The organism is Mangrovicella endophytica, from assembly GCF_002893625.1.
In the GTDB taxonomy this organism is placed as follows: Bacteria; Pseudomonadota; Alphaproteobacteria; order Rhizobiales; family Rhizobiaceae; genus Mangrovicella; species Mangrovicella endophytica.
On record NZ_PKMZ01000007.1, the window covers coordinates 113,215 to 158,854 of the forward strand.

General features: G+C 65.1%; 44 protein-coding genes and 1 tRNA gene (1 of these 45 cut by a window edge). 16 read left to right on the forward strand and 29 right to left on the reverse strand.

Going from position 1 to position 45,640, the window contains the following annotated elements:
• On the reverse strand, positions 1 to 462 hold the 5' portion of the coding sequence (locus C0R46_RS15355) for a LysR family transcriptional regulator (RefSeq protein ID WP_102960540.1). It extends 456 nt beyond the left edge of the window; 462 of the gene's 918 nt are visible here — the first part of the coding sequence; the start codon lies at positions 460 to 462; its stop codon lies off the left edge, out of view.
• 150 nt (positions 463 to 612) lie between these two features.
• On the opposite strand from C0R46_RS15355, the gene C0R46_RS15360 reads away from it, so the two are divergent.
• Positions 613 to 1,575, forward strand: coding sequence for a ring-cleaving dioxygenase (locus C0R46_RS15360; RefSeq protein WP_102960541.1), 963 nt, complete (start codon positions 613 to 615; stop codon positions 1,573 to 1,575).
• A 71-nt stretch (positions 1,576 to 1,646) separates the two neighbouring features.
• Positions 1,647 to 2,273, forward strand: a complete 627-nt coding sequence (locus C0R46_RS15365) for an alpha/beta hydrolase (RefSeq protein WP_102960542.1) — start codon at positions 1,647 to 1,649, stop codon at positions 2,271 to 2,273.
• A 266-nt stretch (positions 2,274 to 2,539) separates the two neighbouring features.
• On the opposite strand, the gene C0R46_RS15370 is transcribed toward C0R46_RS15365, so the two are convergent.
• The 7 genes from C0R46_RS15370 to C0R46_RS15400 form a co-directional block, all read right to left on the reverse strand.
• Entirely contained in the window at positions 2,540 to 4,144 is a 1,605-nt protein-coding gene (locus C0R46_RS15370; RefSeq protein WP_102960543.1) for an MFS transporter, read from the reverse strand.
• Between the two features lie 6 nt (positions 4,145 to 4,150).
• Positions 4,151 to 4,987, reverse strand: coding sequence for an alpha/beta fold hydrolase (locus C0R46_RS15375; protein ID WP_425349891.1), 837 nt, complete (start codon positions 4,985 to 4,987; stop codon positions 4,151 to 4,153).
• A gap of 131 nt (positions 4,988 to 5,118) precedes the next feature.
• The gene (locus tag C0R46_RS15380; RefSeq protein ID WP_102960544.1) at positions 5,119 to 5,562 is read right to left on the reverse strand and encodes a DoxX family protein; all 444 of its coding nucleotides are present in this window, start codon (positions 5,560 to 5,562) and stop codon (positions 5,119 to 5,121) included.
• 2 nt (positions 5,563 to 5,564) lie between these two features.
• Positions 5,565 to 7,541: an amidohydrolase gene (locus C0R46_RS15385; RefSeq protein WP_102960545.1), complete on the reverse strand. Its 1,977-nt coding sequence runs from the start codon at positions 7,539 to 7,541 to the stop codon at positions 5,565 to 5,567.
• Positions 7,541 to 7,834, reverse strand: coding sequence for a XapX domain-containing protein (locus C0R46_RS15390; RefSeq protein WP_102960546.1), 294 nt, complete (start codon positions 7,832 to 7,834; stop codon positions 7,541 to 7,543). The genes C0R46_RS15385 and C0R46_RS15390 overlap by 1 nt, the downstream gene beginning before the upstream one ends.
• Positions 7,835 to 7,956: 122 nt before the next feature.
• Positions 7,957 to 8,646 carry a hydrolase gene (locus C0R46_RS15395; RefSeq protein ID WP_102960547.1) on the reverse strand — a complete coding sequence of 230 codons (690 nt, stop codon included), beginning with the start codon at positions 8,644 to 8,646 and terminating at the stop codon, positions 7,957 to 7,959.
• Positions 8,647 to 8,760: 114 nt separating this feature from the next.
• Complete coding sequence (locus C0R46_RS15400) at positions 8,761 to 9,531, reverse strand: helix-turn-helix transcriptional regulator (RefSeq protein ID WP_157944659.1); 771 nt, start codon at positions 9,529 to 9,531, stop codon at positions 8,761 to 8,763.
• Between C0R46_RS15400 and C0R46_RS20815 the strand changes: the two genes are divergently transcribed.
• A complete protein-coding gene (locus C0R46_RS20815) occupies positions 9,514 to 9,855 on the forward strand; it encodes a hypothetical protein (protein ID WP_157944660.1) in 342 nt (113 codons plus the stop codon). The two genes, C0R46_RS15400 and C0R46_RS20815, sit on opposite strands and share 18 nt — an antisense overlap.
• Before the next feature lie 79 nt (positions 9,856 to 9,934).
• Here C0R46_RS20815 and C0R46_RS15405 read toward each other — a convergent pair whose 3' ends face one another.
• Positions 9,935 to 10,834 carry a helix-turn-helix domain-containing protein gene (locus C0R46_RS15405; RefSeq protein WP_157944661.1) on the reverse strand — a complete coding sequence of 300 codons (900 nt, stop codon included), beginning with the start codon at positions 10,832 to 10,834 and terminating at the stop codon, positions 9,935 to 9,937.
• 234 nt (positions 10,835 to 11,068) lie between these two features.
• On the opposite strand from C0R46_RS15405, the gene C0R46_RS15410 reads away from it, so the two are divergent.
• The 4 genes from C0R46_RS15410 (at position 11,069) to C0R46_RS21145 (ending at position 13,884) form a co-directional block, all read left to right on the forward strand.
• Positions 11,069 to 12,430, forward strand: coding sequence for a sensor histidine kinase (locus C0R46_RS15410; protein WP_198598359.1), 1,362 nt, complete (start codon positions 11,069 to 11,071; stop codon positions 12,428 to 12,430).
• Positions 12,427 to 12,795 (forward strand): response regulator, encoded by a 369-nt coding sequence (locus tag C0R46_RS15415; RefSeq protein WP_102960551.1) that lies wholly within the window; start codon positions 12,427 to 12,429, stop codon positions 12,793 to 12,795. Before C0R46_RS15410 ends, C0R46_RS15415 begins: the two co-directional genes overlap by 4 nt.
• A gap of 18 nt (positions 12,796 to 12,813) precedes the next feature.
• Positions 12,814 to 13,506, forward strand: coding sequence for a response regulator transcription factor (locus C0R46_RS15420; protein ID WP_245413608.1), 693 nt, complete (start codon positions 12,814 to 12,816; stop codon positions 13,504 to 13,506).
• Positions 13,507 to 13,674: 168 nt separating this feature from the next.
• Positions 13,675 to 13,884, forward strand: coding sequence for an SDR family oxidoreductase (locus C0R46_RS21145; RefSeq protein WP_245413614.1), 210 nt, complete (start codon positions 13,675 to 13,677; stop codon positions 13,882 to 13,884).
• 340 nt (positions 13,885 to 14,224) lie between these two features.
• On the opposite strand, the gene C0R46_RS15430 is transcribed toward C0R46_RS21145, so the two are convergent.
• The 7 genes from C0R46_RS15430 to C0R46_RS15460 form a co-directional block, all read right to left on the reverse strand.
• Positions 14,225 to 15,415, reverse strand: coding sequence for an osmoprotectant NAGGN system M42 family peptidase (locus C0R46_RS15430; RefSeq protein WP_102960552.1), 1,191 nt, complete (start codon positions 15,413 to 15,415; stop codon positions 14,225 to 14,227).
• 7 nt (positions 15,416 to 15,422) lie between these two features.
• Complete coding sequence (gene ngg / locus C0R46_RS15435; protein ID WP_102960553.1) at positions 15,423 to 17,162, reverse strand: N-acetylglutaminylglutamine synthetase; 1,740 nt, start codon at positions 17,160 to 17,162, stop codon at positions 15,423 to 15,425.
• 1 nt (position 17,163) lies between these two features.
• Entirely contained in the window at positions 17,164 to 18,939 is a 1,776-nt protein-coding gene (locus tag C0R46_RS15440) for an N-acetylglutaminylglutamine amidotransferase (protein WP_102960554.1), read from the reverse strand.
• Positions 18,940 to 19,073: 134 nt separating this feature from the next.
• Complete coding sequence (locus tag C0R46_RS15445) at positions 19,074 to 20,354, reverse strand: TRAP transporter large permease (RefSeq protein ID WP_102960555.1); 1,281 nt, start codon at positions 20,352 to 20,354, stop codon at positions 19,074 to 19,076.
• An 11-nt stretch (positions 20,355 to 20,365) separates the two neighbouring features.
• Positions 20,366 to 20,887 carry a TRAP transporter small permease gene (locus C0R46_RS15450; protein ID WP_157944662.1) on the reverse strand — a complete coding sequence of 174 codons (522 nt, stop codon included), beginning with the start codon at positions 20,885 to 20,887 and terminating at the stop codon, positions 20,366 to 20,368.
• Entirely contained in the window at positions 20,884 to 21,858 is a 975-nt protein-coding gene (locus tag C0R46_RS15455; RefSeq protein ID WP_102960557.1) for a DctP family TRAP transporter solute-binding subunit, read from the reverse strand. Before C0R46_RS15455 ends, C0R46_RS15450 begins: the two co-directional genes overlap by 4 nt.
• Before the next feature lie 34 nt (positions 21,859 to 21,892).
• Positions 21,893 to 23,044, reverse strand: coding sequence for a mandelate racemase/muconate lactonizing enzyme family protein (locus tag C0R46_RS15460; RefSeq protein WP_198598361.1), 1,152 nt, complete (start codon positions 23,042 to 23,044; stop codon positions 21,893 to 21,895).
• Positions 23,045 to 23,139: 95 nt separating this feature from the next.
• Here C0R46_RS15460 and C0R46_RS15465 point away from each other — a divergent pair, with 95 nt between their 5' ends.
• Positions 23,140 to 24,063 carry a LysR family transcriptional regulator gene (locus C0R46_RS15465; protein WP_102960559.1) on the forward strand — a complete coding sequence of 308 codons (924 nt, stop codon included), beginning with the start codon at positions 23,140 to 23,142 and terminating at the stop codon, positions 24,061 to 24,063.
• 203 nt (positions 24,064 to 24,266) lie between these two features.
• Here the strand turns inward: C0R46_RS15465 and C0R46_RS15470 are convergent, their stop codons facing one another.
• The 4 genes from C0R46_RS15470 to C0R46_RS15485 all read right to left on the reverse strand — a co-directional run bounded on the left by C0R46_RS15470 (position 24,267) and on the right by C0R46_RS15485 (position 28,946).
• Complete coding sequence (locus C0R46_RS15470) at positions 24,267 to 24,593, reverse strand: DUF1850 domain-containing protein (protein ID WP_245413609.1); 327 nt, start codon at positions 24,591 to 24,593, stop codon at positions 24,267 to 24,269.
• A gap of 32 nt (positions 24,594 to 24,625) precedes the next feature.
• A complete protein-coding gene (locus C0R46_RS15475) occupies positions 24,626 to 26,824 on the reverse strand; it encodes a TRAP transporter permease (protein ID WP_102960561.1) in 2,199 nt (732 codons plus the stop codon).
• A 169-nt stretch (positions 26,825 to 26,993) separates the two neighbouring features.
• On the reverse strand, positions 26,994 to 27,956 hold the full coding sequence (locus C0R46_RS15480; RefSeq protein ID WP_102960562.1) for a TAXI family TRAP transporter solute-binding subunit: 963 nt from the start codon (positions 27,954 to 27,956) through the stop codon (positions 26,994 to 26,996).
• A gap of 504 nt (positions 27,957 to 28,460) precedes the next feature.
• On the reverse strand, positions 28,461 to 28,946 hold the full coding sequence (locus C0R46_RS15485) for a DUF421 domain-containing protein (RefSeq protein ID WP_102960563.1): 486 nt from the start codon (positions 28,944 to 28,946) through the stop codon (positions 28,461 to 28,463).
• A gap of 153 nt (positions 28,947 to 29,099) precedes the next feature.
• Here C0R46_RS15485 and C0R46_RS15490 point away from each other — a divergent pair, with 153 nt between their 5' ends.
• Positions 29,100 to 30,362, forward strand: coding sequence for a cation:proton antiporter (locus C0R46_RS15490; protein WP_102960564.1), 1,263 nt, complete (start codon positions 29,100 to 29,102; stop codon positions 30,360 to 30,362).
• Between the two features lie 11 nt (positions 30,363 to 30,373).
• On the opposite strand, the gene C0R46_RS15495 is transcribed toward C0R46_RS15490, so the two are convergent.
• Complete coding sequence (locus C0R46_RS15495; RefSeq protein WP_198598362.1) at positions 30,374 to 31,639, reverse strand: DUF2254 domain-containing protein; 1,266 nt, start codon at positions 31,637 to 31,639, stop codon at positions 30,374 to 30,376.
• A 311-nt stretch (positions 31,640 to 31,950) separates the two neighbouring features.
• On the opposite strand from C0R46_RS15495, the gene C0R46_RS15500 reads away from it, so the two are divergent.
• The 6 genes from C0R46_RS15500 (at position 31,951) to C0R46_RS15525 (ending at position 38,780) form a co-directional block, all read left to right on the forward strand.
• Positions 31,951 to 32,463: a DUF305 domain-containing protein gene (locus tag C0R46_RS15500; RefSeq protein WP_102960588.1), complete on the forward strand. Its 513-nt coding sequence runs from the start codon at positions 31,951 to 31,953 to the stop codon at positions 32,461 to 32,463.
• A 271-nt stretch (positions 32,464 to 32,734) separates the two neighbouring features.
• A complete protein-coding gene (locus tag C0R46_RS15505; protein WP_102960565.1) occupies positions 32,735 to 33,322 on the forward strand; it encodes a cytochrome c oxidase assembly protein in 588 nt (195 codons plus the stop codon).
• Entirely contained in the window at positions 33,300 to 34,460 is a 1,161-nt protein-coding gene (locus tag C0R46_RS15510) for a c-type cytochrome (protein ID WP_198598363.1), read from the forward strand. The genes C0R46_RS15505 and C0R46_RS15510 overlap by 23 nt, the downstream gene beginning before the upstream one ends.
• Positions 34,457 to 35,446, forward strand: a complete 990-nt coding sequence (locus C0R46_RS15515) for a cytochrome c oxidase subunit II (RefSeq protein WP_102960567.1) — start codon at positions 34,457 to 34,459, stop codon at positions 35,444 to 35,446. Before C0R46_RS15510 ends, C0R46_RS15515 begins: the two co-directional genes overlap by 4 nt.
• A gap of 195 nt (positions 35,447 to 35,641) precedes the next feature.
• Positions 35,642 to 38,110, forward strand: coding sequence for a cytochrome c oxidase subunit I (gene ctaD, locus C0R46_RS15520; RefSeq protein WP_102960568.1), 2,469 nt, complete (start codon positions 35,642 to 35,644; stop codon positions 38,108 to 38,110).
• Positions 38,111 to 38,390: 280 nt separating this feature from the next.
• Positions 38,391 to 38,780 carry a hypothetical protein gene (locus C0R46_RS15525; RefSeq protein ID WP_102960569.1) on the forward strand — a complete coding sequence of 130 codons (390 nt, stop codon included), beginning with the start codon at positions 38,391 to 38,393 and terminating at the stop codon, positions 38,778 to 38,780.
• Between the two features lie 343 nt (positions 38,781 to 39,123).
• Here the strand turns inward: C0R46_RS15525 and C0R46_RS15530 are convergent, their stop codons facing one another.
• The 7 genes from C0R46_RS15530 to C0R46_RS15560 all read right to left on the reverse strand — a co-directional run bounded on the left by C0R46_RS15530 (position 39,124) and on the right by C0R46_RS15560 (position 43,856).
• Entirely contained in the window at positions 39,124 to 39,789 is a 666-nt protein-coding gene (locus C0R46_RS15530; protein ID WP_102960570.1) for an NrsF family protein, read from the reverse strand.
• Complete coding sequence (locus C0R46_RS15535) at positions 39,786 to 40,343, reverse strand: sigma-70 family RNA polymerase sigma factor (RefSeq protein ID WP_425349892.1); 558 nt, start codon at positions 40,341 to 40,343, stop codon at positions 39,786 to 39,788. The genes C0R46_RS15530 and C0R46_RS15535 overlap by 4 nt, the downstream gene beginning before the upstream one ends.
• 34 nt (positions 40,344 to 40,377) lie before the next feature.
• A complete protein-coding gene (locus C0R46_RS15540; protein WP_102960572.1) occupies positions 40,378 to 41,145 on the reverse strand; it encodes a molybdopterin-dependent oxidoreductase in 768 nt (255 codons plus the stop codon).
• Between the two features lie 4 nt (positions 41,146 to 41,149).
• Complete coding sequence (locus tag C0R46_RS15545; RefSeq protein WP_198598364.1) at positions 41,150 to 41,980, reverse strand: cytochrome b/b6 domain-containing protein; 831 nt, start codon at positions 41,978 to 41,980, stop codon at positions 41,150 to 41,152.
• Between the two features lie 83 nt (positions 41,981 to 42,063).
• On the reverse strand, positions 42,064 to 42,348 hold the full coding sequence (locus tag C0R46_RS15550; RefSeq protein WP_102960574.1) for a hypothetical protein: 285 nt from the start codon (positions 42,346 to 42,348) through the stop codon (positions 42,064 to 42,066).
• A 150-nt stretch (positions 42,349 to 42,498) separates the two neighbouring features.
• Positions 42,499 to 43,170 carry a DUF1223 domain-containing protein gene (locus C0R46_RS15555; RefSeq protein ID WP_245413611.1) on the reverse strand — a complete coding sequence of 224 codons (672 nt, stop codon included), beginning with the start codon at positions 43,168 to 43,170 and terminating at the stop codon, positions 42,499 to 42,501.
• Between the two features lie 449 nt (positions 43,171 to 43,619).
• Positions 43,620 to 43,856 (reverse strand): site-specific integrase, encoded by a 237-nt coding sequence (locus C0R46_RS15560; protein ID WP_157944664.1) that lies wholly within the window; start codon positions 43,854 to 43,856, stop codon positions 43,620 to 43,622.
• Positions 43,857 to 44,142: 286 nt separating this feature from the next.
• On the opposite strand from C0R46_RS15560, the gene C0R46_RS15565 reads away from it, so the two are divergent.
• Positions 44,143 to 45,438, forward strand: a complete 1,296-nt coding sequence (locus C0R46_RS15565; protein ID WP_245413612.1) for a PAN domain-containing protein — start codon at positions 44,143 to 44,145, stop codon at positions 45,436 to 45,438.
• Between the two features lie 111 nt (positions 45,439 to 45,549).
• On the opposite strand, the gene C0R46_RS15570 is transcribed toward C0R46_RS15565, so the two are convergent.
• Positions 45,550 to 45,638, reverse strand: a tRNA-Ser gene (locus tag C0R46_RS15570).
• Positions 45,639 to 45,640: the final 2 nt, after the last annotated feature.

The following is a 45,640-nucleotide window of genomic DNA, read 5'->3' on the forward strand; positions in this document are numbered from 1 at the left end:
CTCGTCGGTGGCGCGGATCGCAATGTCGGCGTCGCGACGCGACAGGTTCAGGGCCGGGTTGCCGATCACGACATCCAGCCGGATCCGGGGACACCTCTGGCGGAAGGCGGCGAAGATCGGCGTCAGGAGGTGGATCAGCAGTGAGTCATTGGTGGCGACGCGCACCTCGCCTTCGGGTTCCGGCTCGCGGCCGGCGAACTCCAGCGCCACCCGGTCAACATCGTCGCCGATGCGCTTCGCCAGCGCCACCAGGGCGTCGCCGGCAGCGGTCACGCCGAGCCTCGTCCGATCCCGCTCGAACAGGGGATGGCCGACCGTCTCCTCGATCTGCTTCAGCCGGCGAAAGACCGTGGAGTGGTTGATCCCGAGGCGATCGGCGGCAAGCGGCAACGACGCGGTTTCCGCGATCGCGCGCACCAGACGGAAGTCATCCCAATTCAGCTTGTCAAAGGCGGTCGTCACAAGAATCCCGATCCTCCGGCTCGGCCGAACCGACCTCTTACGCAATCATTCCATTGCACGGATGCAATGGAATGGCATCTTACACCTAACAAAGATTGCGCATAGCTTCACCTGCGAACGACATCGGTTCTCGAACGCAGGAGCAACGCCATGACCAGCACGAGCAGCCGCGGCATCCATCACGTCACCGCCATCGCGGGACCGGCCAGCCGCAACGTCCGCTTCTATACCGAGACCCTGGGTCTGCGGCTGGTGAAGCGCACGGTCAATTTCGACGATCCCGGCACCTACCATCTCTACTACGGCGACGAGGTGGGCAGCCCGGGCACGGTCCTGACCTTCTTCCCCTACGAGCATGCCGCGCCCGGGCGCCTCGGCGTCGGGGAAACGCAGGAAACCGTGTTCCGCGTTCCGGAAGGCTCGATCGGCTGGTGGACGCAGCGCTTCATCGAGAAGGGCGTCGCCTTCGAGCCGATCGTGAAGCGCTTCGGCGAAACGGTGCTCGCCTTCAAGGATCCAGACGGCATGCGCCTCGCGCTGGTCGCCGTTTCGGGTGCGGGACTAGAGCCCGGCTGGAGCGACGACACGATCCCGGCCGAATACGCAATCCGCGGCTTCCATTCGGTGAGCCTGCTGCTCGAAGAACTGGCGCCCACCGGCGCGATCCTGACCGACGTCTTCGGCTTTCGCGAAATCGGCTCGGAGGGCTCCACGACGCGATTTGCCGTGGAGAGTGCCACCACCGGTGGCATCGTCGACATCCGCAGTGTCGGCGGCTTTCTGAAGCCCCGGCCCGGCGCCGGCTCGGTACACCATGTCGCCTTCCAGGCGGTCGATGATGCCGAGCAGGCTGCGATGGTGAAGCGGCTTGCCGAGAACCATCGCATCACGACCACCGAGCAGTTGGACCGGAACTACTTCCGCTCCGTCTACTTCCGCGAGCCGGGGCACGTCCTGTTCGAGATCGCGACCAACGCGCCGGGCTTTGCGGTGGACGAACCGGCTGCGGAACTCGGGACCTCGCTGAAGCTGCCGGCGATCTATGAGGCCAATCGTGCCGAAATCGAAGCGGTGCTGCCGAAGCTGGCGCTGAACGAGCCGATCGCTGCTTGACGGCGTACATATCCCGGGAGCGGCCGATGCCGCTCCCGCCCCTTACCATCATCCATGAAGGAGTTGCCGCCATGACGGTCGCCACCCTGTCGCATGCGCATCGTTTCGTTGCCGCCGCCGATGCCGGCAAAACGCCGCTGCTCCTTCTGCATGGCACGGGCGGCGACGAGAACGACCTTCTGCCCCTCGGCGCCACCCTATCGCCCGGCGCCAGCCTGCTGTCGCCGCGCGGCAAGGTCTTGGAAAACGGCATGCCGCGTTTCTTCCGCCGTCTGGCCGAGGGCGTCTTCGACGAAGCGGATGTCAGGCAGCGCGCCGGCGACCTTGCCGACTTCGTGGAAGAGGCGCGGACCGCCTATGGCCTTGCGAAGCCGCTCGCCGTCGGCTTCTCCAACGGCGCCAATATCGCGGCCGCCCTCATGATGCTGCGGCCGGGGGCGCTCGCCGGTGCGATACTGATCCGGCCGATGGTGCCGCTCGCCGAAGCACCGCAAGCTGATCTCGCGGGTGTGCCCATCCTCATTCTCTCCGGCGCGATGGATCCGATCGCCCGGCCGGACGAGGCTCGTCGTCTCGCCGCGACCTTAAGCGAGAGCGGCGCGGTCGTGGAGCACCGTGTCCTGCCTGCCAGCCACGGCCTGTCCCAGGCCGACGTCACCGTGGCAAGTGACTGGCTCGCCAACACATTTGCGGGATGAACTCGCGGCATGACCCGTCGTGTCGTTGCTGCCGATCCAGACGGAGCGTCGGTCGCGGGCGACGTCATGACCAAGACCGCAACGAGATGCGCGTCGCCCCGACGAGAGGCCCTTCTCGCGCGGTCTTCGCGAACAAGGCTTCGCGCTTGGACGCGTCGCTCCTGCGGCCGCGTGTCGCCGGCGCGGAGCAGGGCGCCGACCTCACGATGCTGACGAGGGCGGATAGAACGGCTCTCGCGAGGGGAACGCTGCAGGGTACGACAGCATCACCTTGAGGAAGGCAGCGCGAGGAGGTGGCGCACCTGCGGTTCTACCGCGTCCGTATGGAAACGCCGCAGTTCCGCCTGCACGTCGGCATCGGCTTTCGACACGCGCTTGTGCTGACGCAGGTGCTCGGCCCAGGATTGAACCATGAACCATTCGACCAGCCTGTCAGGCTCGGCGGCGTCTTCCGTCACTCCCCACGCAAAGGCGCCGTCGCGCCGCCGTTCTGCCGAGAAGCGGTAGAGGAGCGCGAGGAAGGCGGCGCGGTCGGCGGAAGCGACGCGATATTCAACGGTGATCATTACCGGACCGCGATCATGCGCGACGGTTTCCGCAACCAGGGGCTCCGGCCAGTGGTTGGACGCGCCGAGGTCCGCCTCACCCTTCGGCAGTTTGGCACGATGCATGACCAGGGCCGCGGCGACGAGGCCAGCGGCCGCGACGACCAGCGTCGTCGGCACGCCGATCTCCTGGGCGACGAGGCCCCAGGCGAGGCTGCCGGCGGTCATCGCGCCGTTGAACACCGTCAGGTAGACCGCAAGCGCCCGGCCGCGGACCCAGTTCGGCAAGACCGCTTGCGCCGTTCCGTTCAGCGTCGTCAGCGCCATGATCCAGGCAGCGCCGAGGATAAGAAGCAGTGGGAGGGCTAGCCAGCGAGGCGGAGCAAGGCACAAAAGCGTCATGACGGCAGCAGTCAGGAGCGCTGCGAGTAGAACCATTCCGTCGGCGTCGACGCACGACTGGATCCTTGGCATCAGGACGGCCCCCAGGATCGCTCCCGCGCCGATGGCGCCGAGCATGATGCCGTAGAAGCCGGCGTCTCCTGCGAGCAGGTTGCGGGCGACCAAGGGCAGGAGAGCCCAGACGGAACTCGCCAGCGCGAAGAACACGAAGGCGCGCAGGAGAACGCGGTGTACTTCCGGGCTGGCGCGCACGTAGCGCAGCCCCGCCCGGAAGGCGCCGCCGAAGGACTCGGAGAGTTCGTCACGCGGTACCGCAGGGCGCTTCCACCAGAGGAGCGCAGCGATCACGAAGAGGTAGCTCGCCACGTCCGCGCCGTAGGTCGCCGCCGCCCCGACGCCGGCAAGGATCAGCCCGCCTGCCGCCGGTCCGATGGAGCGGGCGATGTTGATGCCGAGCGAGTTCAGCCCGACGGCCCGCTTGAGCTCCTCTCGCGGCACGAGCTCGGGCACGATCGACTGCCAGGCCGGTGCGACGAGCGCTGCCCCGACCCCGCCGAGAAAGGTGAGGCCGACCAGCGCCTCGATGGTCAGGAGGCCCGACGATGACAGGATGGCGAGCGAGAGACTGACGCAGGCAAGAAAGGCCTGCACACCGATCAGGAACCGACGCCGGTCGAGAAGGTCCGACAGGACGCCGGCCGGGATGGCCAGCAAGAAGATGGGCAGCGTGCCCGCCGCCTGGATCATGGCGACGGCGGCAGGCGAGGCGGAAAGGTCGGTGACGAGCCAGGAACTCGCGACGTCGCGCATGAAGCTGCCGACATTGCCGAAGATCGTCCCCGCCCAGAGCACGGCGAAGACGGGACGGCGCAGCGGTGCGAAGCCTCCACCGGAGGCCGGCGAAGCCGGAACTTGGCTCGTCACGGCCGATCAGCCCTTAACGAAGGCGAGGAGGTCCGGATTGACGACCTCCGCATGGGTGGTCAGCATGCCGTGCGGAAAGCCCTCGTAGACCTTCAGCGTGCCGTTCTTCAGGAGCTTGATCGACTTCAGCGCCGCGTCGGCGATCGGCACGATCTGGTCGTCGTCGCCATGCATCACCAGCGTCGGCACGGTGATCGCCTTGAGGTCCTCAGTCTGGTCGGTTTCCGAGAAGGCCTTGATGCCGTCGTAATGGGCCTTGGCGCTGCCCATCATGCCCTGCCGCCACCAGTTCTGGACGACTCCCTGGTAGACCTTGGCGCCCTCGCGGTTGAAGCCGTAGAAGGGACCGGCGGCGACGTCGAGGAAGAGCTGAGCGCGGTTGCCGGCGGTGCCCTGGCGGAAGCCGTCGAACACTTCGCGCGGCAGGCCTTCGGGATTGGCCTCGGTCTTCAGCATCAGCGGCGGCACGGCGCTGACGAGAACGGCCTTGGCCACGCGGCCGCTCGGCTCGCCGTGCTGGGCGACATAGCGGGCGACCTCGCCGCCGCCGGTCGAATGGCCGATATGCACGGCGTTCTTCAGATCGAGGGCCTCGACCACCGCGAAAGCGTCGGCGGCGTAGTGGTCCATGTCGTGGCCGTCGCTCACCTGCGCCGAGCGGCCGTGGCCGCGGCGGTCATGGGCGACGACGCGGTAGCCATGTTGCAGGAAGAACAGCATCTGCGTGTCCCAGTCGTCCGATGACAGGGGCCAGCCATGATGGAACATGATCGGCTGGGCGTCCTTCGGGCCCCAGTCCTTATAGAAGATCTCGACGCCGTCCTTTGTGGTCACGGTGCCCATGGCCTTCGATCCTTTCGTGCCGGCGGTGGTTTGGGGCAGCGCTCTGCCCGGCAGCATGAGCGCGGATGCCATGGTTGCGCCGGCCAAGAGGGCGTCGCGGCGCGTGAGAGGGAGGAATGGATGGGAGGGTGTCACGGGTGATCCTCTCCGGCTTTTCGATCCTGCCGACCGGGAGACGCGACAAGCGCGAAGGCGCCGACGAGCCCGATGTGCTCGAAGAAGGCGTTGGCAGCCATCTGGCGCGCCATCCCGGGCTCCATCTCCCAGAAGCGAAGCGCGAGAAACGTCGCGGCGAGTGTGAAAGCGGCAAGAGCCAAAGCGGCGGGACGCCGCTTGACGCCAGAAACAATCATGGCCGAGCACACGAGCTCGAAGACGATCACGCACGCGGCGAAGAGAGCGGGCGGGCGTAGGCCGAAATGCTCCATCTCCGCGATGGCGCCAGGAAAGTCGGCGATCTTCGCGATCGGCCCCTGGATAAACGCCGCGCACAGGGCGAGGCGCGCCAGCCGCTCCAGGACGGACCGTGCAGTCGTGTCGCCGGGTTGTGAAATCGTTGTGGTGGCGTGCGTCATCGTCACACCGCCCAGCAGGCGCAGCCGAGCGCGCCCCAGAAGCTCTTCAGGTCACCGATCGGCAGTCGCGACGACCACGCCGTCGCATGGTCGTGGCCATGGACGGTGCAGGCATTCGCGCAGCCGCAGGAACCGATCGCGGCACGCTTCAGCGGGTTGTTCCGGGCGGCGGACGCGTCGTCTCCCCAGGCGCCATAGCCCCCGAAGCGGCGCACCGGCGACCAGTCCGGCATGGCCGGCGGGATGTCCGTTTCGTCCTCGGCGGCAAAATCTCCGGCCCCGTAGACGACCTTTCCGCCGACCAGCGTCAGGTCGGAGGTGAGATGCGAGATCTCGTCTTCGGCGCAGGCGAAGAAGTCCTTCGACGGCACGACGAGATCTGCGAACTGTCCGGCCTCGATGCGACCTTTCTTCCCTTCCTCATTCGAGAACCAGGTGACGTTCTCCGTCCACATCCGGAGCGCCGTCTCGCGGTCGAGACAGTTGCGCTGCGGCGTGATCCGCATGCCTCCAACGGTGCGGCCGGTGATCAGCCAGGATAGCGAGACCCAGGGATTATAGGAGGCGACGCGGGTCGCGTCCGTGCCGGCCGACGTCTTGACGCCCTTGTCGAGGATGCGCGCGACGGGCGGGGTCGCCTCCGCTGCGCCGAGACCGTAGCGCTCGACAAAGTACTCGCCCTGGTATGCCATCCGATGCTGCACGGCGACGCCACCGCCAAGCGCCGCAATCCGGTCGATGGACGCTTCCGAGATCGTCTCGGCATGATCGAAGAACCAGTTCAGCCCTTCGAGCGGGACGTCCTGATTCACCTTCTCGAACACGTCGAGGGCTCGCGAGATCGTCTCGTCATAAGTCGCATGCATGCGCCAGGGCCAGCGGTTCTCAGCGAGAATGCGCACCACGCCCTCGAGATCATCTTCCATCTCCGGCGGCATCTCCGGGCGCTCGACCCGGAAGTCTTCGAAGTCGGCGGCGGAGAAGACCAGCATCTCGCCTGCGCCGTTGTGGCGGAAATAGTCGGTGCCCTGTTTGTACCTTGTGGTCGCCGTCCAGTTGAGGAAGTCCGCCTTCTCCTCGTTCGGCTTCTGGGTGAAGAGGTTGTAGGCAAGGCGGATGGTGAGGAGATTCTCCTTCGCCAGTTCCTCGATCACCGCATAGTCGTCGGGATAGTTCTGGAAGCCGCCACCGGCGTCGATCGCGCCGGTGACTCCGAGCCGGTTCAGCTCGCGCATGAAGTGGCGGGTGGAGTTGAGCTGGTACTCGAAGGGCAGCTTGGGACCCTTCGCTAGGGTCGCATAGAGGATCGCGGCATTCGGCTTGGCAAGGAGCAGGCCCGTCGGGTTGCCCGAGGCGTCGCGAACGATCTCGCCGCCGTGTGGAGCCGGCGTGTCCTTGGTGTAGCCGACGGCTCTCAGTGCGGCGCCGTTGAGAAGCGCGCGGTCGTAGAGGTGGAGGAGGAAGACCGGCGTGTCCGGCGCCACCGCATTGATCTCCTCGATCGTCGGCAGGCGCTTTTCCGCGAACTGATGCTCCGTGAAGCCACCGACAACGCGCACCCATTGAGGCGGCGGCGTCACCGCCACCTGGCGGCGCAGCATGTCCATCGCATCGGCGAGCGAGCGCACGCCGTCCCAGCGCAGCTCCATGTTGAAGTTGAGCCCGCCGCGGATGATGTGGAGGTGGTTGTCGATGAGGCCCGGCAAGACGCGGCGCCCCTTCAGGTCGATCACCTTGGTGTCCGGGCCGCGATGCATCATGACATCGGCGGTGCGGCCGACGGCGAGGAAGCTGCCGTCCTTGATGGCGACCGCCTCGGCCGTCGGGTTTGAGCGATCGAGCGTCGTGACGAGCCCGCTGTGGAGGATGAGGTCGGCGGAGGACATAGGGTCGGCTCCCGTCTCTTGCGCGGATGCGGACGTGAATCGGTAAAGGGCAGCGCCGGAAGCGGCGGCGAGAACGGTTCGGCGCGTCGGCATCAAGCAGTCTCGCGCTGGGCGGATGCGGACGGCGTGCCGTTTCCCCGCGACTTGCCGCCGCCAGCAGGCAGCTGGCCGAAGCAGTGCGGCACGACCTCTCCATGCAGCCAGGATGTGGCGGTGGCCTCTCTCGCCCAAAGCACCTTCAGAAGCGGTGGGACCTGCTCGCCAACGAGTATGCCGAGAAGCCCGACAAGTGCGACCACTGGCGGTGCCGGCGAGCGCACGTTGATCAGGGCGTAGATGGCTCCGACCAGGAGGCCCGCGCCAAGCGACAGGACGTAGATCTTCATGGGAGAACCTTCAGCTTCGATGGAGCGTGCGCCATAGCGCTAGTTCGCGGACACGTCCGGCATCGTCGCGAGGATGACCCCGGCGACGACTGCGCCGTTCTTCGAGCGTTCGGCCATTGAGGTTACGTTGCGGGATTCGGACCGACGGTCTTGCCGTGTCGGACCCGCTCGGCACTCTTGTGCAGCATGGTGTAGGCGTAATCGACGCCCATGCCGTAGGCGCCCGAATGCTCCCTCACGACGTCCATGACCGCATTGTAGGTTTCTCGGCGGGCCCAGTCGCGCTGCCATTCGAGCAGCACCTGCTGCCAGGTCACCGGCACGACACCCGCCTGCACCATGCGGTCCATGGCGTATTTCTGAGCGTCGGCCGAGGTCGCGCCCGAAGCGTCGGCCACCATGTAGATTTCGTAGTCCGTGTCGTGCATGCATGACAGAGCGAAGGTCGTGTTGCAGACCTCGGTCCAAAGGCCGGAAACGACCACTTTCTTGCGGCCTTGTGCGGCGTTCTTCGCGAGCGCGTCGCGGACGTTCTGGTCGTCCCAGGAATTCATCGAGCTACGCTCGAGGATGTCGTTCTCGGGAAATACGGCCAGGAGTTCGGGATAGGTGTGCCCGGAGAAGGACTGCGTCTCGACCGTCGTGATCGTCGTCGGGATGCCGAAGAGCTTCGCTCCCTTGCCCAGGCCGACGACGTTGTTCTTCAGCGTCTGCCGGTCGATCGACTGGACGCCAAACGCCATCTGCGGCTGCTGATCGATGAGGAGGAGCTGGCTGTTCTGCGGCGTCAGGACTTCGAGCTTGGCATTCATGACTGGTGGTCCCCTGCAATTGAAATCGTCTGCCCCGCATCGATGCACCTTTTGCGCGCCACGCTCTTGTCGGTTTGCCGCCGAACTTGAACGATCCGCTCGTCTCGAAATGCCCTAGTTGGCGAGGCGCGCGTCCGCTGCGGCGGGACCGCACCCATGCGGGGCGGTGCGGGCATTCACGCGTCGCCATTGCCCTGGGCTCGTCCCGACGAGGTTGGAGAAGACGCGGGTGAAATAGCTCTGGTCGCCGAAGCCGCAGGCGAGCGCCACCTCCGCCAGCGATATCTCGCCCGCGAGCATCAGGCGTTTCGATGCGGCGATGCGGATCTGAGAAAGATAGCGGTGCGGCGACTGGCCGGTGCTTCGCCGAAAGGCGGCGGCGAAGTAGCTCGGCGAAAGCTTGCAGGCCTCGCTCACCTCGGTGATCGTCAGCGGTCTTGCAAAGCCGGCCTGCATCAGTTCCTTGGCCTGACGCTCCTGCCAGGGCGCAAGGCCGCTGCGCAATGGCGGCGCCTGCCTGCGTACTTGGCCGTAGCGCTCAGCGGCATGGGCGAGGAACGCCATCGCCACGTGTTCCGCCAACATCGAACCCGCCGCATCCCGCTTCAGCATCGCCGGCATGAGCAGGGCCCCGAGCGCGGACGCCACAGGGTCCCGCTTGGCCGGAGACCGCAAGAGGCCGGACGGGCGCGGCAGTCCCGCCTCGTCCGCGATCTCGTCGATGAAGGCATGAGGAATGTGGAAATGGATGGCGTCGAGGCGGCCCGTCATCGACAGGCAAGGCTCCTCGGCCAGATTGAAGGCACTCACCGCGCCCTGTGGGACGCTGCCGGAGTGGACGAGGCTCCCTGCGGCGCGGAGCTCCTGGTGCCTCAGATCGCTCATATGCAGCACCATGCTGCAGGCTGCCTCTGGTTGAAAAATAGCGGGCTGGACACCCGGCGATACCGGCCCTTCCAGGCGCGTAAGGACGGTGACGCTGCCGCCCGGACTTCGGATCGTCAGCGTGGCGGTCGTTTCGACGCCGAGGATATCCGCAAGGCGATCTCCACTCAGCTTACGTCGGCGTCGTTCCGGTGGCGGCACCGCAGTTTCGCGCCGGCTTCCGCTGATCAGTCGCGTCGATTCGGCTCGCGCATGCGTAAGGCCGGCAGATCTATCAATATTGAAGTCATGGAAATTTGGCATGTCTGCATGCACCGTCATTGAGCTGATGCATAGTGACAGGATTTCCTCTGGCCGTTTTTCTATATACTGCTTTCCGATTTATCGAGATTGCTGTTCTTACCTATTCCGCTGCATGCCGATATTTTCGAGGCGAACAGCCTACGGCGCGTTTGAAGGCCGTGCTGAACGCCGCCTGGCTCGAAAACCCCGATCGGTGCGCGATCTCGGCGAGCGACAGCTTCCCTTGTACGAGCAGCCTGCGCGCTTCCCCGAGCCGCGCAGCGCTGACGAAGCCGTGCGGCGTCGATCCCGTCACGGCCTTGAACATGCGCGCGAAGTGGAACGGGCTAAGGCACGCAACCTCGGCGAGTTCGGCGACGGTGAGTTCCCCATCGAGGTTGTCCCGGATGAACTCGATGGCGCGCCCGATCCTGCTGGCGGAGGGCAACGCCCCCGCCGCCTCTGCGCCTGGCCGCTCCGGGCTGTCGTGACCGTAGGTCTGCGAGACGCGGGCGACGAGGGCGAGCGAGGCCGTTTCCACCATCATGCGGCCGCCCGCGCTCTCGCCGCAAAGCTCGCGATGGATCGAGAAGCCGAGCTGGCGGATGAGATCGTCATCGACGTCGGCGAGGTAGCGGACTGCGTCCGCCCGGATGCACCGATCGCCGTAGAGTTCCGCCAGATGTGCGAAGCGATCAGTCGGCAGATAGATGTGCAGCACGTCCTGCAAGGCGGCCGAGATATTGATGTCGTCCTCGCCGACGCCGACCGGGCACAGCCAGACCGTTCCGGCTTCCACCGCTGTGCGCTGGCGGTGGCCGGCGCCTTTGCGGCTGACGAAGGCTCCGGGGCTGCGGCGCGTGGCGAGCGTGATCTCCATCTGCGTCGGAACGATCGCCGGCAGATTCCCCGGCGGATGGCAGCGCAGTTCCGCCGCAACACCCGACCAGCCGCGTCCCTGGGACGAGGCGACGAGACCGGCGTTCGGAAATTTGAACTCGCCGTGCGAATGCAGATCCATGTCCGGCAATGTCCAATCCATCGGCGAACGGGACAATTATACGTCCGTATCGGTGACGGGTGCGACCGGATGGCATAGGGAGGCTGATCGGGGTCGAAGATGAGACAGGTATTTTCCCGGTGGCCAAACAGCGCGCCAGAGCCGACGCGCGACGCCACCACGTCTTCGGACGATCTTCCCGCGTGGATGCTTGCCGTCCCGAAAGGAGGACGTCGGCTCGGTCTTCTTCAGGACATGCTCGTCGCATGCCTCGTGGTTCTCGTGCCAATCCTCCTCGCCGATATGATCCGGTGGGAAATGGTCGCGCGCTCGCGCGGCACGGCCACCGTCGTGGTCGCCATGACGGTCGCGGCATCGATCCTCGCCTGCATCCACGTGGTTCGGATGCGCGAGGCCTGGCGCGCCAGCGGTGAGAAGTTCACCGCGATCTTCGAACGCGCCGGCATTTCGATGTGGCGGGAGGACTGGACCGCCGCCGGCGAGGCGGTCGCGGCGTTGCGTCGAGCCGGCGTCCTGGACATTGAGGGCCACTTCGCCGATCGGCCGGAGGAATTGCGGGCGATCTGTGGACAAGTCATGATCACGGACGTGAACGCCTTCACGCTGGAGGAAACGGGAGCCCCAGACAAGTCCGCCTATCTTGGGCCGCTCGACCGCCTCCTTCCGCCGACGGACCAGACCTTCGTGCAATGGCTGGTCGCCTTCGGCCGGGGCGACCGATATTTCCGGTCAGAAGCCCATGTCACGCGGGCGGACGGGCAGGAGATGGATACCCTGTTCACGGCGATGCTGCCGCGCGATCCCGCCGGTTTCTCGGATATTCTCGTTACCTCGCTCGACATCACGGCGTTCAAGAAGCTTCAGACGCGTCTGGCAGCGGCGGAAGCCGAACTCGCCCGCGCCTCGCGCGTCACGACCGTCGGCGCGTTCAGCGCGTCGATCGCACACGAGGTCAACACGCCGCTGGCCGCGGTCGCCGCGAACGCACAAGCGGCCCTGCGCTGGTTGAAGCGGGCGGAGCCCGACGTGGCGGAGGCGGTTGCGGCCCTCGACGATGTCGTGTCCGAGGCGGTCCGCGCCCGCGACGTGGTCGCCCGCACACGCTCCTTTCTCGGCAAGGCACCCATGGACTTGATGCGGATCGACCTCGTGCGTGCCGCGCGAGACGCCAATCTCTTCGCGGAACGGGAACTCAGAGCGACCGGCGCCACGGTGCTTCTGACCGCCGATGCGGAGGTTCCGCCCGTCCTCGGCGACCTCGTCCAGATCCAGCAGGTCTTCGTCAACCTCATCGTCAATGCCGCGCAGGCGATGGCGCATTCGCCCGGCCGGCGGCACGTTTCGGTGACGGTTCGCCGCCAGGGAGACAGGGCGCACGTCACCATCGGCGATTCCGGTCCTGGCATCGAGCCGGCGCAACGAAGCCGCATCTTCGAACCATTCCATTCGACCAAGCCCGGCGGCATGGGAATGGGCCTTGCGATCTGCCGCAACTGCATCGACGCGCATGGCGGCGACATCTGGGCCGACGACGCCCCGAACGGTGGAGCGGCGTTCCATTTCACTTTGCCCATCGCGACCGCGGCCGAAGCATGAGTCACCATACGATAGCCGTCGTGGATGACGATCCGGCCATGCGGGTCGCGCTGACGCGACTGCTGCGGTCCCTCGACTACGATCCCCTGCTGTTCGACAGTGCGGAGGACTTGCTCGCCGCCTTCGACGCCGTCAGGCCCGAATGCATCGTCACGGATGTTCAGATGCCGGGGATCAATGGCCTCGATCTCCTGCGATTGCTGAGGTTGCGCCGGCCGGACCTTCCGGTGATCCTCATTACGGCCTATCCGAGCAGTTCCAGCCGCGACCGAGCGCTTGCATCCGGGGCCCGTGCGTATCTGCCGAAACCCTTCGACGCGGACGAGTTCGAACGCTGCCTCGCCACGATATTCGCCCCGGACTGACATCGCTGGCGAAAGGACATGGACGAACGGTCGGACCGGACGCTATCTGGTCTGCCGGACACAACCAAGGCTCCGGCAGATGCGGTGATGTTGCGCGGGATCGTTCATGTCGTCGACGACGATGCGTCGCTGCGTGCGGCTCTCGTCAGTCTTTGCCGCTCGGCCGGGCTGGAAGCCGTCGGACATGTGGACGCGTCCGAGCTCTTGGCCGACAGCAATCCGTCCCGCCCCGCCTGCATCCTGCTCGACGTCCGACTACGCGACCAGAACGGCCTCGACATACAGGACATGTTCCAGTCGTCCGGCAACGACGTACCAATCGTCTTTCTGACGGGCTACGGCACGATACCGATGACCGTCCGGGCCATGCGCAAGGGTGCGGTCGAGTTCCTGGAAAAGCCGGTGGAGGACGACGAGCTTCTCGGCGCCCTCATCCGGGCGTTGGAGATCGATGCCGCCGCCACGACGGCTCGACGCGACCGCGACGTCCTCGCCGGGCGTCTGAGTTCGCTGACTGTCCGGGAGCGCGACGTCCTCGGCTATGCGATCGGTGGCTTGATGAATAAGCAGATCGCCGCAGAGCTTGGCATCTCCGAGATTACCGCCAAAGTGCACAAGCGGCACATGATGGAGAAGATGGGCGCACGGTCGCTTGCCGATCTCATTCGCATGACGAGCCAACTCGGCATTGCTCCTGCTCGCCAGCGATGACAGGTGACGAGATCGGTTCGGACGCTGAGAAATAATGGCTGTGGAGCCTGCCGGACGGCTACACCCGCCCGCCCTGCCACGGCGCGGGCTGATTGAAGGTGGCACACGGGCGTTACGGTCAGCGCCGTTCTGCCGGGCCCGACCCGATCGGAGATCCTCGGAGACTACATCGACGATCAAGCCGAAGCGAACCGCATCACGCAGGAGGAAGCCGAGCAACGCTTCCTTCAGGCGCTTCGCTCGGCGACCCTGCTCAAGCGCTTCTCCACCACCGAGGCGGTCGCCAACATGATCGTCGACGCCTGCTCGCAACAGGCTTCGTCCACCAGCGGCGCCGCACTCTGGGTGGACGGCGGGATCGTCCGCTGCGTCGACTGAAACACAAGGTCGGCACTGCATGCAGGGGATGTTGGGGGCTGGCGACGGACGCGGCGAGCCCGGTTCTCGCTGCAGCCGCCGAGAAGAGGCATGCCCGCACTCAGGCGCGGCGAGAGATTTGGCGGATCGCCCAGACCCAGCGAGACATCATGTGCATTCTCCGTGGTTCTGTTCGCGGCCATTTGCGGCTCGCTCATTTGCTCTGCATTCCTTGGGCAGAGGGTCCGCCCTTCGCATCATCGACGCTTCTTCTGCCGCGATCACGGAGATCCATTCGCCGATCGACGCGCGTTGGGGTTCGCGCAGGGCGTTGAGCTTGGCGGAGGCAGGGCTCCGGACGTCAGTCCGAAGCTGTGCCCGTGCTCGACCCTTGTGGTGCCGCATTGCCCTTCGCTGCGGGAGTGCCTTCCGCCGGCTCGGCCAGAGGCTGGCGGGTGAAGCCCGCGAGCCCGGCTGCGGTTTCCATGACGTCGCGCTCGATCTCCAGCGGTGACACCGCGTAGGCTGTCAGGAGTTCGGCGAGCGAGCGCAGCGCATGCATGTGGATGCGCTCCCAGCCATGCGAGGCGTCGACGCCGAAGGTGACGAGGGCGGTGCGCACGTCGTGCCCGGCTTCCACGGCAGAGGCGGAGTCGGATCGATAGTAGCGGAAGACATCCTTCTGGTATCGGATGTCCTCCTCGCGACAGAGGCGTGTCAGCTTGCGGGTCAGATGGTAGTCGAAGGGGCCGGTCTGGTCCGCCATGGCGATGGTGACGCCGAATTCCGATGAGTTCTGCCCTGGTGCGCTGGTGCCGTTGTCGACCGCCACCATCGAAGCAACCTCGGGCTTGAGGATGGAGGCCGCCCCGACTCCGACCTCCTCGGCGATGGTGAAGAGCCAGTGCATGTCGACCGGCGTCGCGGAGCCTTCGCGCTCGAGCGCCTCGATGGTCGCCAGCATCACGGCGACACCGGCCTTGTTGTCGAGATGGCGCGAGACGATGAAGCCGTTGTCGAAGAATTCCGGCTGCGGGTCGATCGCCACCGTGTCGCCGATGTCGATGCCGAGGCGCCGCACGCCCGCCGCGTCGCGGACCACCTCGTCGATCCGCAACTCCACATGCGCCCAGCCGACGGGGGCCGTGTCGACCTCCTCGTTGAAGGTGTGGCCGGACGCCTTCAGCGGCAGGATGGTGCCGCGATAGGCGGCATTCTCCGCGAAGATCGTCGTGCGTGCGCCTTCGGCGAAGCGGGCGGACCAGGTGCCGATCGGAACCAGCTCCAGCCGCCCGTTGTCCTTCAGGCCTTTCACCTGGGCGCCGAGCGTATCGAGATGGCTGACGACCGCGCGTGCGGCGGCGCGGCGGCTGCCCTGCCGCACGGCGCGGATGGCGCCGCGGCGTGTCAGCTCCACCTCCAGCCCGAGACGCTGCAGCTCGGTGGTGACATGGCGTACCACCGTGTCGGTGTAACCGGTGGGACTGGGGATCGCGAGCAGCGCGCGCAGTTGGTCGGCAAGGTAGCTCGTATCGATGGAATGTCGGGCCATGGTTCTGTCAGTCGCGCCGTTCGCGGCGCAGGCGTGCCTTGCGCACGGAAGCAGGAATTGAGAGGGGGAACAGAAGATCGATGAAGCGCTCGGCTGTCGGCTGGGGCTCGTGGTTCGCAAGGCCTGGCCGCTCGTTCGCCTCGATGAAGACGTAGCTGTCCTCAGTCGGACTCTCGACCATGAAGTCGATGCCGCAGACGGGAATGTCGATCGCCCGCGCTGCCGCGATGCCGGCCTCCACCAGCCGCGGATGCACAATGTCGGTAACGTCGTGGATGGTGCCGCCGGTGTGGAGATTGGCCGTCCGTCGCACCGTGATGCGGGTGCCCTCCGGTAGAATGTCGTCCATCCCGAACCCGGCCGCCTTCACCGTCCGAGTCGTTTCCGCATCGAGTGGTACGGAGCTCTCCCCGCCCGTCGCGCTGCGGCGCCGGCGGGACAGGCGGTTGATCAGCGTACGCACGCTGTCCCGCCCGTTGCCGGTGATCTCCGGCGGCTTGCGGATCGCCGCAGCCACGAGGCGGAAGTCGATCACCACGAGGCGGAGATCGTGCCCTTGGAAGCAGCTTTCCACGAGGACACGCTCGCATTCGCGCCGCGCGGTCTCGATGGCGCCCTGCGCATCCTCGAGCGTCTCGATGCCGACGGCGATGCCGCGCCCCTGCTCGCCCCGGGCCGGCTTCACCACCACCGATCCGTGCCGTTCGAGGAAGGCGGGGAGGGCGGTGCCGTCGCCCGCCTCGATCTGATCGGGCACGGCGACGCCAGCCTCCTTCACCAGCCGGCGCGTCATCGCCTTGTCGTCGCAGATCGACATGGCGACAGCGGAGGTGAGCTCCGACAGGCTTTCGCGGCAGCGGATGCTGCGTCCGCCATAGCTCAGGCGGAAGAAGCCGCCCGCCGCATCGATCATCTCGGCATGGATGCCGCGCCGGCGTGCCTCGTCCACGATGATGCGCGCATAGGGGTTGAGGGCCTTATCGCTTGCCGTGGTTCCCGTGAACAGCCTCTCGTTGATCGGGTTGCGGCGCTTGACGGTGAAGAAGGGGATCCGCCGGAAGCCCAGCCGCTCGTAAAGGCCGATCGCGAGCGCATTGTCATGCATGACCGACAGGTCGAGCGTGCGCCGGCCGCGGGCCCGGAACTCCTCCGCGAGGTGGCGCAGCAGCGCCTCGCCGATGCCGGGATGGACGGCCTGCATGTCGATGGCGAGGCACCACAGCGAGGCCCCCTCGTCGGGATCACCGAAAGCCTCCACGTGATCGACGCCGGTGACGGTGCCGAGAATGGCGCCGCTGTGCTCGTCCTCGGCGACGAGGAAGCGCAGCGCGCCGCCGTTGCGATGCCGCCACAGAAATTCGGGAGCGACTTCCACCATGTTGCGCATCTGGTAGATGCGGTTCATCGCCGAAGTATCGCTCTCGCGCTCAAGCCCCCGCACTCGGAAGCCCTGGAGCTCGCGCTCGGCTGGGGCGAGGTCGGCAAGGTCCAGCCGATAGGTGTGCGACGGATCGAGGAACAGATCGAGCGGCGCCTGCGCCAGGAGGACGTGCGGTTCGGAGACATAGAAGGCGATGTCGCGTCGGTCCGGGCCCTCCTCGCCGAGCGAGCGGGCCAGGCGTGCCGGATCGGAGAAGGTCTGCGCGAAGGACAGGCGTCCCCAGCCGCAGTCGACGGAGGCATCGGCAGATACGGGTGACCCGCTCAGCTTCCTTGGCGGCATCGGTTTGCTTGCAGCAGTGGTCATCTCAGAGCTCCTGTCCCTGCAGCCAGAGCTCCAGAAGCGCCACCTGCCAAAGCTCGGAGCCCTGAAGCGGGGTGATATGGCTCGCCGGATCGGCGAACAGGCGGTCGACATAGGCCGGATCGAACAGGCCACGCTCGCGCGCCCGCCGTGACCCCATGGCGTCGCGCACCATGTCGAGCGTCGGACCGGCGAGATACTTCAGCTGCGGGACCGGGAAGTACCCCTTCTTGCGGTCGATCACTTCCGAGGGAATGATCCGCCGGGCGACAGACTTGAGCACGCCCTTGCCGCCGTCCTTCAGCTTCTCGGCCGAGGGTACCCGGGCGGCGAGTTCGGCCAACTCGTGGTCGAGGAAGGGCACGCGCGCTTCAAGTCCCCACGCCATCGTCATGTTGTCGACCCGCTTCACCGGATCGTCCACCAGCATCACCTGGCTGTCGATGCGCAGCGCCTTGGCGACCGGATCCTCAGCCCCGGGAAGGGCGAAATGCCGACGGACGAAATCGAGGCTCGCGTCCTCGCCGCCTCGCCAGTCAGGCCCGAGCTGGCTCTGCAGCGTCTGGTGCGAGCGGTCGAAGAAGGCCCTGGAATAGGCCTCGACGGGATTGGCAGCGTCCTGCATCGGCGGATACCAGTGGTAACCCGCGAAGATCTCGTCCGCGCCTTGCCCCGACTGCACGACCTTGATGTGCTTAGAGACCTCCCGCGACAGGAGGTAGAAGCCGATATTGTCATAGGAGACCATCGGCTCCGACATCGCGCGGATCGCGTCCGGCAGATGCTCCAGCAGTTCAGAGCCCGGCACGAAGATGCGGTGGTGCCTGGTGCCGTAATGCTTCGCGATCAGGTCGGAATATTCGAACTCGTTGCCGACCTCCCCATTGGCGTCCTCGAAGCCGATCGAGAACGTTGACAGGCCGGTCTGCCCGGCTTCGGCGAGCAGCCCGACGATCAGGGACGAATCGACGCCGCCGGAGAGGAGGACGCCCACGGGCACGTCCGACACCATGCGCCTCTCGACGGCGCGGCGAAGCCGCTCCAGCACGGCATCCTCCCAGTCGCGCGCAGTCATCGCCGCATCGCCCGGCTGAGGTCCGAAGGCCGGCGCCCAATAGGTCTCATCGTCGAAGGAGCCGTCCGGCTGCACCAGCCGCGTCGTGGCCGGCGGCAGCTTACGCACCCCCGTCAGGATCGTGAGGGGTGCCGGAACCACGGCGTGGAACGTCATGTAATGGTGCAGCGCCACGCGATCGATCGACGTGTCGATGCCGCCGGCGGCGATGATCGAGGGCAGGGAGGAGGCGACCAGAAGCCGCTCGGCTGTATGAGAGAGATACAGCGGTTTGATGCCGAACCGGTCTCGCGCCAGGAGAACGCGTCCGCTGTCGCGCTCGTGGATGGCGAAGGCGAACATGCCATGGAAACGCTTTACGCAGTCGCGGCCCCAGGCGTGGTAAGCCTTGAGGATCACCTCCGTGTCGCCATGCGAGAAGAAGCGATAGCCGAGCCCTTCCAACTCGCGGCGCAGCTCCGGATAGTTGTAGATGCAGCCGTTGAAGGCGAGCGTCAGCCCGAGGTCGGGATCCTCCATCGGCTGGGCGGAGTTCTCGGTCAGGTCGATGATCTTCAGGCGGCGATGTCCGAAGCCGACGCGTCCGCGCAGGACGATGCCCGTGCCGTCCGGCCCGCGCCGTGCCAGACAGTTGCCCATCGCGCCGATCGTCTCGGGGGAGGCGAAGCCGCCGTCGAAGCGGATCTCACCGCAAATGCCACACATGAATGCCCTTCCAGCCTGCTTACAGAGGTTTTTGTCTCTGCCGTGCAGTTAGGGCAGCAGGCCAGCGACCCAACCCGTGGAGGTGAGTTCGGTATCGAACCCAGCCGTTGCCGCCCCGTGTCTCGGACTCTGGCTCAGTGGCTTCCGACGAGCTGCAGCGGGAAGGAGGTGATCCAGGGCACGTATGTCACCAGCATCAGACACAGGATGATCACAGCCACGAGCGGAAGCAGGTGCTTGATCATCCGCTCGAGGCCGATATCGGCAACCGCACATGCCGCGAAGAGGTTCACGCCGAAGGGCGGCGTGATCATCCCGAGCGCGAGATTGGTGATCATGATCAGGCCGAAGTGGATCGGGTTGATCCCGAACTGCATCGCCACCGGGGCGAGGATCGGAGCCAGAACGACGATCGAGGCGGATGTCTCGACGAACATGCCGACCAGAAACAGGAAACCGTTCACGGCGAGGAGGAAGGTGAAGGGGCTGTCGAAGGTCTGGACGATCCAGTCGCCGATCGCCGCCGGCACGCCGGCCCGGGTGAGCACGAACGAGAAGAGTCCCGCCATCGATATGATGAACATGATGATCGCTGACGACAGGGTGGAGCGGCGGACCTCCCGCAGGAGATCGGCCAGCGACATCTCCCGGTAGATGAACACGCTGACGAAGACGGCGTAGACGACGGCGACGACAGAGGCTTCCGTCGGCGTGAAGATGCCGCCGTAGATGCCCCCGAGGATGATCACGGGCATGAGGAGCGCCAGGGCGGCTCGCCGCAGGCTGCGCAGCCTCGGCTTGCGCGGCAGGTCGTCGGACACGACATGACCGGTGACGCGGCACCACACCGCCACGTAGATGGCGAGTGCGATGGCGATCAGCAGCCCGGGCCCGAAGCCCGCGATGAAGAGATCGCCCACCGGGGCCGAGGCGGCGACACCGAAGAGGATCATCGGGATCGATGGCGGGATCAGCACGCCGAGTTCGGCCGAGGTGGCCTGGAGCGACGCAGCGAATCCAACGGGATAGTTCTGCCTGACCATTGCGGGGATCAGGATCGCGCCGATCGCGAAAGTGGTGGCCACGCTCGAACCGGACACGGCCGCGAAGATCATGCAGACCAGAATGCACGACATCGGCAGGCCGCCGCGCGTGTCGCGCAGGAGACTGTCGACGAGATCTACCAGACGCGAGGAGATCCCGCCGGCCGCCATGATGTTGCCGGCCAGGATGAAGAACGGAATGGCCGCCAGCGGAAACTTGTCGAGCGCGATGAATGCCTGCTGCGGAACGATGATGAGCGGCAGCTTGCCGAAGCCGACAGCGCCGATCAGCCCGGCAAGTCCGATGGCGACAGCCACCGGAATTGCCAGCAGCATGAACGCCACCATCGCAATGATCATCGTTGCAAGCATGGACGAAGACTTCAGCTGATCGTGTCGGGAACGACGGCCGGCTCTTTGCCGGGGTCAAAGAAGCGCGCCACCAGCGCGATCATCGACAGGAGCGCTCCGGTCGGCAGGGCGGCGTAAGCGTAGGCGGCAGAGACGTTCAGGCCCGCGATGGTCTGGAACCGGACCTTCCAGCACAGGATCGCACCGAACCAGAGAAGCACCGCCAGGAGCGCGAAGATCGCGACAGTGCCAACGAGGCGCAGGAGCTGTCGAGCCCTGCCCCTGCTCATCTGGTAGAGCACGTCCACCGAAATCAGCGTCCCGGTCCGCATCGCGCCGCAGAGCGCCAGATAGGTCATCCAGATCAGCAGCCCCTGCACGAGCGGTTCTGACCAGGAGGCCGGTTGAAACAGCACGAAACGCGCGACCACCTGATAGAGGCCGACGCTCACCGCAGCGAAGAGGGCGAGGCTGCCGAGTGCGACAGCCCCTCTGGTGATGGCGCTCTCGACGGCAAGCGCCGCCGCGCCGAGGCGCGCGAGCGGCCTCGTCACTTTGTGTCTCGGATGGCCGCGATCCGCTCTGCGCCGAATTCGCTGGAGAACTCTGCGAAGAGACTATCAAGGCGGCTGCGGAAGCTCTCCTTGTCCACGTCCTTGATCACCGTCATCCCCTGTTTGCGCAGCGCTTCCAGGCCGTCCTCGATAGCGGCTTCGACCTCCTTGCGATTGCGCACCATCGCGTTCTCGGCAGCGGTGCGGAAGATCGCCTTATCCTCATCGGACAAGGCACCCCAGGCGGAGGGCGAGATGAGCACGACGAGTGGCGTGAACGCGTGATCCGTCATGCTGATGTACTTCTGCACCTCGCCGAACCTGTTGTTGACGATGGCGCCGACGGGGTTCTCTTGCCCGTCCACGACGCCCTGCTGCAGGGCCGTGTAGACTTCCGGGATCGCCATCGGCGTCGGCAGCACGCCGAGTGCCTTCCAAACCTTTATGTGCATGTCGTTCTGCTGCGTGCGGATCTTCAGGCCCTCGACATCAGCGGCGCTGCGCACCTCGCGGACGCCGTTGGTGAGCTCACGGAAGCCCATGCCGCCGAAGGCAAGCCCGACCAGCTCGTAGTTCGGCAGGTTGACGAGGATCTCGTTGCCGATGGGCCCGTTCAGCACGGCTTGCGCATGATCGAAGTCGCGGAACAGGAAGGGGATGTCGAAGATTTTCAGCTCCGGGTCGAAATTCGCAACCACGGAGGTCGATGAGACGGTCATGTCTACGGTGCCGAGCTGCAGCCCTTCAATGACTTCCCGGTCACCGCCGAGAGCGCCACCACCCTGGAGCCTGATTGCGAAGCGGCCTTGAGACTTCTCGCTGATCTCGGCGGCGAACTGCTCCATCGCGATGGCTTCCGGAGCCTTGGGCCCTCCGACGAAGCCGAGGTTCAGCGTCGTCTCCTGCGCGTTGGCGGCGCCGGCTGCGGCGGTGAATGCCAGTGCAGCCAGAAGTACCCTCAAATTCTTCACGTCGATCCTCCCGATCTTTTCTGTGGTCCTAGGCTTATTCGACGACCCAGTGATCCGTTACGTACTGAGCAAGGCGATCGATCTCGATCTCCATCCCAAGACCCGGCCCATCCGGAACCGCGATCGTGCCATCGCTGGATGGCTTGGGATCCAGGAGCACAGACCGCAAGGGGTTGTAGCTTGCGTCGAATTCCAGAAGCGGCAGCGGCCGTCCGCCATCCGGATGCGCGATTGTCGCGCAGAACTGGAGCGCCGCCAGAACATTGATGGCCGAGCCCCAGACATGCGGGATCACGGGAACGCCGAATGCGGAGGCCAGCCCTGAAATACGGAGCGCTTCGGTGAAACCGCCGCACAACGCCAAGTCTGGCTGGAGGATGTCCAGCGTGCGTTGTGCGACCGGATCACGGAACGCCTCGACGCCGCAGAAGGATTCGCCTCCCGCGAGGGGCACCGGCATTCGCTCCGCCAGAGCCCGGTATGCCGGCAGATCGTCGTGCCGGAGCGGCTCCTCGATCCAGCGCAGGTCCATGTCGGCAACCCGGTGTGCCAATGTCAGCGCGTCGTGGAAGGTCGATCCCTCATTAAGATCGATCATCAACTGCCGGTCGGGTCCGAGTATCTCGCGTGCCTGGCGAATGGCCGCCTCTCCGGCGCGCATCTCGGAGGCGACGCGGATCTTCACGGCGGAGAAGCCAGCCTTGGCATAGCCCTCGACAGCCGTGCGGAAGCCCTCGTAGCGGTCCGCACCGGCAGGCAGCAGAGGCCCGCTGGCATAGATCGTCACGCTGTCCCGCAGGGCGCCACCGAGTAGAGCATGGATCGGGCGCTGCAGCGCACGGCCGAGCGCGTCCCAAGCGGCCAAGTCGATGGCGCTGATCGCCATGTGCGCCTGACCGCGTCGATCTGGGATTACCCGCCGCAGCATCTCAGCGTGCAGCTTGCGAGGGTTGGTGACGGACGCGCCGAGCACCGCGGGCGCGAGCATTTTCCGGATGAAGGCTCCGGATGCGTCCGGAAACGCCCAGCTTTCTCCCCAGCCGCTGAGTCCGCCGGCCGTCGTCAAGCGCAGGAGCAGCGAACTGCGGCGCGTGAAAGTACGCAATGCATTGCCCGCCGCGTGGGGCATGTCGCAGGCGACCGTGAAGCCCTCGATCTTCACGATCCGCTCGGCGGTTCCTTCCACTGCAACGATCCCCTTCTGTCTGCTGCGGCGAGCATAAGCCATTGCAGAAAGGCGTTCTAATTGGAAAGAGTGTATCTCTCGCTTTGGAAATCTCAATGAGTCGGATCACGATCGCCCAGCTTGAGGCCTTCTACTGGATCGCCGAACTCGGCTCCGTGGAACGAGCCGCCAACCGGCTGTCGCTGGCGCAGCCGACGGTCTCGCTCCGCTTGAAGGCGCTTGAAGCGCAACTTGGCACCGAATTGTTCGATCGTGGCCGGCGAGCTTTGGAGCTGACGCATGACGGCCGGGACCTGACGGCCGAGGTCAGAAGTGTCCTGCAGGGCATCGAGCGCATTGCCTTGCGGGCTCGCGTCAGAGAGATCGCGGGTCCCATCAGGATCGGCTTCGCGGAAGGGTTCGCGGTGATCTGCCTGGCGGAAATCCTGGACCGGATTCACGAGGCCTATCCCAAGCTTCAGCCCGAGCTTCTCGTCGCCACCTCGGCGGAGGTCGAGGAGCAACTCCACAAGCACCGGCTGGACCTTGCCGTCCTCGTCAGTCCGACCCCCGCGCCGGAGTTCGAGCTGCTGCCGCTCGGAATGCAGAAGGCGGGGTGGATCGCTTCGACACGATGGGGGCTGCCGCGGAAGGTGAGACCGGAGGACCTCGTGTCACTTCCCATCATCGCCAACCCGCCCGGCAGCATCAACTATCGCCAGACCATCACCTGGTTCGGCAGTTGCGGCCTGACGCCAAAGCGTCTCGACATCTGCAACAGCGTCGCCGTGCTGGCGCACGTCGTCCGTTCCGGAGCGGCAATCGGTATCCTGCCTGCCAAGATGGTAGCAGATGATGCGGCGCAGGGACGGGTGCAACGGTTGGAGTCTGTGCCCGCCGTGCCGGACACGCCGATCTGCGCGAAGCTTCCACGAGGTCCGGCCAGTCCGGCAACGGAGGCCGTCCTGGCCTCCATCAGAGCCACTGTGGAGGGCATGGAGTATCTCGGGCCGATGCCGGAGGCCACAGGTGCTTCATGAGCCGGTCAACCGGGGTGCTTAGACGCCAGAAGGCCTCGGAGGCCACATCTCTCGTGAGCGGCACAGGGCCACCCCGCCGCCGCCACGTGCATCTGCGAAGGCGCCTGGATCGGCTTCACTGCCTCAGTGGCCATGTCAGACAGATCTTCCGGCGTTGCGGCTAGCAGCGCAGTGCGCAGTCCTTTGATCAGCCTTCGACATCACTAGGGACGGCACCACCCGATGTGGATGGCGTCACCGGGTTGAGCGCCGAGCTCGCGGCAGGAAACGCCTTCGCCGCATAATGTCCAGCCTTCGCCCGTGGCGCCCGACGCGCCGAGCACCAGGTCGGTGATCGGCGGAACCTGAGGGCGGTAGACATAGGCGCCGTCGCGGAGCACGGCATCCGGCGGCGGATCCATTCCGGCCCCGGATCCTTCGATCCTGGCTTCGATCACGCGCAGACCATCTGGCGACGCCGTCCAAGTCTCCTGCCAGTGGGTTTTCTCGACCGAGTGTGTCCAGGAGAGCGTGAAGGCCGAAACGGCCATCACCGCCGTCTTGCCGGCGGCGGTAATGCAGATCATGCCGGACCATGGCGACGCGCAGATGGGGCGCTGACTGTTGCCGGCTCGTCGTGCACGGTTCGAGCGGGTGAGCCCGCCAGTGCCGCGGCCTGACCGGCGCTCTGCCTGCGCACGCGTACCACGTGCCATGCGATCACCACCACCGAGAGAATGAAGCCGATCTCGTCCGTCAGCGGCACGGCGGCGATCAGCGTGAAGGCCGCTGCGGCAGCCAGGATCCGTTCCCACCATCGCAGCGGCGCGAGCAGATAACCGATGGCCGCGGCGCCCCACAGGCCGATGGCGAGGACGGCCTTGATCACGATGTAGGCCACGGCCGGCCAGTACCCTATCGACGTCGCCAGCGGCCCACCATCCTGCAGCATCAGTGCCGGCGTATAGACGGCCATGAACGGTATGACGAAACCCGCTGTTGCGACCTTGATCGCCTCGAAGGAGATCCGCAGGCCCGATGTCTTCGCGATCGGAGCGGCCGCGAAGCAGGCGAGAGCGACCGGCGGCGTCAGATCGGCGAGGATGCCGAAGTAGAAGACGAACATATGGGAGACGATCAGCGGCACGCCGAGCGCCAGGAGAGCGCCGCCCGCGATCGACGAGGTTATGATGTAGTTGGGGATCGTCGGAATCCCCATGCCGAGGACGATGCAGGTGATCATCGTCAAGACGAGCGATAGAAGCAACGACGACTGCCCGACGGAAACGATGTAGTCACCGAACGTGTTGGCGACGCCGGTCAGCGTCATCGTTCCCACGATGATACCAACGATCGCGCAGGCGATCCCGACGGGCAGGGCCGTCTTGGCGCCCTCGGCCAGCGAGTCCCGGGTCAGAAGCAGCGTTTCCCGTCCGCCCTTGAAGATCGCGCAGGCGAGGATAAGGACAGCGAGGGCGATGCCGACGGGTAGAATGCCGTACTCGAAGAAACTCGCCGCGATCAGCCCCAGGGTGATCCAGAAGACGGTGCGCAAGGCAGTTGCGGAGAGGCGCGCCGCGATCGGCGCACCGAGGATGAGAAGAGCCGTCAGCGCTAGGCCGATCGTCCCCGCGTAGAGCGGCGTATAACCTGAGAAGAGCAGCCAGACGAGCACGGCAAGCGGCAGCAGCAGGTACCAGCCCTTGCGCAGAGCTGCACGCGGCGAGGGCAGTTCGGACCGCTGGAGCCCGAGGAGGTTGCGCTTCCCGGCTTCCAGATGCACCATCCAGAAGACCGAGCCGAAATAGAGTACGGCCGGTATCAGCGCGGCCTGGACAATGGCGGCATAGGGCACGTTCAGCGTCTCAGCCATGATGAAGGCAACGGCGCCCATCACAGGCGGCATCAGCTGCCCGCCCATCGACGCGGTCGCCTCGACGCCGCCAGCGAAGGCGGGCCGATAGCCGAAGCGCTTCATCAGCGGAATGGTGAACTGACCCGTCGTCACGACATTGGCGACGCCGGAGCCGGAGATCGTCCCCATCAGCGCTGACGAAATCACCGCCACCTTGGCGGCACCGCCTTTGGAGTGGCCAACGAGCCCGAGGGATACGTCGGTGAACAGGCTGATCATGCCCGCCCGCTCGAGAAACGACCCGAACAGGATGAAGAGGAAGATGTAGGACGAGGACACGTAGATGGGGATGCCGTAGATTCCCTCCGTGCCAAAGGCCATGTGATCGATCACCTGGCTGACAGGGTAGTAGCGCGTGACGAAGGGTGCGGGCAGCCAGTTGCCGAAGAAGCAATAGGCCAGGAACGTGCCCGCGATGATCGGCAGCGACGGGCCCATAATGCGCCATGTTGCGACGAAAATGATCAACAGGGCGAGGATCCCGACGGCGGTGTCCTGGACGATCGGCATGCCGGCGCGGAAGATCAGGGCCTTGTACTCCCACCATTGGTAGAGAGCGACGGCCATCCCGGCGACTCCGAGCATCCAGAAGAGGGCTCGGCTCGGCCGCCCTTCGCCCTTGAGAACCGATAGCAGCGGCAGCCCGAGCAGGCAGAGAAAGCCGACATGGACGGCCCGCACCACCTGGGATGGAAGGTCCCAGAGATGGGCGGAGGTGGCGAGTTGGAAGAGCGAGAAGGCGACGGCGATCCAAAACAGGAGGCGGCCTTCGATGCCGCCCGGAAAGCTGGCCGACAGCGGGTCGTGCACCTCGTTGGGGGCGCCGTGTCCTTCCGGATCGCGCGAGGCCGGCGTGTGGTCCGTCATCCCGTCGACACTCCAAGCTGCCGAAACGTGTATGAGGCTCGCCCGGGCCGCAGCATCGTCTGCCGTGACCCGAGACAATGGCGAGAGCGGATGGCGGACAGTCCGCCTCCGACCCGCTGAGGATCGGCACTATGGCCAGTGCCGACTATCCGCGTGAGGCTTATCTCGACTAGAGGAGGCCGGCTTCGCGATAGTAGCGTTCGGCGCCGGGATGGAGCGGAACGGGAAGGTTCTTGGCAGCCGTTTTCGGATCGATGGCATTGGCAGCGTTGTGCGCGGCCTTCAGCACGTCGACATGCTCGAAGAGCTGCTTCGTCATCTGATAGGCGAGGTCGTCGGAAACGGCGCTCGACGTCACCAGGATGTTGGTGATGGCGAGGGTCGGCACCGGCGCGTCCTGCCCTTCATAAGTCTTGGCCGGGATTTCGACGGCGGTGAAAGGCGCGCCGAGCTTCTCGGCGACCGTTGCCGGCACAGCCACGACGTTGATCGGCAGGGACGAGGCCAAGTCGCGGATCGATGCGACGCCCAGCCCTGCCGACTGCAGCGTTGCGTCGAGCTGCCGGTTCTTGATCAGCTCGACCGACTCGGCGAAGGGCAAGTATTCCGTTTTGCCTAGATCGTCATAGCTCATGCCTGATGCTTCGAAGATGGCGCGGGCGTTGAGTTCCGTGCCAGAGGCGGGCGCACCCACGGAGAGCCCCTTGCCCTTCAGGTCGGCGAGCGACGCGATCCCCGACTCCTTCGAGGCGACGATCTGAACGTAGTTCGGATAGATCGCGGCGATGGCGCGTAGCGTATCGACCTTCTGCGGGAAACCGGCATCCGTATCGCCTTCCACGGCAGCCTTGACGGAGTCGCCCAGCGCGAAGCCGATCTCGCCGCGACCCTGTGCGATCAGGTTGATGTTCTCGACGGATGCCTTGGTCGCCTGGACCTGCGTCTTCACGTTCGGGATGTTGTCGCCGTAGACCTTCGCCAGCGCCGCTCCGAGCGGATAATAGACGCCGGAGGTTCCGCCGGTCAGGACGTTGATGAAGTCCTGCGCATTGGCACTTCCTGCAATGGCTCCGACGCCGAGCGACGTGCAGACAAGGAGACGAGCCCCGGCAATCATTGATCGAAGATGCATGTTGTTCCTCCCATTTTTGCTCACTATTGCCCATGGGTTCGGGCTGGACCATCCCTGATCTCAATTTTGTTCTGCATGAGCTTCGCACGTGGCGCTTCACGGACGCTCGTCCTCGGCCACGCAAGACCCAGATGCTTCAGTTGCACGACGGCTCCCAATCGGTGCCTGTAACTGGCTTTCCAATCAGCCGAACGGGCTGGCCAGTCCGGCCGGCATTACGACGGTCTGAGCCCGGACGCTCTCTTGTGTCTGGTCGGCGTTCTCGACGACGTCGGAGCCCGCTCATTGTCTCGTGCGCCTCGCAAGCGGCGCCTCATCATAGCTATCGTCAGCCGCAGGCCGAGTGCCGTATCTCGAGTCTTGGTCGCATGTGCCGGCTATTTCTAGTCGCTCATCATCGCGTCCTTCAAACCTTGCGATCGTCGGGCCACCCCTGCTTGTCGCGCTGGTGGGCCGAGGGCAACGAGCTGTGTACAGACCGGTTCTAAGAGAATAGGCAGGCGTTCAACGATCCCCGAAGACCACGCTGAGGCTGCCATCGCTTTCGAGAATCATCGTGGCGACGTTCTCTATCCCTTGGCCTCCGCTGGCGCGAACGGCACTCAGCGCTTCGTCCTCGGTGATGCGCTCGGCCTGCATCGCCGCGCGGCAGAACTCCCCATTGCGGACCAGCAGGGACGGCTCGGAGCGGATAGCCTTTGCGAAGGCGGTCGAGCGCACCGAGGTGAAGGCGACGAGGAACTGCATTCCGATCAGCAGAGCCAGCGCGGCCGCCCCTTCGGCGAGTGCCACCGACTCCTGCAGGAGAACGGCCGACAAGGTCGATCCGAGTGCCACAGTCACCACGAGGTCGAAGGCGTTCAGCTTTGCGAGCGTCCGCTTTCCTGAGATCCGCAAGAAAAGGATCAAGGCGCTGTAGGCCAGGATGCCGACGAAGATCGTGCGAACGATCCCCTGCCAATCCTGGAACAGCATGCTTTGCCAGTCCATTGCTCCTCCTTCCATGGTGCGTCATGCGCGGTTCTGCCATATCAGGTGTGGATCAAGCCAGGCGACGCGTACCGCCCGATCCGGCCTCTGCTTCCTGAAGGTGAGAGCAACTAGGTCACCATCCAGCCGTGTCCGGCCAAGAGGCTCAAGATATTGATCTCCATCCTCGACATTGCCGCGATCCTGCTCTGCCTGTCAGCGCTGTTCGGCTGGCTCAATCACCGCTTCGTGGGGCTGCCGCACGCAACAGGTCTCCTGGTGATCGGTCTGCTGGCCTCGCTCGTGCTCGTTGGAGTGGAGGCGCTCTTTCCTGAGGAACTCCTCTATGAAGAGCTGGCGAGAGTGCTGCACCAGATCGATTTTACGCGCGTCGTCATGGAGGGAATGCTCGCCTTCCTGCTCTTTGCCGGTGCGATCAACCTCAATGTCCGTCTCCTGCGGCACCGGGCGTGGCAGGTTGCCTTTCTCGCGCTCATCGGCACAGCCATCTCCACGATTGTCATCGGAGTCGGCTTCTGGGCCGCCGCCGCTTGGCTCGGTTTCCCGATCGGCCTCGTCTGGGCACTCGTCTTCGGTGCTCTGATCAGTCCGACAGATCCGGTGGCAGTTCTCAACGTCCTGAAGAACGTCGACGTCCCCGACGAGGTGCAGATCGAGATGCAGGGCGAGGCGCTGTTCAACGATGGCGTCGGCGTGGTGCTGTTCACGCTGCTGCTGGGCTTTGCGACAGGTATGGGTGACGAGACATTCACGGCAGCGACCGCGCTCGAGCATCTGCTGGTCGAGGCCGGCGGCGGCATCGCGTTCGGCCTTGTCGCCGGCTACGTCGCCTACCGCGCCATGCGAGCGATCGACGACTTTGCGGTCGAGGTGCTGATCACTCTGGCGCTGGTCGCGGGCGTCTATGCCGCGGCGAGCAAGCTAGGTCTCAGCGGTCCTTTGTCTGTGGTCGCAGCCGGCATCGTTGTCGGAGACCTCGCGCCCCGCAACGCGATGAGCGAGCGCACACAGACCTATGTCTCCTCGCTCTGGACGCTGATCGATGAGATCCTGAACTCGCTCCTGTTCCTGCTGATCGGCCTGGAAGTGATCATCCTGCGTTTCCAGCCGGCGGTCCTGACGCTGGCCCTCGCGGCTATTCCGATCGCTCTGGTGGCGCGGCTTGTGGCGGTCTCGACGCCGGTTCTCCTGTTCCGCTGGACGCAGTCGCTGTCCAGCCGGAACATTCCGTTCCTGACCTGGGCCGGGGTGCGTGGCGGCATCTCGGTGGCGCTAGCCCTCTCGCTGCCGGACGATCCCGCGAAATCGGTGATCCTGGCTGCGAGCTACGCGATCGTCCTGTTCACCATCGTGGTGCAGGGGCTGACACTCGGAGTACTGGCGCGCCGCCTCTGGCCGGCGGATCGCGGCGCCTAGAGCATCGGACTTCAATCCGCCGCACGCTGTCCAACTGCAGATGCCAGCCGGCGCAGCCGCTCCTTATCCGCCTCGATCACCAGTGCCGCTTCGGCACGCTGCAGGGCCTCTCGGGCGTGGCGTATGGCGCTATCGGCGTAGCCTTCCCGTCCGAGCCGGGACAGCGTGCAAAACGCCTTCTGGAGCCGCACGCCAACCTCGACCGTCGAGGCCCCATCACGCGCGATCGGGGTGAAGAGATCATCGAAGAGATCGGCGACTTCGACGGGCGGAACGAAAACGTTCGGGTACTCGACGTCGCTGGTCGCCTCCGCCGGCTCACCCCAGATCGACAAGACCCGAACGGCCCTGCCGATGACGTCGATCGCCGTGCCAGGATCGTTGATGCCCGGCGACAGGGCGCGGCTTGCGATTTCTGCCAGAACCACCGCGCCGAAGCGGGGGTCCTGATCGAAGGAGCGCGTATCGCCGATCGTGAAGCAGCCGCGGATCATCTGGTCCTGGTCGTCGAGGGTTACGCCGTCGGCATATGCAATGGGCTCGGTCGGAGCGACGAAGTTGCCGGGAAGGTCGACGACATAGATCCGGCCGCTGCCATCCTCCGTGATCGCGTTGAGGGCGCCTGTATCGAGATGTTGAATATAACCGATGTTGGCCGGGAAGATCGGTCGCGCCGTCGCCGGGATCGCACGTGTGTCGTGAAGGGGCCGCCCGCCGAGAAACGGGTCCTTGCGGCGGATTCTCATCGCATCCGTGGCTGCGACTTCGACGCGGTGGGTCGTCTCCGTCACGCGTCCGAGCCGCGACAGGTGATCGATCCAACGCAGCAGTGTCACCACGATCGCGACGATCACGATTACAGTGACGGCGAACAGAACAACGCGGCCGCGATCACCGTAGAGACCCGTCGACAGGGCAATGATCCCGACGAGGCTGAACAGAAAGGAGCCGACAAAGGTCGAGAGGACGTTCTGAGTAGTCGCATCCTCCATGATGAGTTTCGTTGCCCGCGGCGTGACGTTGCTCGTCGCGGCCGAATAGGCCGAGACCATTGTGGAAAGCGAGAAGGTCGTCACCGCCAGCATCGACGATGCGATGATGCCGAGGATGTTGTCGACGGCATCCGAGCCGATCTTCGTCGGCAGGTCGTGCGGGATGTAAGGGCTGACAACGATCGCAACCAAGGCCGTGACGACCGCTGCCACCGAGAAGAGGCTGGCCCGTACCCAGATCCGGCGGGAGAGTTGGCGAAGGAGCCACGCCCAATGTGACATCATGAGGGATTATGTTTCCGCGAGAATGGGGGGATGGGCCGTCAATTGATCTTGATGGATGAACCGGGCTTCAGCGTTCGAGACCGTCTTTCCTGCCCACCGCCGTGCAGGGAAGAGGAATATGCTTCGCACATGCCGAGCTTCCAGAAATTCTGCCAAGTTGGTCTCGACGCGCGCGGCTTCCGACAGTTCGGCGATGGCCTCGTGCTTCCTTAACTGAGGAGGCCGGCGGAGCGATTGCCGGCCACCGATCCTTGACCTTCCAGCGCGGGAGGCTCCAGCTCTTCGTGGGCAACCTTGCTGCGATGGACCCGATGACATACAAGCACTTCGCCGCCATGATCGCGACGTCGACGATCGTGATGTTCGGCCTGATGTACCTGAACACCTTCGCCTTCGACCACGTCTTCTTCAGTCAGACGCGCGCCTGGATGGCGCTCCTCATGGGAGCGGCCATGGCCTTCATCATGATCGGCTTCATGTGGGGGAGGTACCCGAAGAAGGGAGCGAACCTGGCCATCCTCGCCGTCAGCGTCGTCGTCTTCGCCGGCGCGCTGTGGCTGGTGCGCAGCCAGGAGACGGTGTCGGACGTCTCCTACATGAAGGCGATGATCCCCCACCATTCGATCGCGATCATGACGAGCGAGCGCGCTCACATCCGCGATCCGCGTGTCCGCGACCTCGCCGACGGCATCATCGACGCTCAGGTCCGCGAGATCGGCGAGATGAAAAGCCTCATCGCCGATCTGGAGGCCAGCCCTCCCGCGGCCAACGCACCGGACATCGCTCCAAGCATGTCCGAGGATGCCGCCGCCGGCCGCAACTGACACGGCCAAGATAGCACGCCCTTGCTGCCCGTCCTTCGGAGGATGATGACGAGGGCCGTCACCCGCGGGCTGAGCGGTGCTGGAATAACAGACGGCGCCCCTCTAGCCATGCCTGGCCTTTGATCGCTCACCAGATGGCTTCCAGATCGTGCAGACGGCTTGGAGGGGCGCAATCCGGCTTCTAATCCGCTATGATGTGCTAGCTTCTGCCAGCGCTTGGCGACGTGCGGTCCAAGATCAGAGGCCGACGACCGCAGCACGACGGGGGAAAATGCACGCTTCGCACTTGGCACTGGGCTACTTCCATCCGAGCGGGCTTGCAGCGCATATGCTGCAGCACATCATCATGATGAACGTGGTGGCGCCGCTCCTGGCTCTCGGCGTGCGACGCTGGCTTCCCTCCACGACATGGCGCATCTGGCCGGCCGCCACGGCTGCACAGCTCCTTCTCCTTTGGGGTTGGCACGCGCCCGCCGTCTTCGAGAGCGCCATGGGAAGTCCGGCCCTGTGGCTTCTCATGCACGGGACCTTGCTGGTTGCGGCGCTGTGCTTCTGGTCCGCGATCATTTCGGCCTCCGGGACACGCAGCTGGAGAGCGATCTTCGCACTGCTGATCACGGGCAAGCTGTTTTGCCTCCTAGGCGCGTTGCTCACCTTTGCGCCGCGCACCATACTGGCTGCCGGCCCCGAAGGAGCGCCAATCGACGCAGCGGCGGCGCTTGCAGACCAGCAGCTGGCAGGTCTGATCATGATTGTCGCCTGTCCTCTGAGCTATGTTCTGGCCGGCATCATTGTCTCAGCGCGCTGGTTTCTGGCGTTGGAAGGCGAGGCACCGGATGCGAATCCGCGATATTCTTAAGGTCGATTTCGATCAACTCGGAAACGAGATCGTCGTCGTTATCCTTGTGCTGATCGGCGGGATAACGATCTTCGTCTGGGCAGGTTATTACAATGTAGCGGCCAGCGAGAAGCATCTCGGCATCACGAACTGGATTCTTGCGACGGTGCGTGACCAGTCGATTGCCGCCCGCAGTTCGGAGATCGAGGTCCCCGATCTGAAGGATCGCGACCGCATCCGTCTCGGTGCCCAGCATTACGTCGCCGGATGTGCCTTCTGCCACGGCATTCCGGGTGAGCCGATCAGCCCGATTGCACAGCGCATGCTGCCGGCCCCGCCGGACCTGGCCAATCCGGTCAACGAATACGATGCCGCAGATCATTTCATCATCATCCGCAGCGGGCTGAAGTACACCGGCATGCCGGCATGGCCGGGCGTCGGGCGTGACGACGAGGTCTGGAGCGTGGTGGCCTTCGTCGAGTGGCTGCAGGACACCGGCGGAGCGGATCGCCGCGACGTCATCGATGACGCGGGACCCGAACAGCGGACCGGCGGCGGCTACACCAACCCTGAGGCTGGCGAGGCTTACGCCCTCAGCAACTGCGTGCGATGCCATGGTGACGCCGATACCGCGCCGGTCAGCCGACTCGTGCCGGCCCTGTCCAGCCAGTCGCCGGACTATCTGAGGCGCTCGCTCCAGGAGTATCGGAATGGCAGGCGCCAGAGCGGCTTCATGCAGCCAGTCTCGGCAAACCTCACCGACGGCGAGATCAATCAGCTCGTGGACTACTACAGCGGCCTCGCTCCGGTTGAGACGACCTCGCCGGAGATGCCCGAGGCGGCCTCCATCGCCCGGGGCCGCGCCATTGCTGCAGCCGGCATTCCCAAGCAGGAAGTGGCGCCGTGCAGCAGCTGCCATGCCGGCGCTGCGTCGCTCCAATACGGCATCATCGACGGTCTGGGACAGCGCTACCTTGCCGGGCAGCTCGATCTCTGGCGCAAAGGACATCGGACCGGCAGCGACTTCGGGATCATCATGGCGCGGTCTGCCGCCAACATGACGGACGAGCAGATCAGGGATGTCAGCGCCTACTATGCCTCGCTCACCCGCGATCTCAGCCGCTTTGCGCGTTCCTCACCGGCGGGGGCGACAGAATGAGGACGACAGCACGTCGCTCGGCCGCTCTTCCCCTGCTCGTGATCGGCGGGTGCTCTGTCGAACAGTCGGCTCTTCATCCGACAGGCGCAGGCGCAGAGCAGATCTACAGCCTGTTCTGGGTCATGACGATCGGGGGTGGACTGATCTTCGCCGCCGTTCTTCTGTGCACTCTCTGGGCGATCTACGGTGGATCGGGCATCCGCCGCACCCTGTCGGCCGAAGGCATGATCTACGGCGCTGGGGTGTTCTTTCCGGCAGCGGTACTATCCGCCTTGCTCGGCTACGGACTGTACCTGATGCAGGAGAGCGCATTCGCCTCGTCGCCGACCGGAGCGCCGCAGATCGCCGTCAGCGGAGAGATGTGGTGGTGGCGCGTGCAGTACCGGGATGCGCAGGGCCGCAGTCTCGAAAGCGCCAATGAGGTTCATGTTCCCGTCGGCGAGACGGTCAATCTCGCCCTGACCACGAAGGACGTCATCCACAGCTTCTGGGCGCCCCAGCTCGCCGGCAAGCTCGACATGATCCCGGGCCGCACCAACATGCTGTCGGTCACCGCCACCAAGCCGGGCATCAGCCGCGGACAGTGCGCCGAATATTGCGGCGGCGCGCATGCCCTGATGTCCTTCGTCGTGGTCGCCCATCCGGCGGACGAGTATGCGCAGTGGCTCGACGGGGAGGCGGCGCCGGCCAAGGCGCCCGATACGGAACGCGAGAAGCTCGGGCAGGACCTATTTCTGCGCAGCGGCTGCGGCGCATGCCATGCAGTTCGTGGAACCGCCGCTGCAGGAACGATCGGCCCCGACCTTACCCATGTCGGCAGCCGCAAGTCCCTTGGGGCCGCAACCCTCAACAACGACGAGGCATCCTTCAAGCGCTGGATCGTGGACAACCAGCACATCAAGCCGGAAAACGGCATGCCGCCCTACCGCATCTTCACCGAGGCCGAGCTCGACGCATTGGCGGCCTATCTCGACGGCCTCGCCTGATCATGATCGATCCCGCCAACGCTGGTCCGTCCGCGACAGTCGCCGCTAGTCTGGCCGCAGCCCCGGTGCTCGTCACCCGTTCCGGCGGCGGCTCGGCTCTCTTCGTCCTTCGCCAGTAGGCTGCAGCCGGAGTTACGCTTGGACACTACGCTTCCCAATCCCGGACCACGCCCCGACGGTGAAGTCGAGGAGCTGATGCGGATCTGGAAGACGCCCACCGGCTGGCGTCTTCCGACTGCGGTGAACAACACGGTCATCGGGCTGCTCTATATCGGCGCGGCGTTCCTGTTCTTCGTGCTTGCCGGCATTCTGGCATTGGTGATGCGCATCCAGCTGGCGGTTGGCGATCAGCGGATCGTGACGCAGGAGCTGTACAACCAGCTCTTCACCACTCACGGCACGACCATGATGTTCCTGTTCGCAGTGCCTGCCGTCGAGGCGCTGGGCGTCATGCTGCTGCCGCAGATGCTGGCGGCGCGCGACCTGCCTTTCCCGCGGCTCAGCGCCTATGCGATCTGGGCCTATGTGATCGGCGGCCTCGTCTTCTTCTCCACGATTTTCTACGATCTCGCCCCGCAGGGCGGCTGGTTCATGTATCCGCCGCTCACCACGACCCAGTATTCGCCTGGCAACAACGCGGATTTCTGGCTGCTGGGGATCGGCTTCATCGAAATTTCGGCCATCGCCGGCGCCATCGAGATCGTGGTCGGAACGCTGCGCACGCGGCCGCCGGGCATGACGCTCGCGAAGATGCCGATCTTCGCCTGGTCGATGCTGATCTTCGCGGGCATGATCATCTTCGCCTTCCCCGCGGTGATCCTGGCAACGATGCTGCTCGAGCTGGAGCGCGCCTTCGGCTGGCCCTTCTTCTCGGCCGAACTTGGCGGCGACGCGTTGCTGTGGCAGCACCTATTCTGGTTCTTCGGCCATCCGGAGGTCTACATCATCTTCCTGCCTGCCGCCGGTCTGGTCTCGATGATGGTTCCGACCTTCGCGCAAACGCCGCTCGTCGGCTATCGCCTGATCGTGGTGGCGCTGATCGCAACGGGCTTCTTCAGCTTCGGGCTGTGGGTGCACCACATGTTCACCACGGGCATTCCGACGCTGAGCCTTGCCTTCTTTTCCGCGGCGAGCATGGCGGTCTCGATCCCGTCCGGCATCCAGGTGTTCTCCTGGATCGCCACCATCGCCGCCGGACGCGAGCGCTTCCGCATGACGGTGCCGTCGCTTTTCATCCTCGGCTTCCTGTTCATCTTCGTGCTGGGCGGTCTGACCGGCGTGATGGTGGCGATGGTGCCCTTCGACTGGCAGGTCCACGACAGCTACTTCATCGTCGCGCATTTCCATTACGTGCTGGTCGGGGGCATGGTGTTCCCGCTGTTTGCGACCTTCTACTACTGGGCACCGATGGTGAGCAGCAGGATGCTGTCGGAACGCCTCGGCCGCTGGACGTTCTGGCTGATGTTCATGGGGTTCAACGTCACCTTCTTCCCCATGCACATCGTCGGACTGCAAGGCATGCCGCGCCGCGTCTGGACCTATCCGAGCATGATGGGCTGGGACCTCCTGAACACGATCTCCACGATTGGCGCCTTCATCATCGCAGCCGGCGTGCTGGTGTTCATCATCGACCTGGCGCGCAACTTCCGCTTCGGCCAAGTCGGACCCGACAATCCGTGGGGCGCCGGCACGCTGGAATGGCTGCCGAACGACGTTTATTCGACCCGCAGCATCCCGCTGGTGCGCAGCCGCGAACCTCTGTGGGACCAGCAAAACCTCGCTGAAGAGGTCAAGAACGGCCACCATTTCCTTCCCGGCGCGCCGACGGGCGGCCGCGAAACCGTGGTGACCACCGCCATCGAGGCCAAGCCGCAATACATCATCCAGATGCCCGGTCCGAGCTGGACGCATCTGTTCGCCGCCGTCTTCACGGCCGCCTTCTTCCTGCTTCTGACGATCAAGGCGGTCACCATCGCCATTACCTGCGGCGTCCTGGCCGTTGCCTCGTGCCTAATCTGGGCATGGCAGCTCGACAGGCCCGGCAAGGGCGAGGTCGATATCGGCGGAGATATCCGCGTCCCCACCTATATCACCGGGCCGCAGTCCCACAGCTGGTGGGCGATGGTGGTTCTGATGCTGGTGATGGGCTCGCTGTTCATCGCCTATGTGTTTTCATATCTTTATCTCTGGACAGTCTCACCGGATGTGTGGGCGCCTGACGGCTCGCCCATGCCGCCGCATGTGGCCTATCCGTTGCTGTCGGCTGGTCTCCTAGTCGGCGGTGTGGCGCTGCTGGCTCTGGCCTATCGTGCGCTTCCGGACCCGGGCAAGCGCAGCTGGGAAGCGTTTCTACTGCTGGTGCTGGCGTCCTGTGCCATGGCCGCGGCGGTCGGGATCGAGGTCTGGGGACACTGGATCACCGGACTTCGCCCGGACGCCAGCAGCTATGCCGCGATGGTCTATATGGCGGCGCTGCTGACTGGGCAGGGCGCGCTGGCGGTGATCGTGCTGTGCCTGTTTGCCGGCGCGCGACTGGCCACCCGGCAGATGGACAGGGTCAGGCGTGTCACCTTCGACAACGCCTTCCTTCTGTACGCCTACACGGCTGGGCAAGGTTTGTTCGGCCTGCTCCTTGTGCACGGCTTCCCGCGCTTGCTCGTCTAGAGCCTTTCAGGGTCAGATGGAAACCGTTCTGTTTCTCCGATGGCGAGGTGATCCGGCAGGAGAGACGTGCCGGTCGATGGGGTTCCATCGGCCAAGCGGCTCGACGAACCGGGCGCCCGCCAGCGGGAAACCCGAAGGGCCGGGTGAATTCGGGCCAACTCCATCGGGCTTCGTCTCGGCCGTAGCGCCGCTACGACCTTCGCCGAACCCCTCGACCTTGATCCCGAATTCCCGCCGGCAGAACGCTTCCATCTGACCCTGAAAGGCTCTAGGAGGTCGCATGTCGCTCTTCGCCCGCCACGACAGCCCGGTCATCGGAGCTTTGTTCTTTTTGCTTTGGGGTCCGATCCTCTGGGCCGGGCACCTCACGATCGCCTACGGGGGCCAGGCGCTGCTTTGCACACTGGCAGCCTCTTCGGCCGACTTCGACGCGGCCACGGCGATCCGGCTCCTGATCGGCGTCACGACGCTGGCATCGGGGCTTGCCAGCGTCTTCGGCGCCGTTGTCCCTCGTCTTCCGTTCCGCCTGCTTCTTCGCCGCAGGCCGGTGGATGCGGACGACGGCACGCTGATCGGCATCATGCGTCTTCTGAGCGCTCTTGCGTCTCTGGGAATCCTGTTCGCCGGCGTCACGACCGCCGTTCTGCCGGTCTGCGCTCAGGGACGCTGAACGCGCTCTCGATGCGGACGTGCTGCCGTTCGACGCTGCTGTTCAAGGCAGGCCGGGCTGGTATGCCCAGCGCTCGGTCGATCGTCAGTGCGATCGGAGGGCGGGATCGATCTCGAGAGCGATGCGAGAGAGACCCATCGTCTCCTGGCTGATCATACCCAGAAGCAGAACAGCAATCATCAACATGGCCTTCAGCCGGCGCTTCTGAGATGCCGTCGCGGTTGTTGCCAGAGGTCGGCCGGGTGGAAAGCTCCCAGGCGGCTTTTGGATCTTTGGCCCGGAAAAAGGAACGCTTCTAGCGGGCTGTATCGGTCAAACGTTTGTCTCGAGCATAAGGTTGCTCTCACAGGAACCGCCTTCCCGCAATGAAGCCACAGGCCGCGACTATGCAGGTGGCAAGCGTGTACCAGGTCGCTACGAAAAGCGGACTGTCATCTGGGCAATGCGTGGCGTAGAGCGCTGCGGCGATCGCGCTCGAAGCAATGCCCGCCGCCGCGCCAGCCAGTCCCGGCCGTGCCGGCATCCCCTGGCGCAAGGCGGCGATGAAGCAGGCCAAGGGGCCGATCGCGATCAGCGGAATGAACATCAGGCAGTAGCGGGCATTGTGGCCCACGAGACGCGCCGCCCATTCGGCCGGCGGCGACATCGCCAGTTCCGTGCCGACGCCGACCGCCAGCACCGCGCCGACGCCGCCGAGCAGCCACGGCCAGAAGCCATGCGGCGCGGCCGGGCGGGCAATGCGATCGAGGAGCCCGATCATGCCGACGGCCAGCGGCACTGTGACGATAAACTTGAAGAGGACGCGGAGGGTCCGCACCACAACGTCGATGTCGGGCCGAGGCTGCAGCATAGCGAGGTAGGATGCGGCGGCGGAGGCCACGCCGAGGGCGGCAGCCACGAGGAGGATGCTGCCGAAAGGCCGCGGTGCGCCTGCATCCTTCGCCAGAACCTCGATCAGCCGGTCCGTGCCGATGGCGGACCTCGACGGCATGTTCTCGTCGGGCGTCATGTCGTTCCTCCGCGGTAGATCGCCGCCAGACTCCGTAGCGCCCGGTGCAGGGCGACCCGCACCGCGCCCTCGCTCATCGACAGCCGCGCGGCCGTGTCGCGGACGCTCGAACCATCGAGCGAGATCGCCCGAACGATATCGCGTTGAACCGGCTTCAGGTGGTCCATCATCCGCTCGATGTCCTGCCCGTCCGTCGAAACGTCCTGCCGCTCGTCCGCGATCAGATCGACGACGTCGTCGATCGGCACGACGACCCGGTGCCCGCGGCGGCGGAGGGCATCGATCAGCTTGTTGCGCACGATCACGGAAATCCAGGGCCCGATCGGGCGATGGGTTTCCCAGGTCCCGCGTTTCAGATGGATGGCAAGGAGCGCTTCCTGGACGACATCCTCGACATCCTGATTGCCGAGCCGGAAGGCAGAGAGGCGTCTCCGGGCGATCACCCGCAGATGTGGCGTCACAGCTTCCAGGAAACGCCGATAGGCGATTTCGTCGCCGACAAGGGCCGCCGCCATCCAGGCCGACCATTCCTGCTCGCGTGGTTGCATCGCCACGAGACTTCGCCCCAATCGCCTTGCCGACCGACTGTCAGATGCCAGCGTACCAATCGTAGCCGATCGCATCTTCCCAATAGCCGCCTCGGCCGCCGCCGATCCCGGCAAGGCTCGCGACGACTTCGATCTGCATGACATACTTAGCATGCTTATAGCCGAGCTGCCGCTCGACCCGAAGGCGCAAGGGCGCACCGTGACCGATCGAAAGCGGCGCCCCGTTCATCGCATAGGCGAGGATCGTCTGGGGATGACGGGCATCGGCGAGATCGATGCTCTCGTAATAGTTCGAGCCGTCGAATTCGTCGGCGCAATGGAAGACGACATAGCGCGCCTCCGCCCGCAGCCCGGCCTCGCCGAGCAGGTGGCCGAGCGGCACGCCCGTCCATTTGCCGATCGCGCTCCAGCCTTCGACGCAGTCGTGCCGGGTGATCTGGGTTCGGGCGGGCATCGCCATGATCTCGGCAAGAGTGAATCGGACGGGCCGCTCGACGAGGCCGTCGAGGCCAAGCGACCAGCCGGAAAAGCCGCCCGCGGCCAGCGTCTGGTAGGTCGTGCTCGACGGCATCGTGTTGCCGTTGGTGCGGAAGACAGGCGACATCTCCGCTTCCTCGAATTCCGGGGCGAGCGCATCACCGCCGATCAGCCGCTGGAGATGCCGGGCAAGATCGTCCGCCGAGCCGAGCGCGTCGATCACCGCCTGCGATCGCGCGAGACCGAAGACGTCGCAGCCCGAGAGCACTATCGGCGCGATGCCGACGAGACCGGCGGTCAGGAAACCACGCCGCGTGGGACGATAAACCATCTGATCACTCCTTCGGAAGACGGTAGCGGCCGGTCACCATCGAGCGGATCTCGTTGAGCGGGCCGGCGAGCACCACCATCGCCACGTGGACGAGGACGAAAAGGACGATCAGCGTCGCGGCGACGAAGTGGAGGGAGCGTGCTGACTGGCGGCCGCCGAAGAGGTCGAGAAGCCAAGGCCATGCCGTATTCAGGGCCGGCGACATGGTGAGGCCTGTCAGGGCGACCAGCGGCAGAAGCACGAGAAGCACTGCGCAATAGGCGAGCTTCTGAAGCACGTTGTAGCGCTTGGCGGCCTCGCCTTTCGGAAAGCGCAGCCGGGCGTGTTGGCCGATATCGTGAAGGATGTGGGCGGGGCGGAGCTCGGCACGGGTGGGCAGGAGGTCCCGTGTCAGGTGCCGGCTGGCCAAGCTCCATAGAGCATAGAGGAGGATGCCGCCGGCGAAGATCCAGGCGAAAAAGAGATGCCAATGGCGCGCGAGAGCGAGATTGTAGCTGGACGGGATCGTCGCCCAGGAGGGAAAGGCGCGGTTGACGGGATTTCCCGCTTCGTTCGTCCAGCGGCCGAGGAGGCCGGTCGTATCGATGGCAAGGTCGCCGACGCGTAGATAGCCCCGGTCTCCCGCCGCGCCGATCTGAAGCCAGGCTTGATCCTGGTCCGCGCCATAGGCGCCCCAGTAGAGCCGGGGATGGGCGTTGAAGATGGTGAGGCCGCTCATCAGCATGACGAAGAGCGTCACGACATTCAGCCAATGCCAGGTGCGGGTGGCGAGGCGGTGCCGATAGACGAGCCCCGGCCGCGCCATGTCGGTTCCGGCAGGTTTGCTGTCAGCCATGGGCTGTCCGACATCGGTCATGGCGGCCTTTCTTCACTGGGGGAAAGGCGTTCGGGCCGGGCGGCCCGAACGCACCAGATCCGTTACTTCTTCGGATTCGCCGGGGCCGGCGCCATGGCATCGGGCGCCATCGGGTCGGCCTTCATCGCGTCGTCCGTCATCGCGTCGTCCGCCTTCATCGTGTCGTCCGGGGCCATCGCCGCATCCGGTTTCATGCCATCCGCGGGCTTCATCGCGTCCGGCTTCATCTTGTCCTCGGCCTGCGGTTTCATGGCGTCCTCGGCATGGGCGGCAGGCGCAAGAGCGGCGGTAACTGCGACGAAAGCTGCGAGGAGCGGCAGCGCGAAGCGGGCGATGCGGTTCGTCATGTGTCTTCTCCGGAAAGGGGAAGCATTGCCCTGCGGGCGCTTCCGGTTGCACCGGCCCCTGCGGGCGCGGCATGGGATAGGGCGTCGGCTGGCGCGGACGCGGATGATCCGGCGCGGCTCGATCGCGTTCGTTTTTCGTGAGGTGAACGATCAGTCGGTGGCGGCCGAGAGGATCGCCCCGCCCGGCTTTTGCACGATCACCGCCGTGCGCTCGCCGTCCTCCACGGCCGGCGCTCCGAAGGACATCGCGACGCCCAACCAGCGACCGACATGGCGGATGTCGGTCACGACATTGGGCACCGGCAGCGTGCTGCCGGCGTTCTCGCCGCGCTCGATCGCGACGCGCTCGACGCCTGGCCTGTAGCGCACGAGCCAGACATCAGCACCGGAGACCGGTGCGGCGCCGCGGCCGATCTCGACCCCGTTCGCCTTGATCTCAATCGGCACGTCCACGGGCGGCTTCACCCCGTTGAGCATCGCGCGGAGGGCATCGGCCTTGTTGCCGATCGTGTCGCGACGGCCGTTGACGACGACCTGCGGGGTGAAGGGACGGTCCCGCCCGAGGCCGGGCTCGTAATTCCGTTGGCGTTCAGTGAAAGCCTCGGCGCCGAACGTGTCCTTCCAGCCGAGTTGGTCCCAATAGGTGACGCTGAAGCTGAGCGGCAGGATATCCGGCTTATCCATCAGTGCCACCACATTGCGGTTCGCCGGCGGCACAGAACTGCATCCCTGGCTGGTGAAGAGTTCTACCACGGTGACGGGACGGGCTTTCGCGAAGGCCGGACCAGACGCCAAGGCCGCCATCCCGAAGGTCGCGAGCATGAACGGCAGGGCCCAGTTGAGGGGCGCATGGATCGGCGATCTCGAGTGTTTCATCGCACATCTCCCCGACGACGGCTCCTTCTGTATGGATGAGAGCGGTGTCTGAGAGTGCCTACGAAGCCAATGCGCCGGCTGTTACAGCGGCGGCGCGAAAATTCTGCGATGCCTTTTTACCTGCGGCGGAATTGACGCCAGCTTCTGCGGGAGGTGCATCTTCGGTGCAACGTCGTAGATTGGCGATCGGTCTTCGCACGTCCTGCATCGACCGAAGTCCGCCGTCGCAACTGCCGGCGTTTCGTCGTTGCCAGGAACAGTTCCAAGGTCTGTGTTAGGTCGCAACGAGCCACAGGAAACGACTCCCTGTACCGGCTTGCTCAGTCTTTAGGCCACCGCCCCCTTGTCCGCTTCCTCTTCGCCATCGCATCGAAGTCGAGCCCATGGAACATCGATTAGTCGATCTCGGGGTTCAGCGGCCGCAGGGCGAGGACGCGGGCTCCCTTCTCGCTGAGCTGCTTGCTGCCGTAGCCCTCGTGCTCGTCGATCTCGACCGTATGGCCGACCTGAAGGCGGCGGGTGCGACCATCCACCTGCTCGTCTCGCATCTCCTCGATGTTGCCACTGCGGAGCGAGTGGAAGACCTCGCTCTTGCCCTTCTCGATCCCGGCCTTCTGGAGGAGACGCTGCATGTAGGAGGGGGCGCTCTTTGAGGGATCGACCAGCCGCATGATCTCAGGGAACAGGAAGCTGTTTCCCTGCTCGATCGCCAGTCGATGAAGCCGATGTCCTCCAGGAAGGGGTGGAGCACGACGTTGCCGGTTCGTCGTTGCCAAGGATACGTCCGGTGGTCCCTCATCAGAGATGACTACAGGATCTTGTTGAGCTCAGCGCCCGCGGCTTGCACTTCAAGACGAGCCCGTTGCAATCGGCGATCGCTCGCTGGAGAGTGCCTACGTAGCGGCATGCGGTGACCTGATGGCATCACGGGAAGAGTTCATGCGTCGATTTACGGTCGTCTGTGTCGCGTTCTTGTCGTTCATCGCGGTGGCGAGCCACGCCACTGCCGCTACGAAGGCGTTCGGGCCTTTCATAGTGGATTATAGCAGGCCGGACGTGATCGCCCTTCATGGGCCGATCGACGGTGGCTCTGCCTTGGACTTTCGTCGTGCCTTGGCCGCTGCAAAGGGCGCGCGACTCCTGACGCTCGATAGCGTCGGAGGATTGGTCCAGATGGCGCTGCTCATCGCCGACGACGTTCACGAGCGGAAGATCGCGACGCTGATACCGAAAGGGTCCCGCTGCTATTCCGCATGTGCCTACCTCTTCCTTGCCGGCATCGAGCGCCAGGCGGATGGCGAGCTCGGCGTGCATCAGATCTCATCCGACGAGCCAAACCTCGTCAGCGCACAACTGTCGATCTCCGACATCATCGATGTCCTCAATCGCTTCGAGACGCCGATCCAGGTGCTAACGGTCATGTTCCGAACGCCGCCGGACGACATGCACGTGTTCACCGCTGCTGAGGTCGAGGAGTTTAGCATCAACCGCCGTGCAGGAATCGCTGCTCCTCCGACAGAACTCGTGGCGGGCGACGCGCCCGAGGCGGATGAGAAATCAAAGGATGCGCCCAAACCTGAGACGGCCGCCGCGACCACCCTGGCGCACGCTGCGCCGTCCCTCGATCAAGCGTCCAGTTCGGCTCTGTCCACGATCGAGTCGTATAGACGTCGGCCAACAAGACTGGCGATCTTCACTGGCGTCGACTTCTACGGCGAGGACCTCGCAACGACGCAGGCGTCCGATATCGCAGCTTGCGCAGCAGCCTGCCTCGCCAAGGAAGGAGCGTGCAAGGCGTTCACCTACAACGCCAATACCAAGATTACCCGCGGCCCCAACTGCTTTCTCAAATCCAAGAGAGGAATGGCCGATGGCAATGCTGTCGCCATCTCGGGCGAGCTTCTGGCTGCGAGTGATAACGAGCCGTCCGGCTTCTCTGCGGGAATCATCGATCCGAAGATACAGGTCTTCTCGGACGTTGACCTTCCGTTCGGCGACCTGGCGCGAAAGCCGGAACGTCGGGCAGCTACGCAGGGCCAATGCAGGCTGGCATGCGTCGCCAACGATCAATGCGTGGGCTTTACCTTCGTGCAGCGTAAGAAGGAGTGCTGGCTGAAAGGCAGCGTCGGTCAGCCACAAAGCCGCGCCGGCATGATCAGCGGCATCAAGAAGCTTCAGGCCTTTGCCGCGCCGACGATCATCAGCCTGGAATAGCCGACGTGCCGCGGTCGTGGCTCATCGCGCGCCGGCACGCTCGGAGCTATGCAGCCTAGCTGGCGTTCAGCGGCTTCCGGCAGGTTAAATCTCTGATCAGAATCATGATCTTGGCGGAGAGGGGGGATTCGAACCCCCGATACGGTTGCCCGTATGCCGCATTTCGAGTGCGGTGCATTCAACCACTCTGCCACCTCTCCGG

Coding starts and splice junctions, on each gene's coding strand:
- C0R46_RS15500 (WP_102960588.1), top strand. CDS start 31,951: ATGACATACAAGCACTTCGCCGCCATGATCGCGACGTCGACGATCGTG.
- C0R46_RS15530 (WP_102960570.1), bottom strand. CDS start 39,789: ATGACGCCCGACGAGAACATGCCGTCGAGGTCCGCCATCGGCACGGAC.
- C0R46_RS15400 (WP_157944659.1), bottom strand. CDS start 9,531: ATGAGCGATCTGAGGCACCAGGAGCTCCGCGCCGCAGGGAGCCTCGTC.
- C0R46_RS15390 (WP_102960546.1), bottom strand. CDS start 7,834: ATGAAGATCTACGTCCTGTCGCTTGGCGCGGGCCTCCTGGTCGGAGCC.
- C0R46_RS15380 (WP_102960544.1), bottom strand. CDS start 5,562: ATGACGCACGCCACCACAACGATTTCACAACCCGGCGACACGACTGCA.
- C0R46_RS15470 (WP_245413609.1), bottom strand. CDS start 24,593: ATGGCCGTTTCGGCCTTCACGCTCTCCTGGACACACTCGGTCGAGAAA.
- C0R46_RS15525 (WP_102960569.1), top strand. CDS start 38,391: ATGTCGCTCTTCGCCCGCCACGACAGCCCGGTCATCGGAGCTTTGTTC.
- C0R46_RS15550 (WP_102960574.1), bottom strand. CDS start 42,348: ATGACGAACCGCATCGCCCGCTTCGCGCTGCCGCTCCTCGCAGCTTTC.
- C0R46_RS15480 (WP_102960562.1), bottom strand. CDS start 27,956: ATGCATCTTCGATCAATGATTGCCGGGGCTCGTCTCCTTGTCTGCACG.
- C0R46_RS15540 (WP_102960572.1), bottom strand. CDS start 41,145: ATGGTTTATCGTCCCACGCGGCGTGGTTTCCTGACCGCCGGTCTCGTC.
- C0R46_RS15510 (WP_198598363.1), top strand. CDS start 33,300: ATGCGAATCCGCGATATTCTTAAGGTCGATTTCGATCAACTCGGAAAC.
- C0R46_RS15405 (WP_157944661.1), bottom strand. CDS start 10,834: ATGGATCTGCATTCGCACGGCGAGTTCAAATTTCCGAACGCCGGTCTC.
- C0R46_RS15395 (WP_102960547.1), bottom strand. CDS start 8,646: ATGAATGCCAAGCTCGAAGTCCTGACGCCGCAGAACAGCCAGCTCCTC.
- C0R46_RS15365 (WP_102960542.1), top strand. CDS start 1,647: ATGACGGTCGCCACCCTGTCGCATGCGCATCGTTTCGTTGCCGCCGCC.
- C0R46_RS15465 (WP_102960559.1), top strand. CDS start 23,140: ATGAGTCGGATCACGATCGCCCAGCTTGAGGCCTTCTACTGGATCGCC.
- C0R46_RS15495 (WP_198598362.1), bottom strand. CDS start 31,639: ATGATGTCACATTGGGCGTGGCTCCTTCGCCAACTCTCCCGCCGGATC.
- C0R46_RS15515 (WP_102960567.1), top strand. CDS start 34,457: ATGAGGACGACAGCACGTCGCTCGGCCGCTCTTCCCCTGCTCGTGATC.
- ngg (WP_102960553.1), bottom strand. CDS start 17,162: ATGACCACTGCTGCAAGCAAACCGATGCCGCCAAGGAAGCTGAGCGGG.
- ctaD (WP_102960568.1), top strand. CDS start 35,642: ATGCGGATCTGGAAGACGCCCACCGGCTGGCGTCTTCCGACTGCGGTG.
- C0R46_RS15385 (WP_102960545.1), bottom strand. CDS start 7,541: ATGCCGACGCGCCGAACCGTTCTCGCCGCCGCTTCCGGCGCTGCCCTT.
- C0R46_RS15555 (WP_245413611.1), bottom strand. CDS start 43,170: ATGCTCGCGACCTTCGGGATGGCGGCCTTGGCGTCTGGTCCGGCCTTC.
- C0R46_RS15445 (WP_102960555.1), bottom strand. CDS start 20,354: ATGCTTGCAACGATGATCATTGCGATGGTGGCGTTCATGCTGCTGGCA.
- C0R46_RS15485 (WP_102960563.1), bottom strand. CDS start 28,946: ATGGACTGGCAAAGCATGCTGTTCCAGGATTGGCAGGGGATCGTTCGC.
- C0R46_RS15560 (WP_157944664.1), bottom strand. CDS start 43,856: ATGCAGCGTCTCCTCCAGAAGGCCGGGATCGAGAAGGGCAAGAGCGAG.
- C0R46_RS15375 (WP_425349891.1), bottom strand. CDS start 4,987: ATGGGCACCGTGACCACAAAGGACGGCGTCGAGATCTTCTATAAGGAC.
- C0R46_RS15410 (WP_198598359.1), top strand. CDS start 11,069: ATGCTCGTCGCATGCCTCGTGGTTCTCGTGCCAATCCTCCTCGCCGAT.
- C0R46_RS15415 (WP_102960551.1), top strand. CDS start 12,427: ATGAGTCACCATACGATAGCCGTCGTGGATGACGATCCGGCCATGCGG.
- C0R46_RS15420 (WP_245413608.1), top strand. CDS start 12,814: ATGGACGAACGGTCGGACCGGACGCTATCTGGTCTGCCGGACACAACC.
- C0R46_RS15430 (WP_102960552.1), bottom strand. CDS start 15,415: ATGGCCCGACATTCCATCGATACGAGCTACCTTGCCGACCAACTGCGC.
- C0R46_RS15545 (WP_198598364.1), bottom strand. CDS start 41,980: ATGGCTGACAGCAAACCTGCCGGAACCGACATGGCGCGGCCGGGGCTC.
- C0R46_RS15565 (WP_245413612.1), top strand. CDS start 44,143: ATGGCATCACGGGAAGAGTTCATGCGTCGATTTACGGTCGTCTGTGTC.
- C0R46_RS15360 (WP_102960541.1), top strand. CDS start 613: ATGACCAGCACGAGCAGCCGCGGCATCCATCACGTCACCGCCATCGCG.
- C0R46_RS15475 (WP_102960561.1), bottom strand. CDS start 26,824: ATGACGGACCACACGCCGGCCTCGCGCGATCCGGAAGGACACGGCGCC.
- C0R46_RS15440 (WP_102960554.1), bottom strand. CDS start 18,939: ATGTGTGGCATTTGCGGTGAGATCCGCTTCGACGGCGGCTTCGCCTCC.
- C0R46_RS15505 (WP_102960565.1), top strand. CDS start 32,735: ATGCACGCTTCGCACTTGGCACTGGGCTACTTCCATCCGAGCGGGCTT.